General features: G+C 49.9%; 46 protein-coding genes, 1 tRNA gene and 6 pseudogenes (2 of these 53 only partly in view). 27 read left to right on the top strand and 26 right to left on the bottom strand.

Features of this window, described 5'->3' with window-relative positions; all coding sequences use genetic code 11:
• The 3 genes in view from pgaB to CGZ65_RS02605 are tightly spaced (at most 56 nt apart) and all read left to right on the top strand, a layout consistent with a single transcriptional unit that may run on beyond the window.
• Positions 1 to 1,356: the 3' portion of a poly-beta-1,6-N-acetyl-D-glucosamine N-deacetylase PgaB gene (pgaB, locus tag CGZ65_RS02615; protein WP_096294711.1), read on the top strand. The gene continues 525 nt to the left of window position 1, outside the view; 1,356 of the gene's 1,881 nt are visible here — the last part of the coding sequence; its start codon lies beyond the left edge, outside the window; it ends in the stop codon at positions 1,354 to 1,356.
• Positions 1,357 to 1,412: 56 nt separating this feature from the next.
• Positions 1,413 to 2,630, top strand: a complete 1,218-nt coding sequence (gene pgaC / locus CGZ65_RS02610; protein ID WP_096296073.1) for a poly-beta-1,6-N-acetyl-D-glucosamine synthase — start codon at positions 1,413 to 1,415, stop codon at positions 2,628 to 2,630.
• Positions 2,631 to 2,646: 16 nt separating this feature from the next.
• Positions 2,647 to 2,985, top strand: coding sequence for a hypothetical protein (locus tag CGZ65_RS02605; protein WP_096294710.1), 339 nt, complete (start codon positions 2,647 to 2,649; stop codon positions 2,983 to 2,985).
• Positions 2,986 to 3,148: 163 nt separating this feature from the next.
• Here the strand turns inward: CGZ65_RS02605 and CGZ65_RS02600 are convergent, their stop codons facing one another.
• The 12 genes from CGZ65_RS02600 to CGZ65_RS02545 form a co-directional block, all read right to left on the bottom strand.
• Positions 3,149 to 4,156, bottom strand: a complete 1,008-nt coding sequence (locus CGZ65_RS02600; RefSeq protein WP_096294709.1) for an FAD:protein FMN transferase — start codon at positions 4,154 to 4,156, stop codon at positions 3,149 to 3,151.
• A 213-nt stretch (positions 4,157 to 4,369) separates the two neighbouring features.
• Positions 4,370 to 4,867 (bottom strand): nitrous oxide reductase accessory protein NosL, encoded by a 498-nt coding sequence (locus tag CGZ65_RS02595; protein WP_096294708.1) that lies wholly within the window; start codon positions 4,865 to 4,867, stop codon positions 4,370 to 4,372.
• Positions 4,864 to 5,694, bottom strand: coding sequence for an ABC transporter permease (locus CGZ65_RS02590; RefSeq protein ID WP_096294707.1), 831 nt, complete (start codon positions 5,692 to 5,694; stop codon positions 4,864 to 4,866). Before CGZ65_RS02590 ends, CGZ65_RS02595 begins: the two co-directional genes overlap by 4 nt.
• On the bottom strand, positions 5,691 to 6,581 hold the full coding sequence (locus tag CGZ65_RS02585) for an ABC transporter ATP-binding protein (protein ID WP_096294706.1): 891 nt from the start codon (positions 6,579 to 6,581) through the stop codon (positions 5,691 to 5,693). The genes CGZ65_RS02590 and CGZ65_RS02585 overlap by 4 nt, the downstream gene beginning before the upstream one ends.
• Positions 6,582 to 6,641: 60 nt before the next feature.
• Positions 6,642 to 7,991 carry a nitrous oxide reductase family maturation protein NosD gene (locus tag CGZ65_RS02580; protein ID WP_096294705.1) on the bottom strand — a complete coding sequence of 450 codons (1,350 nt, stop codon included), beginning with the start codon at positions 7,989 to 7,991 and terminating at the stop codon, positions 6,642 to 6,644.
• A 150-nt stretch (positions 7,992 to 8,141) separates the two neighbouring features.
• Positions 8,142 to 10,121, bottom strand: coding sequence for a TAT-dependent nitrous-oxide reductase (gene nosZ / locus CGZ65_RS02575; protein WP_096294704.1), 1,980 nt, complete (start codon positions 10,119 to 10,121; stop codon positions 8,142 to 8,144).
• Positions 10,122 to 10,195: 74 nt separating this feature from the next.
• Entirely contained in the window at positions 10,196 to 12,490 is a 2,295-nt protein-coding gene (locus tag CGZ65_RS02570) for a NosR/NirI family protein (protein ID WP_198345368.1), read from the bottom strand.
• A gap of 425 nt (positions 12,491 to 12,915) precedes the next feature.
• Positions 12,916 to 13,929: a ketol-acid reductoisomerase gene (gene ilvC, locus CGZ65_RS02565; RefSeq protein ID WP_096294703.1), complete on the bottom strand. Its 1,014-nt coding sequence runs from the start codon at positions 13,927 to 13,929 to the stop codon at positions 12,916 to 12,918.
• Positions 13,930 to 13,976: 47 nt separating this feature from the next.
• Complete coding sequence (locus tag CGZ65_RS02560) at positions 13,977 to 14,270, bottom strand: putative quinol monooxygenase (protein ID WP_096294702.1); 294 nt, start codon at positions 14,268 to 14,270, stop codon at positions 13,977 to 13,979.
• A gap of 69 nt (positions 14,271 to 14,339) precedes the next feature.
• The gene (gene ilvN / locus CGZ65_RS02555; RefSeq protein ID WP_096294701.1) at positions 14,340 to 14,831 is read right to left on the bottom strand and encodes an acetolactate synthase small subunit; all 492 of its coding nucleotides are present in this window, start codon (positions 14,829 to 14,831) and stop codon (positions 14,340 to 14,342) included.
• The gene (gene ilvB, locus CGZ65_RS02550; protein ID WP_096294700.1) at positions 14,828 to 16,612 is read right to left on the bottom strand and encodes a biosynthetic-type acetolactate synthase large subunit; all 1,785 of its coding nucleotides are present in this window, start codon (positions 16,610 to 16,612) and stop codon (positions 14,828 to 14,830) included. Before ilvB ends, ilvN begins: the two co-directional genes overlap by 4 nt.
• Positions 16,613 to 17,004: 392 nt before the next feature.
• The gene (locus tag CGZ65_RS02545; RefSeq protein ID WP_096294699.1) at positions 17,005 to 18,183 is read right to left on the bottom strand and encodes a family 20 glycosylhydrolase; all 1,179 of its coding nucleotides are present in this window, start codon (positions 18,181 to 18,183) and stop codon (positions 17,005 to 17,007) included.
• A 136-nt stretch (positions 18,184 to 18,319) separates the two neighbouring features.
• Here CGZ65_RS02545 and CGZ65_RS02540 point away from each other — a divergent pair, with 136 nt between their 5' ends.
• Positions 18,320 to 19,021, top strand: coding sequence for an IS1595 family transposase (locus CGZ65_RS02540; RefSeq protein WP_096294698.1), 702 nt, complete (start codon positions 18,320 to 18,322; stop codon positions 19,019 to 19,021).
• A 20-nt stretch (positions 19,022 to 19,041) separates the two neighbouring features.
• Here the strand turns inward: CGZ65_RS02540 and CGZ65_RS02535 are convergent.
• A tRNA-Leu gene (locus CGZ65_RS02535) sits at positions 19,042 to 19,125 on the bottom strand.
• Positions 19,126 to 19,423: 298 nt separating this feature from the next.
• On the opposite strand from CGZ65_RS02535, the gene CGZ65_RS02530 reads away from it, so the two are divergent.
• The 5 genes and pseudogenes from CGZ65_RS02530 (at position 19,424) to hisD (ending at position 22,698) form a co-directional block, all read left to right on the top strand.
• Positions 19,424 to 20,098, top strand: coding sequence for an SCO family protein (locus CGZ65_RS02530; RefSeq protein WP_096294697.1), 675 nt, complete (start codon positions 19,424 to 19,426; stop codon positions 20,096 to 20,098).
• A 73-nt stretch (positions 20,099 to 20,171) separates the two neighbouring features.
• Complete coding sequence (gene hisG / locus CGZ65_RS02525; protein ID WP_096294696.1) at positions 20,172 to 20,828, top strand: ATP phosphoribosyltransferase; 657 nt, start codon at positions 20,172 to 20,174, stop codon at positions 20,826 to 20,828.
• 62 nt (positions 20,829 to 20,890) lie between these two features.
• Positions 20,891 to 20,998 (top strand): annotated as a pseudogene (locus tag CGZ65_RS15055) (NYN domain-containing protein); the annotation flags it as partial.
• The gene (locus CGZ65_RS02520; protein ID WP_378595572.1) at positions 20,979 to 21,170 is read left to right on the top strand and encodes an OST-HTH/LOTUS domain-containing protein; all 192 of its coding nucleotides are present in this window, start codon (positions 20,979 to 20,981) and stop codon (positions 21,168 to 21,170) included. The pseudogene CGZ65_RS15055 and the gene CGZ65_RS02520, both read left to right, overlap by 20 nt.
• Before the next feature lie 236 nt (positions 21,171 to 21,406).
• Positions 21,407 to 22,698, top strand: a pseudogene (gene hisD, locus CGZ65_RS02515) (histidinol dehydrogenase).
• Between the two features lie 67 nt (positions 22,699 to 22,765).
• On the opposite strand, the gene CGZ65_RS02510 reads toward hisD, so the two are convergent.
• Complete coding sequence (locus CGZ65_RS02510) at positions 22,766 to 23,605, bottom strand: aldo/keto reductase (RefSeq protein ID WP_096294694.1); 840 nt, start codon at positions 23,603 to 23,605, stop codon at positions 22,766 to 22,768.
• Between the two features lie 484 nt (positions 23,606 to 24,089).
• Between CGZ65_RS02510 and CGZ65_RS02505 the strand changes: the two genes are divergently transcribed.
• From CGZ65_RS02505 to nqrF, 6 genes are read left to right on the top strand one after another with little or no spacing between them, the layout of a single operon-like run.
• Positions 24,090 to 25,433, top strand: a complete 1,344-nt coding sequence (locus CGZ65_RS02505; protein ID WP_096294693.1) for a Na(+)-translocating NADH-quinone reductase subunit A — start codon at positions 24,090 to 24,092, stop codon at positions 25,431 to 25,433.
• 2 nt (positions 25,434 to 25,435) lie between these two features.
• Positions 25,436 to 26,668, top strand: coding sequence for an NADH:ubiquinone reductase (Na(+)-transporting) subunit B (locus tag CGZ65_RS02500; RefSeq protein WP_096294692.1), 1,233 nt, complete (start codon positions 25,436 to 25,438; stop codon positions 26,666 to 26,668).
• Positions 26,661 to 27,431, top strand: a complete 771-nt coding sequence (locus CGZ65_RS02495) for a Na(+)-translocating NADH-quinone reductase subunit C (protein WP_096294691.1) — start codon at positions 26,661 to 26,663, stop codon at positions 27,429 to 27,431. Before CGZ65_RS02500 ends, CGZ65_RS02495 begins: the two co-directional genes overlap by 8 nt.
• Positions 27,431 to 28,057, top strand: a complete 627-nt coding sequence (locus CGZ65_RS02490; protein WP_096294690.1) for an NADH:ubiquinone reductase (Na(+)-transporting) subunit D — start codon at positions 27,431 to 27,433, stop codon at positions 28,055 to 28,057. The genes CGZ65_RS02495 and CGZ65_RS02490 overlap by 1 nt, the downstream gene beginning before the upstream one ends.
• A 3-nt stretch (positions 28,058 to 28,060) precedes the next feature.
• The gene (gene nqrE, locus CGZ65_RS02485) at positions 28,061 to 28,654 is read left to right on the top strand and encodes an NADH:ubiquinone reductase (Na(+)-transporting) subunit E (RefSeq protein ID WP_096294689.1); all 594 of its coding nucleotides are present in this window, start codon (positions 28,061 to 28,063) and stop codon (positions 28,652 to 28,654) included.
• A 12-nt stretch (positions 28,655 to 28,666) separates the two neighbouring features.
• Positions 28,667 to 29,884, top strand: a complete 1,218-nt coding sequence (nqrF, locus tag CGZ65_RS02480) for an NADH:ubiquinone reductase (Na(+)-transporting) subunit F (protein WP_096294688.1) — start codon at positions 28,667 to 28,669, stop codon at positions 29,882 to 29,884.
• Between the two features lie 92 nt (positions 29,885 to 29,976).
• Here nqrF and CGZ65_RS02475 read toward each other — a convergent pair whose 3' ends face one another.
• Positions 29,977 to 30,435, bottom strand: a complete 459-nt coding sequence (locus CGZ65_RS02475) for a DMT family transporter (RefSeq protein ID WP_096294687.1) — start codon at positions 30,433 to 30,435, stop codon at positions 29,977 to 29,979.
• Positions 30,436 to 30,564: 129 nt separating this feature from the next.
• On the opposite strand from CGZ65_RS02475, the pseudogene CGZ65_RS02470 reads away from it, so the two are divergent.
• Both CGZ65_RS02470 and nqrM read left to right on the top strand, forming a co-directional pair.
• A pseudogene (locus tag CGZ65_RS02470) lies at positions 30,565 to 31,604 on the top strand (FAD:protein FMN transferase).
• Positions 31,605 to 31,625: 21 nt separating this feature from the next.
• Entirely contained in the window at positions 31,626 to 31,850 is a 225-nt protein-coding gene (gene nqrM / locus CGZ65_RS02465; protein WP_096294686.1) for a (Na+)-NQR maturation NqrM, read from the top strand.
• Between the two features lie 74 nt (positions 31,851 to 31,924).
• On the opposite strand, the gene CGZ65_RS02460 is transcribed toward nqrM, so the two are convergent.
• The 9 genes and pseudogenes from CGZ65_RS02460 to ybeY form a co-directional block, all read right to left on the bottom strand.
• Positions 31,925 to 32,245, bottom strand: a complete 321-nt coding sequence (locus CGZ65_RS02460; RefSeq protein WP_096294685.1) for a hypothetical protein — start codon at positions 32,243 to 32,245, stop codon at positions 31,925 to 31,927.
• Between the two features lie 220 nt (positions 32,246 to 32,465).
• The gene (rnhB, locus tag CGZ65_RS02455) at positions 32,466 to 33,047 is read right to left on the bottom strand and encodes a ribonuclease HII (RefSeq protein ID WP_096296071.1); all 582 of its coding nucleotides are present in this window, start codon (positions 33,045 to 33,047) and stop codon (positions 32,466 to 32,468) included.
• Between the two features lie 214 nt (positions 33,048 to 33,261).
• Positions 33,262 to 34,266 carry an IS5 family transposase gene (locus CGZ65_RS02450; protein WP_096294684.1) on the bottom strand — a complete coding sequence of 335 codons (1,005 nt, stop codon included), beginning with the start codon at positions 34,264 to 34,266 and terminating at the stop codon, positions 33,262 to 33,264.
• Between the two features lie 131 nt (positions 34,267 to 34,397).
• Positions 34,398 to 40,238, bottom strand: a complete 5,841-nt coding sequence (locus CGZ65_RS02445; protein WP_157742685.1) for a YadA-like family protein — start codon at positions 40,236 to 40,238, stop codon at positions 34,398 to 34,400.
• A gap of 72 nt (positions 40,239 to 40,310) precedes the next feature.
• Positions 40,311 to 40,400: pseudogene (locus CGZ65_RS15050) on the bottom strand (hypothetical protein); the annotation flags it as partial.
• Complete coding sequence (locus CGZ65_RS02440) at positions 40,388 to 41,803, bottom strand: ESPR domain-containing protein (RefSeq protein ID WP_096294682.1); 1,416 nt, start codon at positions 41,801 to 41,803, stop codon at positions 40,388 to 40,390. The gene CGZ65_RS02440 and the pseudogene CGZ65_RS15050, both read right to left, overlap by 13 nt.
• Before the next feature lie 705 nt (positions 41,804 to 42,508).
• Entirely contained in the window at positions 42,509 to 42,637 is a 129-nt protein-coding gene (locus CGZ65_RS14550) for a hypothetical protein (protein ID WP_269768621.1), read from the bottom strand.
• A 147-nt stretch (positions 42,638 to 42,784) separates the two neighbouring features.
• The gene (locus CGZ65_RS02435) at positions 42,785 to 43,615 is read right to left on the bottom strand and encodes an HlyC/CorC family transporter (protein ID WP_096294681.1); all 831 of its coding nucleotides are present in this window, start codon (positions 43,613 to 43,615) and stop codon (positions 42,785 to 42,787) included.
• Between the two features lie 13 nt (positions 43,616 to 43,628).
• The gene (gene ybeY, locus CGZ65_RS02430; protein ID WP_096294680.1) at positions 43,629 to 44,132 is read right to left on the bottom strand and encodes an rRNA maturation RNase YbeY; all 504 of its coding nucleotides are present in this window, start codon (positions 44,130 to 44,132) and stop codon (positions 43,629 to 43,631) included.
• Positions 44,133 to 44,315: 183 nt separating this feature from the next.
• Between ybeY and CGZ65_RS12655 the strand changes: the two genes are divergently transcribed.
• The 7 genes and pseudogenes from CGZ65_RS12655 to nagZ all read left to right on the top strand — a co-directional run bounded on the left by CGZ65_RS12655 (position 44,316) and on the right by nagZ (position 51,759).
• Positions 44,316 to 44,486 carry a hypothetical protein gene (locus CGZ65_RS12655; protein ID WP_157742684.1) on the top strand — a complete coding sequence of 57 codons (171 nt, stop codon included), beginning with the start codon at positions 44,316 to 44,318 and terminating at the stop codon, positions 44,484 to 44,486.
• A gap of 385 nt (positions 44,487 to 44,871) precedes the next feature.
• Positions 44,872 to 45,267: a hypothetical protein gene (locus CGZ65_RS02425; protein ID WP_096294679.1), complete on the top strand. Its 396-nt coding sequence runs from the start codon at positions 44,872 to 44,874 to the stop codon at positions 45,265 to 45,267.
• A 39-nt stretch (positions 45,268 to 45,306) separates the two neighbouring features.
• Entirely contained in the window at positions 45,307 to 46,242 is a 936-nt protein-coding gene (hemC, locus tag CGZ65_RS02420; protein ID WP_096294678.1) for a hydroxymethylbilane synthase, read from the top strand.
• A 107-nt stretch (positions 46,243 to 46,349) separates the two neighbouring features.
• Positions 46,350 to 46,988: an endonuclease III gene (gene nth, locus CGZ65_RS02415; RefSeq protein ID WP_096294677.1), complete on the top strand. Its 639-nt coding sequence runs from the start codon at positions 46,350 to 46,352 to the stop codon at positions 46,986 to 46,988.
• 254 nt (positions 46,989 to 47,242) lie between these two features.
• On the top strand, positions 47,243 to 48,727 hold the full coding sequence (locus CGZ65_RS02410; protein WP_378595612.1) for a DegQ family serine endoprotease: 1,485 nt from the start codon (positions 47,243 to 47,245) through the stop codon (positions 48,725 to 48,727).
• A gap of 160 nt (positions 48,728 to 48,887) precedes the next feature.
• Positions 48,888 to 50,410 (top strand): annotated as a pseudogene (locus CGZ65_RS02405) (Na+/H+ antiporter NhaC family protein).
• Between the two features lie 263 nt (positions 50,411 to 50,673).
• The gene (nagZ, locus tag CGZ65_RS02400) at positions 50,674 to 51,759 is read left to right on the top strand and encodes a beta-N-acetylhexosaminidase (protein ID WP_096294675.1); all 1,086 of its coding nucleotides are present in this window, start codon (positions 50,674 to 50,676) and stop codon (positions 51,757 to 51,759) included.
• A gap of 168 nt (positions 51,760 to 51,927) precedes the next feature.
• On the opposite strand, the pseudogene CGZ65_RS02395 reads toward nagZ, so the two are convergent.
• A pseudogene (locus tag CGZ65_RS02395) lies at positions 51,928 to 53,657 on the bottom strand (potassium/proton antiporter).
• Between the two features lie 290 nt (positions 53,658 to 53,947).
• Here CGZ65_RS02395 and CGZ65_RS02390 point away from each other — a divergent pair.
• Both CGZ65_RS02390 and lnt read left to right on the top strand, forming a co-directional pair.
• Positions 53,948 to 54,820, top strand: a complete 873-nt coding sequence (locus CGZ65_RS02390) for a DUF808 domain-containing protein (RefSeq protein WP_096294674.1) — start codon at positions 53,948 to 53,950, stop codon at positions 54,818 to 54,820.
• Between the two features lie 68 nt (positions 54,821 to 54,888).
• Positions 54,889 to 56,433, top strand: coding sequence for an apolipoprotein N-acyltransferase (lnt, locus tag CGZ65_RS02385; RefSeq protein ID WP_096294673.1), 1,545 nt, complete (start codon positions 54,889 to 54,891; stop codon positions 56,431 to 56,433).
• A gap of 97 nt (positions 56,434 to 56,530) precedes the next feature.
• Here lnt and CGZ65_RS15045 read toward each other — a convergent pair whose 3' ends face one another.
• The gene (locus CGZ65_RS15045; protein ID WP_415906974.1) at positions 56,531 to 57,259 is read right to left on the bottom strand and encodes a transposase; all 729 of its coding nucleotides are present in this window, start codon (positions 57,257 to 57,259) and stop codon (positions 56,531 to 56,533) included.
• A gap of 350 nt (positions 57,260 to 57,609) precedes the next feature.
• On the opposite strand from CGZ65_RS15045, the gene rpoH reads away from it, so the two are divergent.
• A protein-coding gene (gene rpoH / locus CGZ65_RS02370) for an RNA polymerase sigma factor RpoH (protein ID WP_096296070.1) crosses the window boundary here: on the top strand, positions 57,610 to 57,671 show its beginning. Its footprint extends 802 nt past the window's final position; the window shows 62 of its 864 coding nt (coding positions 1-62); it begins with the start codon at positions 57,610 to 57,612; its stop codon lies off the right edge, out of view.

Raw genomic sequence — 57,671 nt, 5'->3', positions numbered from 1 at the left:
CACGACATGCACCGCGGCCAAACCGGCAACCCGGGAGGATCGAAATTTGCCGCCGTCTTCCCAGGCAATTACCGCAACAAAAGCTATGAAACGCCGTCTGAATACCGCACCCGCATCCGCAGCGATTTGAAAAAATCACGCGACATCATCAGACAGCGCACCGGCGTAACGCCTGATATATTGGTGTGGCCATACGGCCAATTCACCCAAACCGCCGTGGAAACTGCCCGCGAATTGGGTTTCCACAACGACATGACTTTGAAAGATGAAAAACTCAGCACCATCGGCGAACAAAGCATCGGCCGCTCATTGGTGGATCAAGAATTTTCTTTAGGCCATCTGAAATCGTATTTGGAAGACAAATATTTTACATTGCCCTACGAGCGCGCGGTGTATGTGAAACTAGACGATTTATACAATGCCGACCCGATTAGGCAAAACCAAAATTACGACAAATTAATCGAACGCATGCGTGCTTTAGGCACCCAAACCGTGTATCTGCAGGCCGTTACCGATGAAAACGGCGACGGCGCGGCCGACAGTGCGTATTTCCCCAACCGTCATTTGAAGATGAAGGCCGATTTGTTCAGCCAAGTCTCTTGGCAGCTCAATGCTCGTTCGAACGTAGAAGTGAGGGCATGGATGCCGATGCTGGCGTTTGACTTGGGCGACGGCTACGAATACCTGACCGATTCGCGTACAGGCCGTCTGAATGCCCGTGCGGTGAAGCGTTTGTCACCTTACAACGCGAAAAACCGTCAAGCAGTAAAAGAGATTTACGAAGATTTGGCATTCAACAGCCGCTTTAAAGGCCTGGCCTTCGGCAGCGACGGTTTCATTACCGAATTCGAAGCTGCAGACAAAGGTAGCGATGCAGCCAAAACCGATGCATTGATTGCCTATTCCGACATGCTGAAACAAGCCGCCCTGCAATACAGCTTCAACGGCGTCAACGAAATGAAAACAGCCCGCAGCATTTGGGCCGAAGCAGCCATGCCGTCTGAAAAACCGGTATGGCTCGGTCAGAATCTGGCGAAATTTTCCCGGCATTACAATCACACCGTAGTACACGCAGCGCCGTATTCATTGACTACAGAATGGCGCGGCGGCGTTTCGGAAGCATGGCTGGGCAATTTATTGGCCGGATTGCGCGCTACCGATTTGCCGCACGACAAAATCGTGTTCAACATCCCCAACCGTGCTTACGACGGCCAGCAGTTGATTTTATCGCAAGACTTGGCGGCACGCATCATGCAGGTGCGTAAAGCACACTTCAAAGGCGCAGCCTTCAGCGATGATTTCGTGCAAAACCAGCCTGATTTGAAAACAGTAAAACCGGTATTCGGTATCAAATAATCCTTCAGACGGCCCCTATGCCGCCTGAAGCTTTTACGCTCACAAAAGAAATTATCATGAATTGGTACGAATATCTCGCCATTTTTGTCATACTCTATCCGGGCATCATGGCCGTTTACTGGACCATCTCCGGTATGCTGTATTTCCTAGTGTGGGAACGCAGCGGCGACAAACCCGTTTTTGATGAAGATGCGCCGATGGTCAGCGTATTGATTCCCTGCTACAACGAAGCCGGTAATCTGGACGAATCGATTCCCCACCTGCTGAGACTCACCTATCCCAATTATGAATTGGTGTTCATCAACGACGGCAGCAAAGACGACACACTGAAAATCCTGCAACGCTGGGGCAATGTTTCCGAGCGCATCAAAGTGGTTGATCAGAAAAACGGCGGCAAAGCATCAGCGATGAACAACGGTGCAAAACATGCTCTCGGCAAATACATTGTCGGGATCGACGGCGATGCGGTTTTGGATTACAACGCGCTGGAATACATTGTCGATACGCTGGAAAACAATCCCGATGTCGGCGCCATGACCGGTAATCCGCGCGTGCGCAACCGCAGTACCGTATTGGGCAAGCTGCAAGTAGCAGAATTCAGCTCGATTATCGGCTTAATCAAACGCTCGCAAAGCATGGCCGGCACACTGTTTACCGTATCCGGCGTAATTATGTGCATTCGCAAAGACACTTGGCGGCAAATCGGTGGCTGGAGCGAAAACATGATTACCGACGACATCGACATCAGCTGGAAAACGCAGACTTCAGGCTATGAAATTATTTATGAACCTCGCGCCTTATGTTGGGTCTTAATGCCAGAAACCCTACGCGGCCTCTACAAACAGCGCTTGCGCTGGGCTCAAGGTGGCGCGGAAGTGATTTTGAAATACAGCAGCGAAATCTGGAAAGCAAAAAACATCCGCCTGTGGCCGCTTTATTTTGAATATTTCGTGACCTTGATTTGGGCCTATTCGCTGCTGGCCTTTTCTATTTTCAGCATTGCCGAAATGGTGATGGGCACAGCGGATTTAACCTTCTTCAAAGTTGGCAGTTTAGCCACTTTTATGGCCTTTTTACTGCAATTTTCGATCAGCCTCTATATCGACAGCCGCTACGAAGGCAATTTGTTCCGCTACTTTATCAGCTGTATCTGGTATCCCTACGCTTTTTGGTTGCTCAACAGTATTACCTTGATTCACGGTTTCCCGAAAGCCGTGTTCCGTGACAAAACCCGCCAAGCGACTTGGGTCAGCCCTGACCGCGGCATTCAATAACTTAAAGGAGAAGCAAATGTATAACGCAAACTTACGCGAACAAATGATTATCCGCAAAGCCAAGCGCCGCTCGCTGAGCATCACTACCAAAAGCATATTGGCTTTTATGGTGATTTGGAGCTTATGGGCATTGGCTGCTTATTTGATAATCGACGATCATCACACGCTGTTTATGCAGCCACTGGTCGCCGGCTGGACCTTGTGGGACATCTTCCGTGCCGCTTTAGTGATTGTGTTATCGCAACTGGTGATTTTGCAGGCATGGAGCATTTTGGTAAAATACCGCATGGATCACAAGCGCCGCGAAGACAATCTGGAAGATGTATTCGCGGCGTCTGAAAATCACCGGGCTTGATATCAGACAAAAGGGCCGAGACCTTTGCAGAACCCTAGATTTAAGTGCAGTTCAAAATTGTAGCAGCACAGAAAGCAAAAACATATTGAAGATAGGCAAGCTTTCCAGCAGCGCGCAACGAAGAAATGTGCCCCAAATAGGGATTTGCAAAGGTCTCTGCTTTTTACTCAATGATTTCGATTTCATTATCCGGCATTACCAGCCACACTTTCGCTCGCTTGGCCTGCGCTGCTTGCCGGATTTCGTCCTGCGGCATCACCGAAAACGCCGTGGCAAACGCATCAGCCAGTGCGGCCGTTGGTGCCATCACGCTCACACTGCGGTAACGCGGTGTGCTTATGCCCGAACGCGGGTCGAACAAATGAGTAAACTTACCTGCTTCGTCCATCACCGTACCGTAGCCGCCGGAAGTAGCAAAACCTTCATTTTGCAGCGGTACATTCAGCAACACGCTTTTTTCATCTTGCGGATTGCGGATACCGGCCTGCCATGTGCGTTTGCCGTCCATATCCAAGCCGCGGATTTCTCCCATATCGGCTAAAGCTTGTTCTACGCCGTTTTTCTGAAATAACTCCACCACTTTATCGGTAATATAGCCTTGGGCAATACCGTTGAACGACAAGCCCATGCCCTGGCCGTGAAATCGGACAAACGTATCGTCAAATTCCACTTTATCAAACCCGACACGCTGCAATACTCGATTCATATCCGCCTGCGACGGCGGCGCATCGGCATGGGGATACCGTCTGAAATAATCGGCATAAAAATTCCACAACGGCTGGATACTCGGGTCAAACGCGCCTTGAGTGAGCCGGTAAACTTCTTGGCTGATGCTCAATAAAGCCAGTAAATCTTGCGGCGGATTGTCCAGACGGCCTTCACGGTTAAGCTGCACAATCAGGCTGTCGTCACGGTATAAGCTGAAAATTTTTTCCAAACGCGCCACTTCCGCCAATGCCTTATTCACTAAATCATCGGCTTGTCGGCGGTCGACATGATACAGACGCAACTGCGCACCTGAACCCAAGGCAATGCCTTGCCAAACAAACGGCCCGGCTTCCTCGGTTTTAAGGTTATCAGTTTGGCGGTTTAGCGCCAACGGTAAAACCGCACCGCCCGCAACAACGGCACTGATGGCCAAAAAACGCCGGCGGCTTAAGGGGATATTCATGGTTTCTCTGAAATAAAAATCAGGCCGAGATCTTTGCAAAACCCCAGATTTGAGTACGGTTCGAAGTAAGAACGGCACAGAAAGCGCAGACCTATCATTTAGATAGACAAACTTTCGAGCAGCGCATAACGAAGAAATGTGCCAAAGATAGGGAGCTTGCAATGATCTCAGGCCGTCTGAAAACCCGAGGGCTTTTCAGACGGCCTATTCATGTTACTTAAAAATATACGCTTCGGGCATCTCATCAAAACTTACCACTTTGCCGCCCTTCTCTTGCGCAAATTGCTCGGCCTTGGCTTTGTCCGCAAACGGCAGCGCGTCTTCCGAACCCATGCCGCCGATAAAGCCGCTATTGATGACATACCATGCTTTTTTGGCATCAATCCACGCTTCATTGGCGTTCGGTTTCGTCCAATCGGTCACTTTACCCATATCGGTGACATACATCACATGAATGCCTTTCGGCTCTTCCGGCAGCTTGGTGTAACCGAACATTTGGCGGATGGTTGAGAACCACACCGGCTTGTCGGGTTTGTCGTTGAGATAAAGCTGCGCTTTAGGGCCGTCGTGTTCCGTCAGGCTCATACCGCAGTAATAGCCGATCGACTGTTCGGTAATCGTCAAGGGAGCAGGTGGCGGTTCGATGTTTTCTTTGGCACCGCAAGCAGCAAGGAGCAAAACGGCGCACACAGTCAGGGCAAATGTTTTCATATTTGTCGCTTTCCAAAAATCCAAGCCGCAAACAGCAGCGGAATGACTACCCACAACACCTGCGCGGTAAGCAATACCGGCAGCGTCAGGCTGATTTGCTCGGTCAGCCCGGCCATACCCGAATACATGGCAGTGTTTTCATAGCCGGTCAGGTTGAGCAGGCGGTAAATGTCGGTCGGGTTGAACAATAAAATGCTTTCCACCATCGGCGCGGTCAGCGTTTGCTGCGTATCAGCCACCAATATGCCGAGCAAAACCATGTCGAAAATCACCACAAAAAACAGCCACACGCCGATGGCAATGCCCGCCGCGGTGCCGCGCTCTTTCACCTTCGCACTGATTAAATAGCCCAAAGCCAAAAACGCCGCGCCCAAAATCACACTGGCACCAATCAGGCCGGCAAACGGTTTCCATGCGGCGATGTTGATGCCGCCGTTGGCCAATTGCAATGCGATACCGGCCAAGCCGTAACCGGCAGTCGTCGCCAGGGTCAGAATAATCAAGTGACCCAAAAATTTACCCGCCAAAATCTGGTTGCGTGAAACGGGGTAGCTCAATAATAAACCCATTGTGCCGCGCTCGATTTCGCCAATCAAAGCATCGTAGGCCAGCAACATGGCAATCAGCGGGATGAGGAAAATCGACAAGCTCGACAGACTCACCACCGTGACGGTGAGCGGATCGACCTTCACCGAACCGGTCGGTGCGCTGCCCAAAAAGCCCAGCGACAAAGCCAGTGCCGCCAGCAGCAGCGCCGCCGCCAGCACCCAGCGGTTGCGCAGGCTGTCGCGTACTTCTTTGCCGGTGATAATCAAAATCGGGTTCATACGTCTTCCCTTTTCAAGAATTGTGCATACATTTCATCGAGCGTCGGCGTATGGATGTCGAGATAGGCCAAATCGTTTAAATCACCCAATTCAGCCAACAAAGCCATGCGTTCGTCGGCTTCGCATTGCGCATGGAAATTGAGGCCGTCTGAAGACTGCCAGCGTGCCGATAACGGTTTGGTGTGTTTCAGGCGCATATTCACCGTGAGCGGCAAACCGCTTTGCACATGCAACTCGTCCATGCTGCCGTCGGCGACTTTGGTACCGTTTTTCATCACCACCACGCGGTCGGCATGGCCGTCTAATTCGGTCAAGGCATGCGTGCTGAGCAACACCGTCGCTCCTTTGCCGTTTAATTCGCGCACCACTTCGTAAAACATTTGTCGGGAAGCCGGATCGAGCCCCGTGGTCGGTTCGTCAAAGAGCAATACTTTGGGCTCGCCCAACAAAGCCTGCGCCAAAGCCAGACGCTGGCGCATGCCCTTTGAATAGGTACCGACACGGCGCTTGGCCGCTTGGGAAATGCCCACACGCTCAAGCAACTCTCGGTTTTTATTGAGCGGCTGCTTTTTCAGTTTGGCGTAAAAAGCCAGGGTTTCCAAACCGGTCATGGATGGATGCAGCGCCACCGTTTCCGGCAAATAACCGATTTGACTGCGCACCGCCGCACCGGCTTTACTGCCTGTTTTCTCGCCCAACAACATCACTTCGCCCTGTGTCGGGGTAATTAAGCCGAGAATCAGCTTCATCAACGTCGATTTGCCCGCGCCGTTGTGTCCGGCCAAGCCCACGCTTTCGCCTGCTTTCAGCAACAAATCAATATTATCGACCGCGCGCTGTTCGCCGAATTGCTTGGTCACGTTTCTCAATTCAACATGATTGCTCATGGTGTTTCCTTGTGTGTTTGTTCAGACGGCCTTTTTCCACTCAGGCCGTCTGAAAGCCTTTTATTCATTTGCCTGTGCTGCCCATGCCGATTTGGTTTGCTTGGCAGCTTGCAACATTTGCGCTTTGTGTTGCAGGTAATACGGCATGGTCGGATTTTGATGGGGCTGCATCAGTGGTTTGCTGTCGACCACGCCGCCGGGCATAATCGCGGGGAACTGGCTTTGCGCCCACTTCACAATGCTCACTGCCGGACTGTTCATCAAGAGACTGGCTACCGGTGCGCGCCAGATGATTTGGTCGGTGATGCCGTTGGGGCGGTAGGCGCTGTCGCCGATGCCGTCGCCGTCAAGGTCGAATGCGCTGTTGTCGCTCCAATAATTACCGCGCCCGTCCTCCGACCAATCCAAGAAACGCGTACTGACGTATTTGACTTGACTTTCATTGTTGATAAACGAATTGTCGGTCAATTCCGTGCCTTCGATGGCGGCCGTGAAGTGAATGCCGATTTTGCATTGCTCGAAATGGTTGCCGAAGATTTTATTGTTGTTGGCATTGTAGGCAAACAGGCATTTTTCTGCCTGATAAATCACGTTATCCTGCACTTCCGATTGGTTGACGTAATTGAGCATAATGCCTTGATCACGGCTCATTACGGCAATATTGCCGCGTACTTTGATTCGGTCGGAAAACATCATGGCATAGGCGATGTTGTTGCCGATGGAAATATTATCGATAACTTCGCTGTCGTTGGTGTACATATAATGCACGGCGAAGCGTACATCATGGAAACGGTTGCCTTTATAGATGTTGAAGGTGCTGGCGTTGGAAAAAATGCCGTCACGGCCTTTGGAAATGTCGTTGCCGACCACTTGCGAACCGGGCGCGTTCCATACGGTCACGCCGTTGCCGCGCTCATTCACGCGCAGCTCGGCATTGCCGACAATTTTGTTGTCTCGCACCATGGCATCTTTGGAACCGTGTAAATAGACGCCCACAGAATTATCCAGAATATCGTTTTTTTCCACTAAAGCGTTGGTAGCGGTTTCTTCCAGATAAATGCCTGCGTCCATATCCGGCAGGCTCATGCCCGATCCGCTGACGGTAAGGTGGCGAATCACCACATCAGGCGCATGCACGCTGACCGTGCGCCCTTTTTTATCGCCTTTGATAGTGGCGGAACGGTCGGCCGGACCTTCCAAGATTAAAGGTTTATCGATGATGATTTTGGCTTGGTACACACCCGAAGCGAGCTTGAGCGTATCTCCGGCTTGGGCTTGGGCGATGATTTGATTGAGATTATCTGCGGGCGAAACGGCAATCACCGCAGCAAAGGCCGTCTGAAACCCTGCTGCGGAGAGCAGCGCACAAACAGCGTATTGCAGCGTTTTGACATTAAATAGAGTGTGCATGTGGTTTCTCTTGTTTTCAGACGGCCTGTGTCGGGGCGACAAGTTTGACATTATAACAAAACCATCTGTCTGATTTTCAAATGGCTTTGTTATAAAGGCCGTCTGAAAAGGAATTACCGTTTCAGACGGCCTGCTTTTACTCAGGTTTGATTATTTTGGTTTCACAATCATTTGGCCTGACATTTCCATGTGCAAAGCGTGGCAGAACCATTGGCAGTAGTACCAATGTACGCCCGGACGGTGGGCGGTAAAGGTAATCGAGCTGGTTTGCTGCGGGCCGACTTCCATGGCAATACCATAGCCTTCCAAAGTAAAGCCGTGGGTCAAGTCTTCGATGGTTTCGACGTTAGTCACGACCACAGTTACTTCATCACCTTGATTCACTTCAAATTGCGGTACGCTGAATGCAGGCGCAACGGCAGTCATATACACGCGTACTTTATTGCCTTCGCGCACCACTTTGGCGGCTTTTTCCAACTCAACGCCGTCTTTGGCAGCCATGTCGGCGGCATCTTTCCACCACCAGGCGTGTTTGGTGCGATCCCAAGTTTTGCCCGGGTTTACTTTAGACGCGGCCACCAAACAGAAGTCGTGCGGTTCGGCAAAAGTCGGATTATCGTGCACCAATTTCATCTCGTCGCCTGAAATGTCGATCAATTGGTCACACTCAGGCTTCAGCGGACCGGCATTCAAGAAACGGTCTTTCGAGAATTTATTCAAAGATACCAACCATTTACCGTCAGCCTCTTTGGTTTCGCCCATGGTAGTGTGGTTGTGACCCGGTTGGTAGTGAACATCGATTTTCTGCTTAATCGGATCGATTTTCTCTCCGGCATAAGCTTTAATCGCATCTTCGATGTTCCATTTCGCCATTTGGCTGTCGATAAACAAAGTGGTGTAGGCGTTGCCACGGCCGTCAAATGCGGTATGCAACGGGCCTAAACCCAATTGCGGTTCGGCCACGACAACATCGCGCGGCTGGATTTTACCGGCAAATAAATCATCGAGTTTGCTTACGTCCAAAACGGTCACTGTCGGAGACAATTTGCCGTTGAGCATGATGTATTTGCCGTCAGGCGAAGCATTACAGCCGTGCGGTGAGTTTGGCACCGGAATGTAGCGGGTATATTTAGAATTGGCTTCGGCGCGGCCGTCGAGCATTTTCACACCGTTGACCTCTTTAAAGTCACCGTTTTTAATGCCCGCTTCAATCGCCGCCAAGTCAAACACGACTACCCAGTCCTGTTCGTTGGCGGAAGCAGCCTGCACGGTCAAACCGCGCTCGGAGTTGTAGCAGGTTGAGAACGAATATTTGCCTTGGTAGTCGGCATCGCCATTGTCCAAATTGCCGTCTACCAATACCTGCCATGCAATGTCCATGGTTTCGCCGTCGATGGCGGTATAGACCGAATACCAGGTTTTCGGATCGTCCACCTTGCCGCCGAAGCCGTCGACAGGTACGATATGTTCGCCGTTGGCAAATACATAACCGGTTTTCGGATAACGTTGCGGACGCAAACCATGGATACCGGAAGCATTCGGAATCTCAACGATTTTGTCGGTTTTCATAATTCCCAAATCCACGCGGCACACACGATTGTTGGCTTTATCATTAGCGTAAGCATAGCGGCCATCGTACGTTTGGTCGGTAAACGACAAGTGAGGGTGGTGCAAATCGCCATTTGGGAGGCAGCGCAAACCGCTGGCTTTCAAAAATGCATTGGTTTCAGGCGTATTTTTTTCGTTCAAAATACGCAGGCTCTCGTTGGTACGGCCCCAACCGGTGGCGCTGTCCATATTGAATACCGGTATGCGCATCAGCTCGCGCATAGACGGCAGACCGATTAAACGCATTTCACCGGATTGTCCGCCTGACAAGAAGCCGTAGTATTGATCCAGTTCGCCCGGACCTACGTGGATAGACTGGCCGCCTTCGCTGCTGTGTGCATCCGCTTTGGCCGCCGGTGCAGCACTGCCGGCACCGGAAGCCGTGCCTTTATCGCTCTCAGCATTGGAACAACCGGCCAAACCCAACAAGCCCGCACCGGCAATACCGGCACCGGAAGCTGCGGCAGTACCTAAGAATGAACGTCGGCTTAAGCCGTTTTGTTCTAATTTTTCGTCTGACATAAAACTCTCCTTGGAATGAAATTCGGTATTTGTCTTTTCAGACGGCCTACCGTGGGATAAGGGAAACTGACTCGTCATTTTCCAACAGTGATTTTTGCACCGGGTTTCACAAAGTGCACCACATGCTCATTGGCCTTGGCGGTTTGCTCGGCTTCATGTTCCGATTTGGCCGCAGCTTGGCGTTGTTTTTTCTTGTTGGTCGCGACTACTTGCGGACAACGTGTTTCATGGTGATACATCACTTGGCAGTGAAGGCATTGAATACACTCGTTCGGATGAATATCACCTTCGGGCGCAATCGCTTGAACCGGGCATTCGTGCGTACAAATCTGACACGGGTTACCACACATTTTGTAGCGGCGCAGCCAGTCAAAAATACGGAAGCGTGCGGGAATCGCAATCGCTGCACCCAAAGGGCATAAGTAACGGCAAAAGAAGCGTTCGATAAACAAACCGGCTGCCAACAATGCCACAGCGAACAATACAAACCACCATTCGCGCATGAATTTCAAAATAATCGCGGTTTTAAACGGCTCGATTTCGGCAAAATGCTCGGCCAAGCCCAAGTCGTAGAGCGAAATCGCCAGCAAACCGAAGAAAATCACGTATTTAATCGCGCTCAAGCGTGTGTGCAGCAGATGCGGCACGGTAATTTGCTTCACACCCAATTTTTTCGCCAAGCGGTTGGTCAATTCCTGCAAAGAGCCAAACGGACACAACCAGCCGCAGAAAGTGCCACGGTTCCACAGCAACATGGCCGCTGCCGTAAACAACCACAAAATGAACACCAGCGGATCCATTAGGAAGAATTCCCAGTGGAAATCAGTCAAAATGGCGGAAAACAGCGTCAAGGTATTCACCACCGACAATTGAGCCTGTGCATACCAGCCGATATAAACCAAAGTAAAGGTTAGGAAGGCAATACGAAAACGGTCATACCATTTTTCATAGCGGACAATCCAGTCTTGGAACAAGAACACCAGCAGCAAAATGGTTAATGCAATGCCGACCACGATAATCTGCGCTTTTTTCACCCGCCAAATCTGTTTCCACAATTGGCTGGATACACCGTTATCGGTTGCGGCTTCCAAAATGCCAGCGGTTTGGTTGGCCAATTTTCGGCCTTCGGCGGCAGGTGCTTCAATCGGCGCGGTGATGGTGACCGGTTCGGCATCAGGATCGTCAACGTAATAACCTTGCGGCAATTCGTAGGCCAAATCGGCAGTGACAAACGCTTTGTCGTTCACGCTCAATACGCGCTGAATCATCAATTGCAAACGCCACGGTTCGGCAGCATCAAATGTCACATCTTCCGGAATGGTGAACCAAGATACTTCTTTAAATGCCGGCGCACCTTCTGCCGCCAAAGCCACTACGCGCTCGTGTTGCGCATCGGTAAAGCGGAAGCTGTTGTCACCTTGAATCATCTCGATGCGATCAAAAATACCTCCGCGCACATAGCCCGAGCCTTTCCAAGAATAACGCCCTTCACCGGCCACCATAATCGCTTGCTGTCCCGGTTTCAGACGGCGTTGTAAATTGTTCCAACCTGATTCACCCAATAAACTTTTACCGATGGAAGGCTGGCTCACCACCGCCACATACATATCGACAAAAGTATCATCGCCCGGCCCTTCTTCAGTGTGTTCAGCAACGCCTTCTTTGCCGCTTTGTTCAAATAATTTATTGGCTTCGTCCACCGTCATGTGCAGCTTGGTAACGGCTTTTTGTTCCAGCAAGGCATTCCATGATTGGATGTCTTGTTTGTCCATACCTACAGCACGGCGCGGACGGGTTTGCACCGCAGCCGTTTGGGCAGCAGAAGCACCTACAGCAGCCACAGCCGCTGTAGGTGCTTCTGTACTAAGTCGGTATTGTTGGGCAATGGCTTTAATCGAGCGCTGCATGCTGTCGTTAATCACCATCAGCGTCACGGTAGCACCGCTAATAATATCGGAAGGCGCCACGCCCGGTTTCGGTGGTGTGGTAATGAAATTCAGGCCGATATAGTCATCAATAAATTTATCGACACGTGATTGCGGGATGCCGATAAGCATAATCGGCTCATTGTGCGCCGCCAATTTGGCGCCGGCAATCGTACCGTCATTGGCTAAGGCTACCATGGTATCGATGGGTTTGCTCGAATAACCGCGTGTATTCACGACATCGGTGGTGATGAACACCAAACCCAGTTGCTCATCACCTTTGTACACACGCGCCACCATCGGCTTGCCTTCAGGTTCACCGTAGCGGTCGGCCGTCGGAAAAATTTCAGATGGCTGTACTTTGCTCAAAAATTCCGGCAGACGTTCCGCATGAGCCGGCAGACTGATCATCATCAAAACCAAAGCCAGCGCTACTGTAACCATCCGCTTGAGCAGGCTGCTATCCTCTGCTCTATCCCTGTCAAACCCGGACATAACCTATCCCTGATGACTCGATTACTCAAAACAATAATATTATATGAATCATTCAGTATCCATAATTTGATATATGTCAAGCTTACAAAGCTTAAAGTGTATTTATATTGGTTCAATAATTCTTTATAGCTAAAGCAGATACAAATAACGCTATGAATCAGGAATAATTGATTAACTTCCCATATCGGCCTATAAAGTTCATTTTATTTCAATCAAATTTCATTTAATATGATCGAATAATCAATAGGCCGTCTAAAAATACTACCAATGGTTTTTTCAGACGGCCTTGATATAAGTTAAATGTATTTAAATGATTGACCAGGAAAAATGCCGTCTGAAATGTTCAGACGGCATTTTTTGCTCGCGGGTAAAAATTAGTTTTTGTCCAAATCTACCAATTTGTTTTTCGCAATCCAAGGCATCATCGAACGCAATTGCGCGCCGACTTTCTCGATTTGGTGATCAGCATTCAAGCGGCGACGGGCAGTCATCGAAGCGTAATTGGCCGCTCCTTCTTGGATAAACATTTTCGCGTATTCACCGGATTGAATGCGGTACAAGGCTTTCTTCATGGCTTCTTTGGTAGCCGGAGTCACCACTTCAGGGCCGGTCACGTATTCACCGTACTCGGCATTATTCGAAATTGAGTAGTTCATGTTGGCAATACCGCCCTCATACATCAAATCTACAATCAGTTTCAATTCGTGCAAGCACTCGAAGTAAGCCATTTCCGGAGCGTAACCGGCTTCAACCAAAGTTTCAAAACCACATTTCACCAATTCAACCGCACCGCCACACAATACGGCTTGCTCACCGAACAAGTCGGTTTCGGTTTCTTCGCGGAAATTGGTTTCAATCACGCCGCCTTTGGTGCCGCCATTGGCCGCTGCATAAGACAAGGCGATGTCGCGCGCTTTACCGGAATTGTCTTGATAAACAGCGATCAATGAAGGTACGCCACCGCCTTTCAAGAACTCGCTGCGTACCGTGTGGCCAGGGCCTTTAGGCGCAACCATGATTACGTCTACGTTTGATGGCGGCACGATTTGGTTGTAGTGCACGTTGAATCCGTGAGCAAACGCCAAAGCCGCACCGTCTTTCAGGTTAGGCGCAATTTCGTTTTTGTACACAACCGGCTGGTTTTCATCCGGCAACAAAATCATCACAACATCGGCATCTTTAGTGGCTTCGGCAACGGTTTTCACGTTATGGCCGGCTTTAACGGCTTTGTCCCAAGAAGTACCTTGACGCAAACCGATTACCACGTTTACGCCTGAATCTTTCAGGTTGGCAGCGTGGGCATGACCTTGCGAGCCATAACCGATGATGGCAACGGTTTTGCCTTTGATTAATGACAGGTCGGCGTCTTTATCGTAATAAACTTGCATTTCAATTCCTTTTATTTGAATAGGTTTGTTGAGTTAACTTTAAAAAATCAGATGGAGAGTTCTTCGAGCATCACGATTTCAAGATTATCGGTTTTACCGTCGATGGCTTGGACAAATGCCTGAAAATGCTCGCTGGCATTGTGCTCATCCACCGCTGCTTGCGATTGCCAACTTTCAACAAAAACAAAGCGGTTGGGATTTTGGATGTCCTGATGCAAATCATAGCTGTTGTTCCCCGTTTCGGCACGGCTGGCTTGAACCAACTGCATGAATTGGGCAGACAATGTTTCTCGGTATTCAGGTTTTACAGTAATCAACGCAACAATCTTAATAATCGACATCTCAAATTCTCGTGTATTGGCTTTCAGATGGCCTCGAATCTTTTAACAGGCCGTCTGAAAAGCATGGTATCAAATTTTCAAAATACGTTCGCCGCGGCCAATACCGGCTGCGCCCGTGCGTACAGTTTCCAAAATTTGTGCGCGCCCTACGGTTTCTAAGAAAGAATCCAATTTGTCGCTGGAGCCGGTGATTTCTATGGTGTAGCTGCGATCAGTCACGTCAACCACATGACCACGGTAAATCTCAGTCAGGCGAACAAATTCATCGCGGTCTTTGCCGGCAGCACGCACTTTCACCAACATCAATTCGCGTTCGACAAAACGGCTTTCGTTCAAATCGACCACTTTAATCACTTCGACCAGCTTGTTCAACTGCTTGGTAATCTGCTCTAGCACGCTGTCGTCACCGTGGGTGACGATGGTCATGCGCGACAAGGTTTTGTCTTCCGTTGCAGCCACCGACAATGAATCGATGTTGTAGTCGCGCGCTGAAAACAGGCCGACCACACGGCTCATCGCACCGGATTCGTTTTCCATCAGAATGGACAAAATGTGTCTCATGGCACGCTCCTTGTATCGTAATCACGATCGTTAACATCGTTTACGTCGCTGTCGGCTTTGGTTTCGCGCATATGCACCGGCAACACCATCTCATCAAGACCTTTGCCGTTGCCCACCATCGGGAACACGTTTTGTTTTTTATCGGTGATGAAATCCATAAACACCAAGCGACCTTCGCGGTTGTGCTGCAGGGCTTGGCGAATCGCGTCTTCCACTTCAGACGGCTTGGTCACACGGATACCCACGTGGCCGTAAGCCTCAGCCAGCTTCACAAAATCCGGCAATGAATCAAAATAAGTTTCCGATTCGCGGTTGCTGTAGTAAAGCTCCTGCCATTGGCGCACCATACCGAGATAACCGTTATTCAGGGTCACAACGGTAAGCGGTATTTTATATTGGAAGCAGGTCGATAATTCTTGGATATTCATCTGAATCGACCCTTCGCCGGTGATACAGAATACATCCTGCTCCGGTGCCGCCAGTTTCGCACCCATTGCATAAGGCAAACCGACACCCATCGTGCCCAAACCGCCGGAATTCAACCATTGGCGCGGACGCTCAAACGGGTAATATTGGGCGGCAAACATTTGGTGCTGCCCCACGTCGGATGTAATAATGGCCGAATTATTGGTGATTTCCGCCAATTTTTTCACCACAAACTGCGGCTTGATGGTTTCTTCGTCTTGTTCAAACCACAAGCAGTCGCGACTGCGCCATGATTCGATGTTTTTCCACCATTTATCCAAATGCTCGCGACTCGGTACGGATTGCTGCTTGTTCACCAGGCACACCATTTCGGCCAATACATTTTTCACATCGCCCACAATCGGAATATCGGCTTTAACGCGCTTGGCAATACTGGACGGGTCAACATCGACATGAATGATTTTTTTCGGTTTTTCCAAGAATTTGGATGGCACAGACACCACGCGGTCATCAAAGCGCGCACCCACGGCCAACACCACATCGGCATCCTGCATGGCCAAGTTGGCTTCGTAGGTACCGTGCATGCCCAGCATGCCGAGATATTGACGGTCGCTGGAAGGTACTGCGCCCAAACCCATTAAGGTACCGACGCATGGCGCACCGGTAGCGTGTACCAATTCGACCAACTCTTGGCTGGCATTACCCAATACGATACCGCCGCCGAAATAGATAATCGGGCGTTTGGCAGAAGCAAACATCTGCACCGCTTTTTTAATCTGACCGGTGTGACCTTGCACCACCGGCTGATAAGAGCGGATGAAAATATCTTCTTGCGGATAGCTGAATTTTGCCATCGCCTGCGTCACGTCTTTCGGCACATCGATTACCACGGGGCCGGGACGGCCGCCGGCGGCGATTTGGAACGCTTTTTTGATGGTATTGGCCAAATCGTTGATGTCGGTCACCAAGAAATTGTGTTTCACACACGGACGGGTAATGCCGATGGTGTCAACTTCCTGAAAAGCATCGCTGCCGATGGCTGGCGTACCGACCTGACCGGTGATGATAACCATCGGAATCGAATCCGAATAGGCCGTAGCGATACCGGTCACCGCGTTGGTCGCACCAGGGCCGGATGTCACTAAAGCCACGCCAACCTTGCCGCTGGTACGCGCATACGCATCGGCTGCATGAACGGCTGCCTGTTCGTGTCTGGTCAGGATGTGCTGGAATTTATTGAGCTGGTAGATGGCATCGTAGATTTCGAGAACTGCGCCGCCCGGATAGCCGAAAACGTATTCAACGCCTTCTGCCTTGAGACTTTGCACAATGATTTGTGCGCCTGATAATTGCATAACAACCTCTTTTATAGGGCGTTAAACCAACAGCAACAGCAGCTTCGTCACAGCACCTGTAATGCAAGCCTATCAAGTAGCGGTTTAGGGTACGCACATTGCTAGGACACGACGACAGCCAATCCGTTCGGACAATTGGATTAAGGCTCAGAGTTTATGAAAATGAAGAAGCCCAACGATAACCTAATCTGCGTTTTCAGGCAAGACAAAATTTTCGTCTTTTAACATTATTTTTATTAAATTTAATTACTGTTTGATTTTTATAAAATAAATATCCACAAATCGGCTATACTTTTCTAATTGTCATACCGTAATTGTCTACAGTTTGAATAAACACTCAAAGGATAATAACAGGCCGTCTGAAATTTTTAAATTTTCAGACGGCCTGTTTATTAATCATGATTGCGACGATTCGCCTTAGCCAACACAGCTTTCAATAATTTTTCCGTACGGCTAAACACGTCTTGGCCGCTTAATGAATCGGAATGCTCGCCCCACACCGCCAAAGCCGCTCCGCCTATCGCTTGTTGTTGCGATTGAGATAAGGCGTTTTTACTGTTGGCATCATCCCACACACCTAAGTTCCAATGCTGCTCGACATCACGAATGGCGTAATCGGTATCGTGCGAAGAACCGACATCCGGGCCGGGGATAAAATAAAGATAATAGGAATTGTAGTTCCACACTTTAAAACCGGCTTCAATCAATTCCGGCATACTGGCACGCAGATTGCGGCGTTTACTACGTTCCGTTTTATCTTGCGCATTCCCGTCGTAGCTCCAATAGGTCACTTCAATTTGTCGGTTTAAATCGGTCAAACTTTGCTTAATCAAACCATCATTCCACATCTGGGTTTTCCAACCTCTGCGATTGAGAAAATCAGCCAGCCGGTTTACATAAGCAACAAACTCAGGATGACTTTCTACGCTGTAGCCGAACTCATCACCACCGATATGAAAACGTTTGCTGTACGGGAATTTAGCCATCACTTCCGCCATTAAGGATTCAACCAAAGCGATACTTTGCGGATTAGTAATGTCGATTTCATCATCCACCACCTTTGATTTGATCGACCGCACATAATCTGCGCCGCGATGATGCGTGAGTAGCGTAAAAATACCGTTCATATGGTTCGGACTACCCAACTCCGGTATCAATTCAATCTTCTTTTCATGCGCATAGGCCACAATTTCGCCCAACTGCGCATCGCTCAAAAAAAGTTTGCCGGTTTGCGGATTGCGGTAAAGGCCGTCTGAAACGTCTGCATCCACTGCTTTTTGATTCAACAACTCACTTTCCAATCCATAGTTCTCATGATCGGAAAAATGCAGATGTAGAAAACCGCCACCATTTTCAGCGAGCGTGTCGATATATTGCTTGATCACCGCCACCGAATAATAACGGCGCGCGTTATCCAGCATCAGGCCATTATGTTTGACTTGTACCGGCAAAGCAGCCACATGCAATGAAGAACTACCGCAGCCGGCATTGGCCAATAATAAACAAGCCATGATTAAATATAAAAAGAATCTTTGCAGCAATGACCACAAAGTAGAGAATTGTTTTTTCATGATGAAATCCGTGGAAATAAAATTTGACAGATTTCCCGCTGGCAAATGAATGCCACTCCCAAAAATAATGATGAAATAAAATATAGGGCTGTACTAGATAACTAGGGAAATCTAATTTCAAGTTAGAATAATCCCTATGAGAAGAAGCCGTTTAAGTCAGTACAAGCAAAACAAACTAATTGAACTGTTTATTGCGGGTGTTACTGCCCGTACTGCAGCTCAATTAGCCGGTGTTAATAAAAACACGGCAGCCTATTGCTTTCATCGTTTGCGCGTACTGATTTTCCATAACAGCCCGCATCCGGAAATGTCTGATGGCGGAGTAGAAGTTGATGAAAGCTGTTTTGGCGGACAGCGCAAAGACAAACGCGGTCGCGGTGCAGCCGGCAAAGTCGCTGTATTCGGGCTTCTGAAGCGCAACGGCAAGGTTTGCACCGTTGCCGTGCCCAATACTTTATTGCCGGTAATACGTGAGCAAGTAAAGCCTGACAGTATTGTTTACACTGATTGTTACAAAAGCTATGACGTACTTGATGTGAGTGAGTTTAGCCACTTTCGCATCAATCACAGCACTCACTTTGCTGATCGGCAAAATCACATCAACGGAATTGAGAACTTTTGGAATCAGGCAAAACGCCGCTTACGTAAGTTTAACGGCATTCCCAAAGAACATTTTGGGCTGTATTTGAAGGAATGTGAATGGCATTTTAACCACATTGAAATAAAAGTTCAAATTTCTATTTTAAAACAATTAGTAAAGCAGAATTTATTCTTGTTATCTAGTACAGCCCCTAAAATATTATGTTTTTATAACGCAAAAACAAGAACGGCCGCTTAAAAGCGACCGTTTCCAGAATTTGGTGCCCAGGGTCGGACTCGAACCGACACACCTTGCGGCGGGGGATTTTGAGTCCCTGCGTCTACCAATTTCGCCACCTGGGCGGTGAAGAAGTCGCTATTATAGCCGGCATAAAAAACTTGTAAAGTGCTTCGAATGATTTTTTTGACAATTAAATGACAATTTATTGATTAAAAATGAAATTATATTTATCAAATGAAAATTTTATTCGACGCTTATACGCAGCCCAAATGCGCATCTATCATTAAAATAGATCAAAATAGATCAATTTTTGATAAATTTTCTATAAAATTCTCTATAAACTGCTACATTTCAGCGGGCAAAAGCGTTAAGATACGGATATGTTGTTTCACCAATTACTAAACCAAATCGGAGAATACCATGCCCATCACAGCCAAAAAATTTGTATTCAGCGTTTTTACCTTAGCTGCTCTGGCTGCGTGCCAACCTAAAGAAGAAGCTGCACCCAAAGCACCTGAAGCGCCTGCTTCTACTGCACAAAGCGCCAAAGCCGCACCTGCCGGAAAAGCGGTTGTGCCGGGTCAAATCAACGGCACCGATATGCGCAAAGAAGACATCGGCGGCGATTTTGAAATGACCGATGGGGACGGCAAGCCATTTAAATTAAGCGATTTGAAAGGCAATGTGGTGGTGCTCTCATTTGGTTACACCCACTGCCCTGACGTTTGCCCGACTGAATTGCTGACCTACAGCGACACTTTAAAACAACTGGGGGACGATGCCAAAAACGTCAAAGTCGTATTCGCCAGTGTTGACCCTGAACGCGACACGCCGGAGCTGATCGGCAAATACGCCAAACAATTCCACCCTGATTTCATCGGCATTACCGCCACCGAAGGCCAAGCCCTGCCGTTGATTAAGCAGCAATACCGCGTGGTATCTGCCAAAGTCAACCAAAAAGAAGACAGCACCAACTATCTGGTCGACCACACCTCAGGCGCGTATCTAATTGATAAAGAAGGCGAAGTTGCCATCTTTTCCCCATACGGCACCGAGCCTGATGCCGTTGCCGCCGACATTCGCACTTTATTATAATCCATGCCGTCTGAAAACTTTTTTCAGACGGCCTTTCGCTATCCATACACCCCCAAACAGAACAGAACCCACAATGACTGACAACGCATTAACCATTGCCCTCTCCAAAGGCCGGATTTTTGAAGAAACCCTTCCCTTGCTGGCTGCTGCCGGTATCGTCCCAACCGAAAGCCCTGAAGAATCACGCAAACTCATCATCGGCACCAATCACGACAATATTCGTTTGGTGATTGTACGCGCAAGCGACGTGCCAACTTATGTACAATACGGCGCGGCCGATTTCGGCATTGGCGGCAAAGACGTCTTAATCGAACACGGCGGCGACGGTTTATATCAGCCGCTCGATTTACAGATTGCCAAATGCCGCATGATGGTTGCCGTGCGTAAAGGCTTTGATTACAAAAGCGTTTCCCATCCTGGCAGCCGTTTACGCATTGCTACCAAATACCCGAATATCGCGGCGGAACATTTCTCCGCCAAAGGTGTTCACGTCGACATCATCAAACTTTACGGCTCGATGGAACTTGCGCCGCTGGTTGGTTTGAGCGATGCGATTGTCGATTTGGTTTCCACCGGCGGCACGCTCAGAGCCAACAATCTTGAAGCCGTGGAACACATCGTCGATATTTCCAGCCGCTTGGTGGTCAACAAAGCTGCACTGAAAACCAAACACACCCTGCTTGAGCCGATTATCCAAGCCTTTTCCGGCGCGGTAAACGGCGGAAAATAATATTTTTCAGACGGCCTTAAAAGGACAGCAATCAAAATATATAACAAAAACCAGTTGTTTTAATTACTGCTGACAATGCCAATTCAAATATTATTGAGCCGCTACTTACAGAAATTGCCCAATACGGCATTGTCAGTGTTAAACGAATTTATGGGGACTGGAGCAGTGGCTGCCGTAGGTAATTATATTCGTAAAATCAGCCCAGACTTCGATCAACGTAGCGATGGTTTTCCAAAGCTGACCGATTTAATTCACAGCCTACCATTACTGGAATTAAAACAAAAAAACAATAGTCATAGTTTTTTGTCCGTCGTCAAAGTGACAGGCGCTTTATCCGTATAGTCCAAAGCATTATCAGCCAATATGCTGATTCTGAAAGAAAGCCGGAATTAGTCAAAGTATGTTCCCGTATTTAAGCAAGCTGACTCAGACTTTAATCCTGAAACATTTGGGCATACATCCGTATCAAGAGCGATTTGAAGTATACATACAGGTTGGATAGAGTTCTTCGGCTGCGAAGGAAAAACGTTTGCCCAAAATGTAAAAATTACGCAATAGATCAACAGAATAGGATAAACATGAAATACCTCAACACCCAATCCCCGATTTCCAAGCCGAACTCAAAGCGCTGCTGGCTTTTGAAACCGCGCAAGACCCGAAAATCGACCAAATCGTGGCCGACATCTGCGCCGACGTGCAAAAGCGCGGCGATGCGGCTGTAATCGAATACACCAATAAATTCGACGGCACGGCGGCACAAACCTTCGCCGATTTAACCTTAAGCCAAGAAGATTTGAAAAACGCCTTCGAACGCCTGCCCGAAAATGTTCAGACGGCCTTGAAAACCGCCGCCGCGCGCGTGGAAAGCTACCACCAACGCCAAAAACTGGAATCGTGGACATACACCGATGAAGACGGCACGCTGTTGGGCCAGCAAATCACCGCGCTCGACCGCGTCGGCATTTATGTGCCCGGCGGCAAAGCGGCCTATCCCAGCTCGGTGATTATGAACGCCATGCCCGCGCACGTGGCCGGCGTGCCAGAAATCATCATGGTGGTGCCGACCCCGAAAGGCGAACGCAACGACATTGTGCTGGCGGCGGCTTATGTGGCGGGCGTAACCAAAGTGTTTACTATTGGCGGCGCGCAAGCCGTGACCGCGCTGGCTTACGGCACCGAAACCGTGCCGCAGGTCGATAAAATCACCGGCCCCGGCAATGCTTTTGTGGCCGCCGCCAAACGCCGCGTGTTCGGCGTGGTGGGCATAGACATGGTGGCCGGGCCGTCTGAAATTCTGGTGATTGCCGACGGCAGCACGCCCGCCGATTGGGTGGCGATGGATTTGTTCAGCCAGGCCGAACACGACGAAATCGCCCAAGCCATTCTGATTGCCACTTCACAAACGTATTTGGACGAAGTGAAAACGGCGATGGACAAACTGATTGAAGAAATGCCGCGCCGCGACATTATCGAAGCCTCGCTGGGCAACCGCGGTGCGTTTGTGTTGACAAAAGATTTGGACGAAGCCTGCGAAATCGCCAACTATATTGCGCCCGAACACTTGGAATTATCGGTGGAAAACGCCGATCAATGGGCGAAGAAAATCCGCCATGCCGGCGCGATTTTTATGGGCAGATACACCAGCGAGAGCTTGGGCGACTATTGCGCCGGCCCCAACCACGTGCTGCCCACCAGCCGCACCGCCCGTTTCTCGTCGCCCTTGGGCACCTACGATTTCCAAAAACGCTCGAGCCTGATTCAGGTATCCGAAGCGGGCGCGCAAAAACTGGGCAAAACCGCCAGCATTTTGGCACACGGCGAAATGCTCACCGCCCATGCGCGCGCGGCCGAATTCCGTTTGAAAGATTGATGGTGTCAATAATAAAGGCCGTCTGAAAATGAATGTTTCAGACGGCCTTTATTATTAAATCTTTTGATTATTGAATATCCAACGGTACGCGCCATTGTGGTGCCGGATAGGCTTCGTCCAAAACCGCATATTGCTCGGGCGACAAACAAATATCCAAGCAATCGACCAATTCTTTCATATGCGCCGTTTTGCCGGTGCGCGGAATCGATACCATGTTTGACTGCGCCAAAGTAAAACACAGCAACACTTGATACACGCTGATATTGAGCTCAGCCGCCACCTGGCGAACAGCCGGGTGGCGCAGCAAATCGTCCTGCAAATCACCCGCCTGCGCCAGCGGACAGTAGGCAATAGTAGAAATCGCGTTAGCATCCTGCCATGGCTTCAGCGCAAACTCGATACCGCGTGAGCCCAAATGATACAACACTTCATTGGTTTCGCAATGGATGCCGCCGGCTTCGTGCAATTCCTGCATATCTTCCAAATCAAAGTTCGACACGCCCCACGCTTTGATTTTGCCTTTTTGCACCATGTTTTCCATTAATTCGACCGTTTCGGCCAACGGCGTGGCACCGCGCCAATGATAAAGATACATATCCAAATAATCGGTTTGAAGTTGGCGCAATGAGGCATCCAAGCTGCACTCCAAATTGTGGCGGTTGGCATTGCTCGGCAACACTTTGGAAATCAAATAAATGCTGTCGCGAGCAAAAGGCTGAATCGCCTCGCCAACTAGATTTTCCGAGCGTCCGTTGCCATACATTTCGGCAGTATCGATAATCGACACGCCGTGTTCCAAACCGTAGCGCAATGCGGCAATTTCTTCTTGGCGCGAGGCAGCGTAATCGCCGAGGTGCCATGTTCCCATGCCTAATTTACCGTGATTGAGCAGCGTATTGTTTACCATGATGATTCTCCGATTGGGATACTGGTTTAGTTTAGTCTTATTTTTCTTGGCCTGCTTTAATAATCTGACCACCTTTTCAGACGTGCCTCAAACGTTTTACGGCCGTATCGTTTCTTAAGATATGATTTTTATTATAATTTATTAGTTATTATGGCTTACTGAATTAGCCTTATAAGTGAAAAAATCTGGCGGAATGTGACAAAAAACCATCCATTCCTGTTAAAATCCGAAAGATTTTATTTGTTCATCCATTTGAATATTTTTAAATTGCTCTTTCTTTAAAACGCAGTTTCAGACGGCCCCAACCAGCAATAATCTATTATTTAACAATAAAAACAACGATTAATCATCAAGCTGATAATCGAATAAATTTATTTGATTTTAAAGGAAATGTGTCGTCATTCCAAATACCGACGTCGGTGGCCAGACTCAACGCCATCGGCTTGCCCGTTTTTTTTAACCTAGTAAGAAGTAACGCATCTCTATGATTAAGATAAAAAAAGGCTTAGACCTGCCTATTGCAGGCCGACCGGAGCAAACCATCTATGATGGTCCGGCCATTACCGAAGTCGCGTTGCTTGGCGAAGAGTATGTCGGCATGCGCCCCTCGATGAAAGTCAAGGAAGGCGATGTCGTCAAAAAAGGCCAAGTATTGTTTGAAGACAAGAAAAATCCGGGCGTGGTGTTTACCGCTCCGGCTTCAGGCACCATCACGGCGATTAACCGTGGTGAAAAACGCGTATTGCAATCTGTGGTCATTTCCGTTGCAGGCAGCGATGAAATCACCTTCAAGCAATATTCTGCCGAAGCTTTATCGGGTTTAAGCGGTGATGAAGTGCGCGCAAATCTGATTCAATCAGGCTTGTGGACTGCCTTGCGTACCCGCCCGTTCAGCAAAACGCCTGCGGTTGATGCCAACCCTGCGGCGATTTTTGTGAACGCCATGGACACCAACCCTTTGGCTGCCGACCCGACCGTAATCATCGCCGAGAAAGCGGCTGACTTTACCAACGGCTTGCGCGTATTGAGCCGATTGACTGAACGTACGGTTCATGTGTGCAAAGCAGCCGGTGCCAATGTGCCGTCTGAAAGCGCAGCCAATATTGCTGTGCACGAATTCGACGGCCCGCATCCGGCCGGTTTGAGCGGCACGCATATCCACTTTATCGAACCGGTCGGCGCGAACAAAACCGTGTGGACCATCAACTACCAAGATGTGATTGCCATCGGCCAACTGTTTACCACAGGCCGTCTGAATACCGAACGCGTCGTCGCTTTGGGCGGTTCGCAGGTCAACAAACCGCGTCTGTTGCGTACCGTGTTGGGTGCCAACCTTTCCCAACTTACCGCCGGCGAATTGGTCAATGCCGATAACCGCGTGATTTCCGGCTCCGTGTTAAACGGCGGCATCGCCACCGGACCGCACGACTATCTCGGCCGTTATCACAATCAAGTGTCGGTGTTGGAAGAAGGCCGCCACAAAGAATTTTTCGGCTGGATTGCACCGCAAGCTGAGAAATACACCATTACCCGCACCACACTCGGTCATTTTCTCAAAAGCAAACTCTTCAAGTTCAACACGGCCGTCAACGGTGGCGACCGCGCCATGGTACCAATCGGCACATATGAACGCATCATGCCGCTCGATATCCTGCCGACCTTACTTCTGCGTGATTTGATTGTCGGCGACACCGACGGCGCGCAAGCCTTGGGTTGTCTGGAATTGGACGAAGAAGATTTGGCCTTGTGCAGCTTCGTTTGCCCGGGCAAATACGAATACGGCCCGCTGTTGCGCAAAGTGCTGGATACTATTGAGAAGGAAGGCTGATTATGGGCTTGAAACATTTTTTGGAAAAAATCGAACCGCACTTCCTGCCGGGCGGCAAACACGAAAAGTGGTACGCGCTGTATGAAGCGGCGGCAACGATTTTCTATACGCAAGGTGCGGTAACGCGCAAAGCAGCACACGTCCGCGATGCGCTCGACTCCAAGCGTATGATGATTATGGTATGGCTGGCACTGTTCCCGGCCATGTTCTACGGTATGTACAACGTGGGTGCGCAAGCATTCGGCGTGTTGACACCTGAATTATTGCAACAAAGCATCGCCAATGATTGGCATTATGCCTTAGCCAATGCGCTGGGTATCAATATGGCTGCGGATGCGGGCTGGTTGAGCAAAATGCTCTTCGGTGCGATTTTCTTTGTGCCGATTTACGCCACCGTATTTATCGTGGGCGGCTTCTGGGAAGTATTGTTTGCCATGATCCGCAAACATGAAATCAACGAAGGCTTCTTCGTCACTTCGATTCTGTTTGCCTTAATTGTTCCCCCTACCCTGCCGTTGTGGCAGGCCGCCTTGGGTATTACCTTTGGTGTGGTGGTGGCGAAAGAAGTGTTCGGCGGCACCGGCAAAAACTTCATGAATCCGGCGCTGGCAGGCCGTGCATTCCTGTTCTTTGCTTACCCTGCCAACATCAGCGGCGATAAAGTATGGACTGCCGTTGACGGCTACTCAGGTGCAACCGCTTTGGCGCAATGGGCTTCAGACGGCATGGCCGGTTTGAAAAACGTTGCCACCGGCCAGCCGATTACTTGGATGGATGCTTTCATCGGTAATATGCCGGGCTCGGTTGGCGAAGTATCAACCATCGCCCTGATTATCGGCGGTTTGATGATTGTGTTCGCCCGCATCGCTTCTTGGCGCATTATTGTCGGCGTGATGATCGGTATGATTGCCACTTCCTTGCTGTTTAACGCCATCGGCTCCGACACCAATCCGATGTTTGCCATGCCTTGGTACTGGCATTTGGTATTGGGCGGTTTTGCCATCGGTATGCTGTTTATGGCAACCGATCCGGTTTCTGCTTCGTTTACCAACACCGGTAAATGGTGGTACGGCGCATTAATCGGTGTGATGGCCGTGTTAATCCGCGTGGTTAACCCGGCCTATCCGGAAGGCATGATGTTGGCCATCCTGTTTGCCAACCTGTTTGCCCCGATTTTCGACTACATCGTCGCACAAGCGAACATCAAACGCAGAAAGGCGCGCACCAATGGCTAAATTCAATAAAGACAGCTTCGGCGGCACGCTGGCCGTCGTGATTGTGGTAAGCTTGGTTTGTTCTGTGGTGGTGGCCGGTTCTGCTGTTGGCCTCAAACCAAAACAGCTTGAACAAAAAGCCAAAGACAAACAAAGCTACATCTTAAGCGTAGCCGGTTTGCTCGATGAGAAAACCGACATCGCCAAAACCTATTCCGAAAGAATCGAACCGCGTGTTGTCGATTTGGCAACCGGTGAGTACGTTGACAATCCACCGGAAGGCTTCGATGCCCGCAGCGCGGCCAAAGATCCGCAGCAAAACGTGCGCATTGCCCCTGAAGACGATTTGGCCGGTATCAAAACCCGCGCCAAACTCGCCGATGTTTATTTGGTGAAAGACGAAGGCGGCAAAGTAGAACAAATCGTTCTGCCCATGCACGGTAATGGTTTGTGGTCAGTGATGTATGGTTTTGTATCAGTGAAACCCGACGGCAACACGCTCAACGGCATCACCTACTACGAGCAGGGTGAAACCCCGGGCTTGGGTGGCGAAATCGCCAATCCTTTGTGGCAGCAAAAATTTGTCGGCAAAAAACTCTACAACGAGCAAGACAACGTTGCCATCCGTGTCGGTAAAGGCGCAGGCGCCGATCAAGAACACGGCGTAGACGGTTTGTCCGGCGCAACCCTGACCACCAAAGGCGTGCAAGGTACGTTCGATTACTGGTTTGGCGAAAACGGTTATAAACCTTATTTAGCCAAACTGAAAGCAGGAGCAGAATAATGGCTGATACCAAACGTTTGAAACATTTAATGTTTTCCCCATTTGTCGACAATAACCCGATTGCGCTGCAAGTATTGGGTATTTGTTCGGCACTGGCCGTGACCACCAAATTGGAAACCGCCATCGTCATGGGTATTTCCGTGGCTTTTGTAACCGGTTTCTCCAGCCTGTTTATCTCGCTGGTGCGCAATTACATCCCCAACAGCATCCGTATTATCGTGCAGATGGCGATTATTGCCTCATTGGTGACCTTGGTTGACCAGGTTTTGCAGGCATTTGCTTACGAATTGTCCAAGCAGTTATCGGTATTCGTGGGACTGATTATTACCAACTGTATCGTAATGGGCCGCGCGGAAGCATTTGCGATGAAAGAGCCGCCGCTGGAAAGCTTTGTCGACGGTTTCGGCAACGGCTTGGGCTATGGCTTGATTTTGATCATCGTGGCCAGCTTGCGTGAATTGATCGGTTCGGGCAAATTGTTCGGCATGACCGTATTCCAAACCATTCAAGACGGTGGTTGGTATCAGGCCAACGGCTTGTTCCTGCTAGCACCGAGCGCATTCTTTATTATCGGTTTCCTGGTCTGGGCCATCCGCACTTGGAAACCTGAACAGGTGGAGAAATAATCCATGGAACATTATCTGAGCTTATTGGTTAAGTCCGTATTCATTGAAAATATGGCCTTAGCCTTCTTCTTGGGCATGTGTACTTTTTTGGCCGTATCCAAAAAAGTATCCACCGCTTTCGGTTTGGGCATTGCCGTAACTGTGGTTTTGACCATCTCCGTACCTGCCAACCAATTGGTTTATACGCTTTTAAAAGAGGGAGCGATTATTGAAGGCGTGGATTTGACGTTCTTGAAATTCATCACCTTTATCGGTGTCATTGCCGCATTGGTGCAAATTTTGGAAATGATTCTGGACAAATTCTTCCCGGCCCTCTACAACGCGCTTGGTATTTTCCTACCGCTGATTACCGTAAACTGTGCCATTTTCGGTGGCGTGTCATTTATGGTTCAGCGCGAATATAACTTTGGCGAATCCATCGTTTACGGCTTTGGCGCAGGCTTAGGCTGGATGTTGGCCATTGTTGCCTTAGCCGGTATTACTGAAAAACTGAAATATGCCGACGTACCTAACGGTTTAAAGGGGCTGGGCATTACCTTTATTTCCGCCGGCTTAATGGCTTTAGCCTTTATGTCGTTCTCCGGCATTCAGTTATAAGGAAGACACACAATGGAAATTATTTTAGGTATTGTGATGTTTACCGTCATTGTTTTGGCTTTGGCATTGATGATTCTTTTTGCCAAATCAAAATTGGTGAACGAAGGCGACATCACTATTAAAGTCAACGGCGAAAAAGAGTTGACCATGCCTGCGGGCGGAAAACTCTTGGGCGCACTGGCCAACGAAGGCATCTTCATTCCTTCCGCCTGTGGCGGCGGCGGCTCTTGCGGCCAATGTCGAGTGATCGTGAAGAGTGGTGGCGGCGACATTCTGCCGACCGAGCTCTCTCACATCAACAAACGTGAAGCGCGCGAAGGCTGCCGTTTGTCTTGTCAGGTAAACGTCAAAGCCGATATGGACATCGAAGTGCCGGAAGAAGTGTTCGGCGTGAAGAAATGGGAATGCACCGTTATCTCCAACGACAACAAAGCCACTTTCATTAAAGAGCTGAAGTTGGCTATTCCCGAAGGCGAAGAAGTACCTTTCCGCGCCGGCGGCTACATCCAAATCGAAGCTCCGGCGCACACCGTGGCCTACAAAGACTTCAACATTCCGCAAGAATACCACGAAGATTGGGACAAATTCGACCTGTGGCGTTATGTTTCTAAAGTAGATGAGCCGATTCTGCGTGCCTACTCCATGGCTTCTTATCCGGAAGAAAAAGGCATCATCATGCTCAACGTGCGTATCGCTACCCCGCCGCCACGCGAACCTGATGCGCCTCCGGGTCAAATGTCTTCTTATATCTGGTCATTGAAACCGGGTGACAAAGTAACGATTTCCGGCCCGTTTGGCGAATTCTTTGCCAAAGATACTGATGCCGAAATGGTGTTCATCGGCGGCGGTGCCGGTATGGCACCCATGCGTTCTCATATTTTCGACCAATTACGCCGTCTGAAATCTAAACGCAAAATCTCATTCTGGTACGGCGCACGTTCGAAACGCGAAATGTTCTACGTGGAGGATTTCGACGAACTGGCTGCAGAAAACGACAACTTCGAATGGCACGTTGCCCTCTCCGACCCACTGCCGGAAGACAATTGGGATGGTTACACAGGCTTCATTCACAATGTCTTGTATGAGAACTACCTGAAAAACCACGAAGCCCCTGAAGATTGCGAATTCTACATGTGCGGCCCGCCGGTGATGAACCAGGCCGTGATTAAAATGCTCAAAGACTTGGGCGTAGAAGACGAAAACATCCTGCTGGACGATTTCGGCGGCTAACAAAAAAGGAAGAAACTTCGGTTTCTTCCTTTTTTATTTGCAGGCCGTCTGAAAGCCTTTCAGACGGCCTCACACTTTAAATCAAATATCAACTACTTCCAAACCTTATCGCCAAACGAAAACAACGCTAACCCCACCCCCATCACCACCAAACCGATTAATTTCGGCATCGTCATTTCCTGCACGGCCATACCGATCAGGCCGTAATGGTCAATCACCGCCGCGGCCAGCAACTGCCCGATGATGATGACAAACAGCATATTCGCAATGCCCAATTTAGGTGCCAGCAATACGCTGGTGAACACAAACATCACGCCGATCAAACCGCCGCTTAATTTCCACCAAGACTGCTGTCCGATGGCCAAATAACCGAACAAATCCGTTTTGTCCCATGTGATGAAAAACAAGGCCACCGTGCCCACGACAAACGAAATCAAGGTGGCAATTAAGGTTTCGCCACCCATTGACCGCGCCAGTTGCGTATTAATCGCCGCCTGCATGGCCGAAGCCACTCCTGCCGCGAAAGCCAAATCCAGACAAACTGCCCACATATTAGCGCCTCAAAGACTCAAACGGTCTTTTTAAACCGATTTTCCACCGCTCCCAGCGTCCTTAAGAGCAGCCCGTTGGTGTTCATTTTACGTTACAATAGGCCGTCTGAAAAATTTTGTCGCATACCCATGCCTATGTTGAAATCTCTCTATCTACTATTTTTTGGTACCATGTTGTTTTTGCTCGCTGCATGCGGCAAACAAGCGCAAACGGTCACGCTACAAGGCGAAACGATGGGCACGACTTACACCGTCAAATACCTTTCAGACAGCCTTGATTTGCCTAAACCGGAAATCATGCAGGCACAAATTGACAATGTGCTGCAAGAAGTCAACCGCCAAATGTCGACCTATCAAGCAGATTCGGAAATCAGCCAATTTAACCAACTGCGCGAAACCTACCGCCCGCTCAAGATTTCCCAAGATTTTGCTGATGTTATCGCTGAAGCCATACGTTTAAACCAAATGACCCAAGGCGCGTTAGACGTTACCGTTGGGCCTTTGGTGAATTTATGGGGGTTCGGGCCGGATAAAGAAATCACCTACTCGCCGGCAAAGCCGAAATCGACCAAGCCGCGCAAGCAGTCGGCATCGATAAAGTCGTATTGGCTAACGATGGTGAATCTGCCACGCTCGCCAAAACCCAGGCCGGTGTTTATTTGGATTTGTCCTCCATCGCCAAAGGTTTCGGCGTGGACAAAGTAGCCCAACACCTTGAAAAATCAGGTATTCGCAACTATTTGGTAGAAATAGGCGGCGAATTACACGGCAAAGGCCGCAATGCTTCCGGAGAAGCTTGGCGCGTGGGCATTGAACAGCCGAATATGATTCAAGGCAGTGGTACTCAGATTATTGTGCCGTTGGATAACCAATCTTTGGCTACTTCGGGCGATTACCGTAATTTCCACTTAGATGCGAACGGCAACCGCCTTTCCCACATCATCAATCCGCAAACGCGCGCACCGATTCGCCACAAGCTTGCGTCCATCAGCGTGATTGCCGATAACGCCACCACTGCCGACGGCCTGTCCACCGGTTTATTCGTCTTGGGCGAAGAAAAAGCTCTGGCACTTGCCGAGCAACACGGTTTGGCAGTATTCTTAATCATCTACGACGGTAACGGCTACAAAACCGAAATGTCAAGCGCATTCAAAAAATTACTTAATTAATTTAACCTTGGAACCCGCATCATGAAAACCCTCTTATTAACCTTCGGCATTTTCCTGCTGGTGATTTTAGGCATGGCAGTCGGCTACATTTTCTCCAAACGCTCGATTAAAGGCAGCTGCGGCGGCATTTCCGCCTTGGGCATGGAAAAAATGTGCGATTGCGACACGCCTTGCGACACGCTGCAAAAGAAATTGGATGCTGAAAAAGCAGCCGGTGAAAACAAAGGCATTGTGGTCGATCACTGATTGTTTGATAAATAAACATTGCAGCCACAATAATATCCACAAAACAAATGACGGGGAGAGAGCACCGTCATTTTTTAACACCATCCATTAGGTAGTGTAGCCACAATATTTTCAACCATATCGCAATAATCCGGATTTCTATTACCGCAGCAAATAAAGCCAACCTCTTCGAATAACGCGTGGCAATGCCCCGTCAGCGTTCTGAAATCCCCAAAGCAGTTCCCCACCAAATGGCGGTAACGGTACAGATAGCGGTCAAAAAACAGTCGCTCCTTGCGGTTGGCCTTGGTCGGAATAACGGCATCCATGCCCGCTGAAGCCGCCAAATTCCTGAGTGCATCGGTGCCATCAGCTTTATCGGCCACCAGATCGTCGGCTGCCGTACCGGCAATCAATACTTAGGCAAACAGACAATCTGTCGCACTGCCTTCTCTTAGCAAGAATTTCACCGGTATCCCGTGGGTATCCAACGCCAGATGCAGCTTGGTATTCAGCCCCTTTTTGTACGGCTCATGCCTTCATTGCTGCCTTTGACTCACAGCATGGTGGTGAATTGAGATCGGTGGTCTCCGTCATCAGCTACTCCATATCTTTTTCTCCCGCAAGGATAAACAGCTACCTTCCTTGCGCCAACAATGCCCTGACCGGCGCAAAGTCTTCGCGGTGTTCCGGCAACACCCCGAATTGCTGCAAGGCGGCCAAATGCTGCGCCGTGCCGTAGCCCTTGTGTTTATCGAACCCATATTGCGGATAGCGTTCGGCCAGCGCATACATTTCGGCATCGCGGGCGGTTTTCGCCAACACCGAAGCGGCGGAAACCACCATAATTTTGCTGTCGCCTTTTATCACCGCTTCCGCTTCAATGCCTAAATCTTTCGGCACACGGTTACCGTCTATCCACACTTTTCCGGGCTGCACCGCCAAGCCCTGCACCGCCCGCTTCATCGCCAACATGGCCGCGTGCAGAATATTGAATTGGTGAATCTCGCTCGGATCGGCACTCGCCACACACCACGCCACGGCCTGTGCTTTAATCATCGCCGCCAACTCATCACGCCGCTTTTCGCTGAGTTTTTTTGAGTCGGTCAATCTGGGCAAATCATAATGCTCCGGCAAAATCACCGCCGCCGCAAACACGCTGCCGACCAACGGGCCGCGCCCCGCTTCATCGACACCGGCTGATAATAATAAGGTCATGCCATACTTTCTTTTTCGGTTGTAATCGCCTAAATCTTGTGCAATCTTGAAATTGATATTATCACCAACGTAAAGGCCGAGACCTTTGCAAAATACCGGCCACCCCATCCAAACGGTTACCTGAACAATCAGGTAACCGTTTTTTCATTTTCAGACGTGTTTCCCGTCCGTATTTCCCCCAATCAGCCCCTTTATCGGGTGCACATTGCCCTTTTCAGGCAGCAGCAGGCACACGAAGCCTGCCGGCTGCCTTTGGCAGGTTCAGGCACACCGCTTTCAAATGGCTTTGCGCCGGTACTTTCCGTAAACCGAAATAACGCGCTCTTTTACAGCCGGATTTCCGGTGCGGCGTACCGAAGGTTTGCCCGGCCGCACAGCGCACTTCCGACAGCTGCGTATTGCGCTGTTTCTCCTGCTCCGTTAAAGGTTTGCCCCGCTGTGCCTTACGCATCATGCCGCCGGACAGCCGTTTGCTTTGCAGATGCTCCCGGTTGGCTTTACTGTCATACCCCTTATCGGCATAGACGGTTGTTCCGGGTGCGGTGCCGTCCGGCAGCGGTCCGAAATGGTTGCACTCACGGGCGTCGGCCGGGGTGGTGTGCAGTTTCCCGATACAGCCTTCCGAACCGGTGCGGGTGTGTTGTTTGCAGCCCAAGGTGAATCTGCCCTCTTTCTTCACCCGGCGCGCATCCTTGTCTTTGCCGGGCAGGGTTTCGGCAGTGATGCCGTTTTCATCGGTTTCGACAGCCTGACGCTGTTTGCCGCCGGCAGTTTGGATGATGGCGGCGTCAATCACTGCTGCCGGGGCTTTCTCTGTTTTTAAGCCTTTTTCGGTCAGCCGGCGGTTAACCGGTTCGGGAAGCCGGGCTAAGGCGTCATCCTGTGCCGGCCGGTTGCGGAAACGGCAGGGGGTGCTGCGGCCGGGTAAGGCGGCTTCATCAAAGCCGCAGAAGAAGCAGAAATCCGGACGGGCGGCTGAACAGCGTTCCGATTCCGGATCGGAAAGGCTGTGCCATTGGCCGGGCAATACGGCTTTGAGCACGGGCGGCAGCGGATAGGCGGGGCGGCCGCGGTGGCCGCGGATGTAACGGGTCTTTTGCCGGTTGGGCAGTTGTCCGGCGGGCTGCCAATCGGGCAGCCGGTTAATTTTGAGCAACGGGCAGCTGCCGGTATGTTTGCCCGTCATGATTTGGGCTTGTTGCTGGAAGAAGCTGCTCATAAAAAAACGCCTCTGAATCCTTTAGGGGGAATTTAGGGGAGTTTTGGGGTTTTTGCAAAGGTCTCAGGCCGTCTGAAATATTTTTCAGACGGCCTTTGCTTACCTCATGACGGTATTACATTATCACAGAATTACCACTGGTAACCGACCCCAGCAGTCGCACCGTAGTGCCCGCGCGAGTTGCCGGTGGCGGAGCCTTTAATTACCCAGTTACCGTTGTCGGAAATGCTGGAGTAACCTAAGGCATAACCACTTTCGCCACGGTAGGCACTGCCGGCTACGGCAACCATGCTCTTACCCGGTAGATAGGCTTGTGGCAGACCAGCTACCGCCATAGCAGCAGCAGCTCCCGCATTAGCACGTCTTTCGGCACTGTCGATGCGCTGGTTGAGCTGATTGCCCATATTGACGGTGTAATTGGCCACGCTGTTGATGGCTTCGTTGGTTTGATGCAACTGGCTGCCGTTAACGGCATCTTTGCTGGTGGCAGAAATTTCACCGTCGGCTACGTTGGTGATTTTCTTGTCGCCTGCATCCAAACCATCTGCGGTAATGCTCGGACCGTTGGCTATGCTCAGGCCGGTGCCACTCAACACGGTGTCGCCAGCTGTTACGCTGTCAACCACCAAATCTTTAGCGGTTGAAACAGTATAGTTGGCGCTGCCGTCGGTGTTGGTGCTTTGCGCCACCACAATGTTGTCACCCGCATTCACAGTGGTTTTGGCTTTAACTGCCGTTTGGTTCACTGCTTTGATAGCGTCATCTACATTGTTTGCGCCCGTACCGCCAATATTGCTCATGCTCACGCTGCCGCCGGGGTTAACCGTGGCGTTGCCGCCTAACACATTGGCTACAGAGACCGCAGTGTCGTATAGCTGGCCGCCGTTAACCGCATCGGTGCTGCCTGCGGCCACGTTGCCGGCAGCCACGTTGGTCACTTTCTGGTTATTGGCGTTGACGCCGTTGCCGCTGATGTAGGTATTACCGCCTACGCTCACACCTGCGTCATCCAATACCACGCGGTTAGCTCCCGTACCTGCGGTAACACTATTGAAGTTAACGTCTTTCTCAGTGGCTACGGTATAGTTGGTGCTGCCGTCGGCATTGGTGCTTTGCGCCACCACAATGTTGTCGCCTGTGCTCACGGTGGTTTTGGCTTCAACCGCCGCCCGGTTCACCGCTGCGATGGCATCGTTCACGTTGTTCGCACCCGTGCCGCCGATATTGCTCATGCTCACGCTGCCGTCGGGGTTAACCATGGCGTTACCGCCGAACACGTTGGCTACGGAAGCTGCGGTATTGTGCAGCTGGCCGCCGTTAACCGCATCGGTGCTGCCTGCGGCTACGCTGCCCGAAGCCACATTGGTTACTTTCTGGTTGTTGGCGTTGATGCCGTTGCCGCTGATGTAGGTGTTGCCGCCTACGCTCACGCCTGCGTCATCCAATACCACGCGGTTGGCGCCCGTGCCTGCGGTTACGCTGTCGAAGTTGACGTTTTTGGCGGTGGCCACGGTGTAGGTGGTACTGCCGTCGTCGTTCTGTTTTTCAGACACTTCGATGTTGTCGCCTGCTGCCACTTTGTTGGCCGACGCTGCTGCTGCGGCTTTCAGTTGGGCTACGTTGACGGCGTCGGTGTCTTGCTCACCGGCTTTCACTCCGCCGATTTGCTTGTTGCCGGCGTCGATGCCTGCCGATGTGATGTTCACATCGCCTGCTTTGAGGCCGTCTGAAGTCAGCGCTACGCTGTCGCCTACTTTAACGCCGTCGTTGTTCAACACGGTTTGGCCGGTGGTTACGCTGCCGTTGCTGCCTAGGTTGACGGTTTCGGCCAGCTTGATGCTCAAGGTGTCGGTGCTGTTGGCTACAACCGCGATATTGTTGTCGGTTAAGTTGCCGGTGGCGCCGCCTTTGAGGTTAACGGTGGTGCCGAGTTTGCGCTCGACATTGCTGCCGCTGTCGCCTGCAAAGGTTAACGGGCTGTTTACCGCGCCGTTCAGCTTGGTTAGGGCATCGCCTACGTTGTTGGCAACGCTGCTGTTGCCGGTGGCCGGGTCGATGATGGTGTAGGCCGGGGCGCTGACGGTGCCGTCGGCATTCACTGCCGAACCGCCGCCCAAGGCGTTGGCTACGCTGTCGGCCGTGCCGTACAGCTGGCTGCCGTTAACGGCTTCTTTGCTGCCGGCGGCAATGCTGCCGTCTTCCAAACCGCTGATCTTGCCGTTCGTGCCTACGGTTAAGCTGCCTGCTTTGAGGCCGTCTGAAGCCAGGGCTACATCGTTGCCGACTTTAACGCCGTCTTGGTTCAGCACGGCATCGCCTGCGGTTACGCTGTCGAAGCTGACGTTTTTGGCCGTTGCCACGGTGTAGGTGGTGCTGCCGTCGTCGTTCTGTTTTTCAGACACTTCGATGTTGTCGCCTGCTACCACTTTGTTGGCCGACGCTGCTGCTGCGGCGTTCAGTTGCGCCATGTTCACCGCATCATCGTCGGCCACACCGTTGGCGACGCCGGAAATCACGTTGCCGCCGTTGTTCAGACCGCTTTCAGACAGGCTGACCGGATTGCCGCCGGCTGGAGTGATGGTGAGGCCGTCTGAAGACAGCACGGTGCCATCTGCGGTGATGCTCTCAACAGTTAAACTATCTGCCGTTTTTACGGTGTAGATGGTTTGACCGTCGTTGCCGGTTTCGCTATCCACTTCGATGTTGCTGCCTGCAACCACTTCGGTTTTTGCAGCTTTCGAGGCTTTGTTGATTGCATCGGCCACATTGGCTGCTGTGGCAAAGTTATCGCCCGGCTCATCTGCGGTTACAGTGCCGTCGGCTGCACTGGTCAGGCCTGATTTGTTCACGTCGAAAGTGATGTCGCCGCTGCTGTTGCGCGCAGTGGTACCGGTGCCGTTGACAAAATTAACCTGTTTGTTGGTTTGGTCAATTGTTTCGGCGGTTGTGCCGTTCACGCTGGTGGTAAAGCTTTGCAACGCGCTATCAGCTTTGGCCAGGGAGGTTTTGGAGGCTTCCGACAAATCGACGGCGTAGTCGGTGACGTTGTTGCTGTCTTTCGCACCGGCGGTAACGGTTACGGCATTCGAACCTGCTGAGGCTTTCGCGCCGTCGGCATTGACGGTGTAAACGGTTTGACCGTTAGCACCTGTTGTGCTGGTTACGCTGCTGACGTTGGTGCCTTTTTCCACTTCTGTCATTGCGGCTTTCACTTGAGCTACGGTAGCCGCATCGTTATCGGCAACGCCGTTGGCGACGCCGGAAACCACGTTACCGCCGTTGTTCAGGCCATCTGAAGTCAGACTAACCGGATTGCCGCTGGCTGGAGTGATGGTGAGGCTGTTGCCTTTGATGTCGGTAATGTTGCCCGCTGCATCTTTTACCGTAACAGTAGTGAACTCAACATCTTCTTTGGTGGCCACCGAAATCTTATTGGCGCTTTGGGTGATTTTGATGTTTTTGCCCGCATCAACGGTAACGGTTTCGCCATTTGGAACCTTTGTATCTTCGGTGGCGGCAGTATTGTCAACCTGTTCACCGTCTGAAGCAGAAGTGGCCAAATTAAAGCCTGCTGCTTTCAATTGGGCAACGTTAACGGCATCGGTGTCAGCCGTGCCTGCGGCCAAATTGGTAATTTGGCGGGTAATGCCATGCACGCTGCTACCTACGGAAACCGCACCATATAATGCGCTGGATGTCCAAGTGCTGTTGTTTTTATCACTTGCTGCGAGCAAAGGATCAGCACCAACCATTCCGCCTGCTACATCAGCCAAACTGTTTGCACCCAATGCGACTCCGCTGTTCACAGATGCTATTGCAGAATGGCCGAGTGCCAAAGAACCAGTGTTTTGAGCTTGAGCGCTCGGACCGAAAGCAGCCGAGTTATCAGCTATTGCTTTTGCGCTATTACCCACTGCCACACCATACCGGCCACCTCTCAGAGCCGCACCGGATGCATCGGTTGAGCCTGCTGTCGCTCCGTTACCGATGGCCACGCTATAAATAGCATTTTGGGTAGTGGAAGCATTGCTGCCCAACGCTAGAGATCCTATACCGCTGCCGGCTGCTTTATAACCGATGGCGGTAATCATACCGGCGTCAGGCACATTCACCCCTGTTGCCGTGGTGAATGCAGTTGCTTTTGCTTCTTCACCCAAGGCAATACTGCCGTTAGCAGTAACTACAGCGTCTTTACCGATAGCAACAGAGTTATTACCGCCACCATTGTTTGCTGCTGCATTCTTACCGATAACAATAGCATTTTCAGCACTAACCGTTGCTTGGGTATTGGTGCCGATTACCACGGAATCATTGGATTCGGTTTGAGCCGCATTACCGATAGCAATATTGCCTGTTTTGGTGGTTCCGATGGTTCCTCCCAACGCTTTGGCATCTACACCGATTGCAATACCGTTTAAGCTAGTAACTTGGCTTTTTGTGCCCAACGCCAAGCTTTTCTCCGATTCGGCTTTAGCCAAACGGCCAAGTGCCGTTGCGCCGTCTTGCAGAGCTTGTGCATCATTGCCGATAGCTACTGTATAGGTATTGTCTGCCACCGCACCCGAACCCATGGCCACCGCACCATTGTTGGTTGCTTTAGAGTCCAAACCGATGGATACGGCAAAATTACCCGTGCTTTGGGCACTTTTACCCACGGCAACCGCACTGTCGGCAGTTGCATCGGCACTTTGACCGACGGCTACGGTATCTTTAGCCGTGGCCGTGGCCTCATTACCCAAGACGGTTGCATTGTCTGCCGAGGCGTTAGCCAAATGACCGACTGCCGTAGCATTAACCGCAGTTGCTTGAGCCGCCACACCGGCAGCCATAGCATTCAACCCGGTTGCGCCTGTGTTATCGTAGTTGGCGCTTTCTGTTCCACCGTCATTAACACTGTAATAATGTGTTTGGGCATCTTGAAGCCCTTTGGTAACGATATACAGCTGGCTGCCGTTAATGGCGTCGGTTGAGGTTGCTGAAATTTCGCCTGCGGCCACATTTTGGAGGCGGCGCTCGGAATCTGCGGCACCTACCGTTACCGCGCCAACAGCTCTTTGGCCGGCAAAACCTGTGTATGTTATCCCATTGATAACGGCTGAATTCACCGTACCCGTGGCACCGGCACTGGTTGTGCTGCCGGTTACATTCAGAATATCGGTGTTAAATAATGTGCCCGCTGCATTTGCCGCGCCGTCGGCAACTTGGCTGTCATTACCCAAATATACCGAATTGGCTGCAGTAGTGCCTAATGTATTCCCAGCGGGATCGGAGTTGATACCGCTGCCCAATACATAAGTACTGTCGGTGGTGATGTGGTTGTAGCTACCGATTGCACGGCTGTTGTCGGCATCAGCCGTCATCAGGTTTAAATTACCGAACACACCGGCATTATCGGCGGCAATAGGATTGTCTACTGTTCCGTTGTCGTTACCGATGGCATAGGTTCCGGTACCTGTGATATGGGAAGGATCACCCAGTGCACCAGAGTTGGTGCCGGAAACAATGTTGCCCACACCGATGGAAATAGATTGCAAGCCTGTGGCTTGAGCACCTTTACCGATAGCAATGGCATTATTAGCAGTTGCTTTGGTTTCCGTACCGATAGCTACTGTATCACTTGCACTCACGCGTGGCACACCCGTACCTTGCCCAGCTTGTTTGCCAATAGCAACATTGTTTGAACCATTGATAAACTGACCCGCCTGATAGCCAGATGCCACGTTAAAGGTTCCAACAGAACCTTGTCCAGCCTGCCAACCAACCGCTACTTGTCCTTGGTTACCGGTTGCATTACGACCTGCATCCACACCTACAAATACAGTATTATTGCCTACAATACCACTATATGTTTGGATATCCACGTTACCTGAGTTAGTGCCGATAGCGACATTGCCCGTACCTTGCGCCGTCGCTTTATTGCCGATAGCCACACTATTTTCTTGATTGGCCAAGCTGGTATTGCCGATAGCCACAACGCTGGCCGTCTCACCTTTGCTGTCAACCCCCAAGACTACGTTACCAGTCCCTGTAGCCCTGGTTCCTTTACCGATAGCTAGAGCACCTGTTGCTGAAGATTGGGCATCATTACCAATAGCCGTACTATTTTGATGCGTAGATCGGGCTACATAACCAATGGCAATAGTGCTGTCATTTTCCGAACGTGCGCCATCCCCAAGGCTAATGAAGACTTTCCAATTGCATGAACATCATTACCTCCCGCAAAAGAATTCTGCCCTATTGCTTCAGAAGCTTGACCGATAGCCGCCGCATTGGTGCCTCGTACCACACTATATGCGCCGATAGCAATTGAGTTTTCAGCTTTTAAAAGACTTCCTGCAACGGAGGCATTATATTCAGTACCAGCTTTGTCATAAATTTTACCTCCGGTAACAGTGGCCTTTTCCGCAAGCGCATCTGTACCGATAGCAATCGAACGCATAGCCGAGCTGTTTGACCTGACACCAACGGCAATCGAATTGGCTCCGGTGGGTCGATAACTTGATGTTGACTGCTGATAATTAGCATGCTGGCCTATAGCGATTGCACCGGCTGCTCCCGCATTGGCGGTATTACCCACAGCAACAGCATTATTGCCCAAGCTGCGGCTGCTATTGCCCACAGCCACCGTTGTCGCACCCAGCCCTTTAGCCGTTTGACCAACCGCCACCGATCCGGCACTGGTTGCTAATGCACGGTTGCCAATCACTACCGAATTACTGGCAGTAACAGATTTCACACTATTTATGTTGGTTGAGCCAGACGCGGTAACCGTTATCGATTTCACCTCGATTTGATTTTCTGGAGTACCTGCTCTTACAGCAGCATCAACCGCCTGTGTAGCATTGGCATAAGTACCCAAAATCACGTTACCGGCACCATTCAATCCGGCACCTGCATCGGTGCCCAAACCGATATTGTTGTTTGCACCGGTTCCGTATCTTAATGCCCCGTCGCCAATGGCAACATTGCGTGCTTCAGAAGAGATTTGCACGGGGTTACTGCCCGCATTACGGCCGATAGAGATATCCCATCCACTTGAAGCCTCCGCAAGCTGGCCGATGGCAATACCTTGAACGTTAACTGCCTTTGCACGGTCACCAATTGCCAAAGAAGCTGCGCCGGAAGCCACTGACGAAAAACCGGCAGCAAAAGCTACATCGGTAGTAGCGCTTACCGATTGGCCAATTGCAACTGCGTTGTTACCGGATGCATTTGCCCCAGAACCACAGGCAAATGAGTTCGTATTAGAAGTAGCCGGAAGAGTCGCATCATTCTGTGTACAAGTTGCGGCCACGGCCTCGCTTGCGGGTAGCAACGCAAACCCTGTAATCAATGCAAAATTCAACGCCAATGCGCTCCATCCACAACCGGCTAGACTGTAAAGCTTGTTAACTCGGTTATTTGACAAACAGTGTGCGCCTTCTTGTGTTCGAGACATTTGGCTGCCTGCAGGCTTACCTTTAGCGTTTTCAATCTCAGACACGGCAACCCATGCGCCTAAAGATTCATTCCAAATACTGCGATAACTTTTATTCATGATATTTCCTTATTACTTATTTTTTAAGTTAACACTCCGTGAGTCAGACACTTGGGCTATCCCAGCTTCCCCATCCGAACCATGACTTGAATGACCATTAAATGTCACTTACATCATTTAACTGATATTTTTTGTCACTTTGTGACAAATTACTCACTCGCATTACATTACAACATCGATTATTGCATGATGAAATTAATATACCGATTATTTGATTTTTAAACCTCTAATCATAAGGTTAATGCACCATGCTGATTGACTGCTTGGCCATAATGCCGCTTGCTGTTTTTTTAGTTTTGCAATTTCCATGCCAATATTTTTGTTAGACGGTATTTTTTTTGATTAAGTGGTGAGATGATATAAAAGCAAGCACCAGCCATGCTTGCGATGGTGAGATTGAGGCTCTGTATAATTACTGCGGGTGCATACCCATACGGGGAATATGTTATGCAAACAAGCCGAGAATCTTTACCTCTCAGATTTGAGTGCAGTTCAAAGTCAGGGAAGCAAAAAGTATATATGCCATTAAAGATAGTAAAGATAGATGGGATTTTGAGCAGTGCATAACTCAAGAGATATACCAAAGATGGGGTTTTGTAAAAGTTTCAACCAATTCAAACAAACCAAGTATGGTATGACGCGCTTGACCAACGGTGCTACCACCAAAATGCCGTCTGAAATTTTTTTCAGACGGCATTTCTGTATTCATCTGTATTTCTGAGACTCCACGATTTCTCGGCAGCCCCAATGCCCCACATTCTCCAGCGCATGGTTCATCACCACGTCGATACACGCAGGCGGCGGTTTGATCACGAATGCTTCGCACAGAATCACATACCGACACCTTTGCCAAACTCCGCATCAAACTAACAGCAGAAACTGCAAAGTACAGTTTCTGCTGTTTTCATTGGTTTTAATCCCGACAATTTCCTACATCGTCTTAAACCATAATCGTTTCAGACGGCCTTGGTTGCATGCCGCTTATTCTTCTTTGGCTTTCACGACCATCAAGGTATGCAAACGACGGTTATCGGCGCGCGCGACGGTAAATTGCAGCGGCCCGATGACTACTTTTTCACCGCGAACCGGCAGATAGCCGAATTCCTGAATCACCAAACCGCCGATGGTATCGACTTCTTCATTGCTGTAATCGGTGCCGAAAAAATCGTTGATGTCTTCGATTTCAGTTACTGCATAAATACGCCAACGCTCGGCCGATACAGCGAAAATATTGTCGGCGCTTTCGTCTTCGTCAAACTCATCTTCAATATCGCCGACGATTTGCTCAATGATGTCTTCAAAGGTGACCAACCCCGATGTGCCGCCGTATTCATCAATCACAATCGCCATGTGGTTGCGTTGCTCGCGAAACTCTTTCAATAAGGCATTCAGCGACTTACCTTCCGGCACGAACACGGCCGGCCGCAAAATGGATTGCAAGTTGAATTGTTCAGCGCTGAACACGTATTTCAACAAATCTTTGGCATGCAAAATGCCCAACACCTCGTCCTTGTCTTCACCAATCACCGGAAAACGTGAATGCGCGGTTTCGATGATATAGGCGACAATGCGCTCAAGGCTGTCGTTTTCCTTAATCACATTCATTTGGCTGCGCGAAATCATCGCATCACGCACTTCCAACTCGGTAAAATCCAATACTTTTTCCAAGCGGGCAAAGGTATCGGCATCGAATACTTCCTGCGCATGCGCCTGCCGCAACAGGCTGATGACGTCTTCGGCGGAATCGGGTTCACCGGTCAAACGGGAAACCAAACGTTCGAAAAAATTGGGTTTCGACTGAGTGTCTTCCATATTAATGTTCGTCCTATTGATAAGGGTTGGGATAACCTGCGGCCTCCATCAGGCGGATTTCGGCGGCTTCCATGACTTCGGCTTCATCGTCTTCGATATGATCATAACCCATTAAATGCAAGGTACCGTGCATGGTGAGGTGGGCAAAGTGTTGCTCGGGCGTTTTGCCCTGCTCTTTTGCTTCTTTCAGTACCACTTGCGGGCAGATAATCAAATCACCGTAAAGGCCGTCTGAAATTTGGCCGGGTATGACGTCGCCTTCGTTCAAGGCAAAACTCAATACATTGGTGGCGTAATCTTTGCCGCGGTAATCGCGGTTGTAAGCTCGGGCTTCTTCTTCATCGAGCAAAATCAGGCTGATTTCGGCGCGGCGGTATTCGTCTTTCAAGGCGGCAAAAGCCCAACGGTAGAAATCTTTTTCAGACGGCACATCGGCTGCGGAAGAGACGTTGTCAAAGTTTAAATGAAAACGTTGGCGTTGTAAGGATTGGAAAGGAAATTTTTTGGCGCGTTTCATAGATATCTACTATTTTAATGATAATATCAATAATAATTATCATTGAACCATAATTTTTTTTTACTCTAATCTCTGTAATTTGCGTTTACTACACAGCATCCTGAGTTTCAAATTTATATTTGGATTATAGGATATCCTTTACTTGATTTGTAATTTTTTAAACCCTAAGGTAAGGAGTTCAAAATGCAAGAATTGACTATATATGAGTTGGAAGCAGTTAGTGGCGGACTGAATACTACTTTTCGACCAGTAAGCCAAAATGTTGAAGACCGGCGTATTGGTTGGCGCGATAATTCTTTTTGGTGGCATTTTGAAGGAGTTTTGCCAAGATTCGGCAGTAATTGGTTATATTGATAATCTGTAAAATAGGCTTCCTGCGAGACCATGCGATATCCTGATTTTTCATTTATGTAGGGAATACACGATACTTCCTAGGGAATACCGGATTCAGGCGCAACCTGTGTGACATGCTGTGTATTCATTCTAAATAAATGTCAAAATGCAACATTAATTTTGTGGGAAGTCTTAAATACGAACTGAAGAAACCGGCTGAAGTAAATTTGTCTGATCTCCTATCCCAAATAGATTATTATTTTTCAGCGAGACATAATTAGCTACTACAAAGCAATATGATAATGTTGCCATCAAACTGCCTGAGTATCCATTCTGAAACTCAAAAAAACATCAAATCTGAATACTTTAAGAAAAAGTCTCAAAATTTAATTGAAACGGAAACCGGATGAAAAAACTGTTTTATTTTTTATTGCCTGCTTTGGCAGCATGTTTACAGCAGACCCAAGCAGATAGCAAGGCTGATATTTCCTTCCCTGAACCTGGCCAAACCATCGCTTCAGAAAATGTAACGGATTCTGATAATGTCAGAATGACAGGGAGTGTCCATTTTTCTTTTGAACAGTCGGAGTTTATTTCCCAAGGTAAAACTTATTTTATTGAAAAAAGTTACGCAGTAATCGGTGAAATCAAAGCAAAACGGAAATATTCCGGTGCATATAATATAACGCTGCACAATATATGTATTCAGGGAAAAATTTTGAATAAAGAACAAAATAAAGGAAATAATTTCGGCCCTTTGGGGCGTTATGAGCAAGCTGTCATCATAGAGGGTTTGTGTTAGACTAACAGCCTTTCCCGCCTTTACATCCGGAAAACGTAAATGAACCCGACAAAACTCGTCATCGCCAGCCGCGAAAGCCGCTTGGCCCTGTGGCAGGCCGAACACATTCAAGGCCGTCTGAAAACCCTTTATCCCGACTGCGACGTGCAAATCTTAGGCATGACCACACGCGGCGACCAGATTTTAGACAAAACCCTTTCCAAAATCGGCGGGAAGGGATTGTTTATCAAAGAATTGGAACAAGCCCTGCAAGACGGTCGCGCCGATTTGGCGGTGCATTCAATTAAAGACGTGCCGATGGATTTGCCGGAAGGTTTTGCGCTGGCTGCGATTGGCGAACGCGCCAATCCGTTTGATGCGTTTGTGTCCAACCGATACGAACGCTTGGAAGATTTACCCAAAGGCGCAGTAGTCGGCACCGCCAGCCTGCGCCGCGAAGCACAATTGCGTGCGCGCTATTCTCATTTGGTAATCAAACCTTTGCGTGGCAATCTGCAAACGCGTTTGGGCAAACTTGACAACGGAGAATACGATGCGATTATTCTCGCCGCTGCAGGTTTACAGCGTTTGGGCTTGGACGACCGCATCCGCTTGATTATTTCCGATACCGTCAGCCTGCCCGCCGCCGGACAAGGTGCTTTGGGCATTGAAATCGCTGCAAACCGCAAAGATTTGCTGGAAGTATTAAAGCCGCTCAACCACGGCATCACCCACGCCTGCGTCACCGCCGAACGCGCTTTAGCACGCGCTTTGGGCGGCAGCTGCCAAGTGCCGCTGGCAGCTTACTGCACCGAAGAAAACGGTTTACTGACCCTGCGTGGCTTGGTCGGCCATCCCGATGGCTCAACCATTATCGAAGCCTATGCCCAAGCACCGGCCGGCTACGCCGATTCATTGGGTCGCGCCGTGGCCAAACGCTTGGCCGATGATGGGGCGATGGAATTGATTGAGACCGTTTTGAAAGAATCCGCATAAACTGTTTATCAGTTTGATGGCCAGATAGGCCGTCTGAAAAGCGTATGCTCTTTTCAGACGGCCTTTTTGCTATAATAACGCGCGAGCATTTCAAATAAAAACACATCATGAACAAACACATCCGCCAAGAAATTTTCGAGCGCTTCCGCGCCGCCAATCCGCATCCGACCACCGAGCTGAATTTCAGTTCGCCGTTCGAATTACTGATTGCCGTGTTACTGTCGGCGCAAGCCACCGATGTCGGCGTAAACAAAGCCACAGCCAAACTGTTCCCTGTGGCCAATACCCCGCAAGCCATGTTGGACTTAGGCTTAGACGGCATAATGGAATACACTCAAACCATTGGTCTTTACAAAACCAAATCCAAACACATCATGCAAACCTGCCGCATTTTGTTGGAACAACACGGCGGAGAAGTACCCGAAGACCGCGCCGCTTTGGAAGCACTGCCTGGTGTCGGCCGAAAAACCGCCAATGTGGTACTGAATACCGCTTTCGGCTGGTCGGTCATGGCAGTGGATACCCACATTTTCCGTGTATCCAACCGCACCAAAATCGCACCGGGCAAAGACGTGCGCGAAGTGGAAGACAAGCTCATGCGTTTTATCCCGAAAGAATTTCTAATGAACGCGCATCATTGGCTGATACTACACGGTCGCTACACCTGCAAAGCACTCAAGCCGCAATGCGGGCAATGCATCATTAACGATTTATGCGAATGGAAGGCGAAAAATATTGTTAATTAAGTTATCCCGCCCGATGATTCAGAATTAAGAGGCAGACAGGCTTTTAGGCCGTCTGAAACATTTCAGACGGCTTTTTCCATTGAAAATGAAACGCTTGAAAAAATGTTCATAATCGGTAAAATTGCCCCTATCCACTCAAATTAAGGGTATGGCGGGTAAACTTGCCCTTCCGTCCGATTGACAAACCGCAACCCGGTAAAACAGATAGACACGCATAACAAGGAATGACTGTGACAAAAAATACCAAAAAATATATGGCTTTAACCATTGCGGCCACACTGGCATTGAGCGCATGTGACAAAGTCGGCAGTTTTTTCAGCAATGACAATACCCAAGACGAAGAGAAAGAACTGGTTCAACGCATTGAACCGCCAAAAGACGATGGCAGCGTTGGCATGTTGCTGCCCGATTTTGCCCAATTGGTGCAAAACGAAGGCCAAACCGTGGTCAATATTCAAGCTACGGCAACCAACCGCAGCCAGCAGCGTGCTGAAGAAAACGGCATGGATTTAAGCCAATTTCCGGATAACGATCCATTCTACGAGTTTTTCAAACGCTTGGTACCCAACCTGCCTGATATGCCGCAGGAAGAAGCCGACAGCAGCGAGCTGAATTTCGGTTCCGGCTTTATCATCAGCTCCGACGGCTACATTCTTACCAACACCCACGTCGTTGCCGGTATGGGCAATATCAAAGTGTTGCTCAACGACAAACGCGAATACACCGCTAAGCTGATTGGTTCCGACCAGCAATCTGATGTGGCTTTATTGAAAATCGATGCCAAAGATTTGCCGGTTGTAAAAATCGGCGACCCGAAAACGCTCAAGCCGGGCGAATGGGTGGCCGCCATCGGCGCACCGTTCGGCTTTGACAACAGCGTAACATCAGGCATCGTCTCGGCAAAAGGCCGCAGCCTGCCGAATGAAAACTACACTCCGTTTATCCAAACCGACGTCGCCATCAATCCGGGTAACTCGGGTGGCCCGCTGTTTAACCTTAAAGGCCAAGTAGTCGGCATCAATTCACAAATCTACAGCCGCAGCGGCGGATTTATGGGCATTTCGTTCGCCATTCCGATTGATGTGGCGATGAACGTAGCCGACCAACTGAAAACCAGCGGCAAAGTGCAACGCGGGCAATTAGGTGTGATTATTCAAGAAGTCTCTTACGACTTGGCGAAATCGTTCAACTTAGACCGTGCCAGCGGCGCTCTGATTGCCAAAGTGATGCCAAACAGCCCGGCGCAGCAAGCCGGTTTGCAGGTGGGTGACATTGTACGCAGCGTCAACGGCGAGGAAGTGCGCTCTTCCAGCGATTTGCCGGTGATGGTCGGCGCTATGCCGCCAGGCAAAGAAGTAAAATTGGAAGTGTGGCGTAAAGGCAAGAAAATTTCTGTCAACGTCACTTTGGGCAGCACCGGTGCACCGACCCCGAGTGGCGAAAGTGAAATGGGAAGCCTCACATCGCCAAACGATGTGCAAAGTTTCTTGGTGGAAGAAGCCGGTTTGACGCTGCAAACGCAAACCACCGACGGCAAACAACGCTTGATTGTCACCCATGTCAGCGGCGCCGCCGAACGTGCCGGTTTGAAGCGCGGCGATGAAATCATGGCCGTGAGTCAAATCACGGTTAATGACGAATCAAGCTTCCGCAGTGCTTTGAGCAGTACCGGTAAAAACGTGCCGCTGTTGGTGCAGCGTGGTAGTGACACACTCTTCTTGGCCTTAAATCTGCAATAAAACGGCATAAAATTGTATAGTAATGATAAAATACCCGTTATTTTTGAAATGACGGGTATTTTACCGTTTTAGCTTTCACACTTTTTCAGACGGCCTTTTTAATACACACTATGCCGTCTGAAAACATTCAGATTTTATTTACACTTCATCATTTTACTTTATGCAACTAATCGATTATTCAAGCTCTTTTATGTCGGTAATTCCGCCATTTCTGGCGCTGACGTTGGCTGTGATTACCCGCCGCGTTTTATTCTCTCTGGCCATCGGCATCATCATCGGGGTGTTAATGCTCACCGGCGGCAATCCGCTCAATACCTTAACTCACTTTAAAGACATCACCGTATCACTGGTTTGGGCAGATGGCGATTGGTCTCTGGCCAAACTCAAAATCCTGATTTTCCTGTTATTATTGGGTATTTTCACTTCCTTGCTGACTTATTCGGGCAGTAATCAAGCTTTTGCAGATTGGGCTAAAAAACACATTCAAAGCCGTCGCGGTGCCAAAATGTTGACCGCCTGTTTGGTGTTCGTGACCTTTATCGACGACTATTTCCACAGTTTGGCGGTGGGCGCGATTGCCCGTCCGGTAACCGACCGCTTCAAAGTATCACGCGCCAAACTGGCTTATATCTTGGATTCTACCGCTGCGCCGATGTGCGTGTTGATGCCGGTTTCAAGCTGGGGCGCCTCGATTATTGCCACCCTGGCAGGTTTGCTGGTGACTTACAACATCACCGAATATACCCGATGGGCACATTTGTCGCCATGAGTGCGATGAATTATTACGCCTTGTTTGCGCTGTTAATGGTGTTTTTTGTGGCGTATTTTTCTTTCGACATCGGTTCGATGGGCCGCTTCGAGCAGCAAGCTTTGAGCGAAACACATGAAGAACAAGCCGTTTCAAACGATTCCAAAGGCCGCGTATATGCACTGATTATTCCGGTTTTGGTGCTGATTTTCGCTACCATTTCCGCCATGCTCTACACCGGCGCACAAGCTTTGGATACCTTCAGCATTTTGGGCGCATTTGAAAACACCGATGTGAATACTTCATTGGTATTCGGTGGTGTGTTAGGCGTGTTGGCGGTATTGTTCTGCACGGTCGGCACCATCGAAGCCCATGTTTACCCGAAAGCCACTTGGGAAGGCATGAAGTCGATGTTCGGCGCCATCAGCATTCTGATTTTGGCGTGGCTGATCAGCACTGTGGTCAGCGAAATGCGTACCGGCGAATTTTTATCTACCTTGGTCGCAGGCAATATCCACCCGGGCTTTTTGCCGGTGATTCTATTTACCTTGGGCAGTGTGATGGCGTTTGCCACCGGCACCAGCTGGGGCACCTTCGGCATTATGTTGCCGATTGCCGCCGCCATGGCGGTGAAAATCGACCCGAGCCTGATTATCCCTTGCTTCTCGGCGGTGATGGCCGGCGCGGTGTGTGGCGACCATTGTTCACCGATTTCCGACACCACCATTTTGTCCTCCACCGGTGCACAATGTAACCACATTGACCACGTTACTTCGCAGCTACCTTACGCGCTGACCGTGGCCGCCGCAGCGGCCAGTGGCTATTTGGTACTGGGTTTCACACATTCTGCCCTGCTCGGCTTCGGTGTGACTGCCGTAGTTTTGGCCGTATTGATTTTGATGTTGCGCAGCAAAAAAACCGCGCTTGCCGCTTAATTGTTCAGACGGCCTCTAGGTGTAGGAAATTGTCGGGTTGTTTACACTTTTTATGCAAAACAGCTTTTATTTTTTGCCTAAATGATTGTTTTAGGATTGTTGAGCATTATCAAGAACTATGCGGCGTTGCCGTGCCTTTCGGCATTCTTGACAACACTCGAAAATCCCAAAATGGGTCTTCAAGCAAAAAAGCAAAAGTGTAAACAACGCTAGGATTTTCTACACTCTAGGCCGTCTGAAACGTTTTGGATAAAGGAAACAAAATGACCCAAGCCGTTATAGAACGCGGCCCTGTGATGGCCGATGTAAATACGTTTACATTGACCGACGAAGAAAAACAACGCCTGCTCGACCCGGCTATCGGCGGTGTGATTCTGTTTCGCCGCAATTTTGACAACGTACCGCAACTCAAAGCTTTAATCCGCGACATCAAAGCTTTGCGCACGCCGGAACTGATTGTTGCTGTCGACCACGAAGGCGGCCGCGTGCAGCGTTTTATCGACGGGTTTACCCGTCTGCCGGCCATGCGCGTGTTGGGTGAAATTTGGGACAACGAAGGCGAAGCCGCTGCCAAAGCCAAAGCCGAACAAGTGGGCTGGGTATTGGCAACCGAATTGAGCGCCTGCGGCGTGGATTTGTCGTTCACACCGGTGTTGGATTTGGACTGGGGGCAATGCACCGTTATCGGCAACCGCAGTTTCCACCGAGATGCCGACATCGTCACCGAATTGGCTTTGGCCTTACAAAAAGGTTTAAACAAAGGCGGCATGAAATCCTGCGGCAAACACTTCCCCGGCCACGGCTTTGTCGAAGGCGACAGCCACCTGACCCAGCCGCAAGACGACCGCTGCCTGGCCGATTTGCAGGCTGCCGATATGGTTCCTTTCGGCAAATTAAGCGAGGCGGGGATGGCGGCAGTGATGCCCGCACATGTGGTTTATCCGCAAATCGACCCGAATCCGGCCGGTTTTTCAGAAAAATGGCTCAAACAAATCTTGCGCCAAGACATCGGCTTTGACGGCGTGATTTTTTCAGATGACCTCACCATGGAAGGCGCAGGCAGCGCGGGCGGCATCAAAGCGCGCGTTCAAAGTGCTTTTGCCGCCGGTTGTGATATTGCATTGGTATGCAACCGCCCTGACTTGGTCGATGAATTGCGCGCCAGTTTCCACATGCCCGATAATCCGAACTTGTCTGCACGTTGGGCTTATATGGCCAACACACTGAACATGGACGCAGCCGAAGCGATGATGCAAAGTGATGAATTTAAAGCCGCTCAAGCCTTAACCGCCCAACTGGCTACACCGAAAGACATTGCCAACGGCGTGAAAGTAGGCGAAGCTTTTTAACTCTTCAAATATCAATCGAGGCCGTCTGAAATGTTTCAGACGGCCTCGATTGATATACACCCGAGAACTTTGCAAAACGCTAGATTTGAGTATACTTCGAAGCCAAAGCAGCGTATAACGAAGAAATAGGCCAAAAACAGTGATTTTGCAAAGGTTTGGGTTTATTTTTTAATCAGGAAACTTCATGCCCATCAACTTAATACTGCCGTCTTTATTCAATTCCTTAATCGTCAATTCAAATTCACCGATACTCACGCGGTCACCCTCCACCCATTTAGTGCTTTCCGAACGCAGCTCAAACAATTCGCCCAAGCTCAAGCTCTCTTCGTTTGGCTGTAATTTCAAACCGTAAGCCTTGGCCAAATCCCGGCACGACTGGCCGGATCGAATGAAAATTCTCCAAAATAATCGAAATTAAGCAGCACGCTTTTTTCGGTCTCGGTGAAATAATAGGCCATATTTTCGACCTGATCGTCAGGTAGGACATACCACGCGATGTCACCCTTTTTAAGCTTGGTATCACTTTGCAACTCGATTCGGTATCCTTCGCGAATCAGTGCAAAACAGCGTCGGTCAAAGCTGGCGGAAATCGGAGCCACATCATCGGGATGTACGCCTTCTGCTTCGGATTGCGCTACCACTTTAAATGATATCATGCGTACCGCTTCTTTTTCTGCCAACCAAATATCGCGGCTGTCGTTCGGTTCGGGCTTCGGCGGCATGGCTACTTTCAGCAGGCGCGCCATGACCGGAATGGTTGTGCCTTGAATCAGCAGCGACAACACCACCACCGCAAATGCCACATCAAACAAGGCCCGTGAATTCGGTACACCCATTACCAACGGCATCATCGCCAGCGTAATCGGCACCGCACCGCGCAAACCCAGCCAACTGATGTACGTCTTTTCGCGCACGCTGTAATTAAACAGCCACAAGCCGGTAAACACCGCAATGGGGCGCGCCACCAACATCAAAAATACCGCCAATACCATCGCATCTGAACCGCGCTCCAACACACTCGACGGTGTCACCAGCAAACCCAACACCACAAACATAGTCGCCTGCGCCAGCCATGCCAAACCGTCCATCACGCGCAAAACATGTTCCGTCGCGTGATTATGCTGATTGCCCACCAATATACCGGCCAAATATACCGCCAAAAAGCCGCTGCCGCCAATCAAGTTGGTAAACGAAAACACCAGCAAACCACCTGACACAATCATCAACGCATACAAACCTTCAGGCAGATTCAGGCGGCGTACCAGCTTGGCCAGCAATTTGCCGCCGATAAAGCCCATCAGCAAACCAAAGCCGATTTGCAGCAGCAACATCCACATGAACGACATCACGCCGCCTTCGTCGGGCTTGACCATCATTGCGATTAAAGCAGTTACCAAGAAAATCGCCATCGGATCGTTGGCACCGGATTCAATTTCCAGCGTGGCCTGCACACGTTCATTCAAGCGCACGCCGCTGTTGCGCAACAGGCTGAATACGGCACCGGCATCGGTTGAACCGACAATTGCCGCCATCAGCAGACCAAAACGCCAATCGACATCCAAATAAAGTGTGGTGAAAATACCCAGCAAAGCCACGGTGGCAAACACGCCCCATGTTGCCAACACCGCCGCCGGTTTCAAACCGATGCGGAAACTCTGAAACCGCGTACGCAAACCACCGTCAAGCAGAATCACCGCCAAGGCAAGTTGGCAGATGAAGTTGGCCGAAACAAAATTGTCAAACTCAATACCGCCTATTCCTTCTTCACCGGCCAAAATGCCGACTCCCAGAAACACCAACAGCAAAGGCATACCCAAACGCGCCGAAAGTGTGGTGGAAACCACACTCAAAAACAGCAACGCACCGCCGAGTAGGAATAAGATATTCATCCAATCCACGTTTTTATTTCTCCTGATCTGCTGAAGTTAAGGGGGGAAACCGGCGGTTTCTTGCGTTTACGGCCGGCAGGGACGAATTTTAACACATGTCACGCCATGCAATTGGCAACCATTCAAGAATCTTTTCTTTCCTTTAATTTGATTAAAGGGCGTCTAAATGATAAAAACCGTATAATTTTCAGTTATAATATTCGGTTTCGCTAAAGGCAAGTTTGTGCGCCAAACCATCGCCGAACAGCCGGACTTAGCAGAAAATCATGACCTTTTCTTTAATCTAGGAACCATTCAAGATGGCTTTTGCCTCCCTTTTTACCCTGCTTGACGACATTACCGCCGTATTGGACGACGTGGCCTTAATGACCAAAATGGCTGCCAAGAAAACCGCCGGCGTGGTCGGCGACGATTTGGCCTTGAATGCCAACCAAGTGACCGGCGCTTCTGCCGAACGCGAATTGCCGATTGTATGGGCAGTAGCCAAAGGCTCTTTGATTAATAAAGTCATTTTGGTACCGGCCGCTTTATTGTTGTCTGTTTTCCTGCCGGCTGCGATTACGCCTTTATTGATGATCGGTGGTGCATATTTGTGTTTTGAAGGCGTGGAAAAACTGTTGCATAAATTGTTGCACAAAAACGACGGCAATGAAGCCGCTTCGCATGCCAGCGACGAAATTTTTGATGAAAAAGCCAAAATCACCGGCGCCATTCGCACCGATTTTATTCTGTCAGCCGAAATCATCATCATCGCCTTGGGTGTGGTGAGCGCCTACGGCGTGCTGACCAAATCTTTGGTGATGTCAGCCATCGGTATCAGCATGACTGTGATTGTTTATGGTTTGGTTGCCATCATTGTCAAGCTCGATGATTTAGGCTTGCGCTTAATCGAAAAAGGCAGCAGCCTAGGCAAAGCCTTTGGCCGCTGCATCATCGCGTTCATGCCTTGGTTTATGCGCACGTTAAGCGTGATTGGCACCTTGGCCATGTTCTTGGTCGGCGGGGGCCTCATCACCCACAATTTCGACCCGGTACACGACTTCCTACATGCCCATCATTGGGACACAGGCCTGATGGCACAAGTGGCAAACCTAGTGGTCGGCGTGCTGACCGGTACGGTGGTGTGCGCCGTAGTATTGCCTTTGATGAAAGTATTCTCTAAAAAACATTGATTTGTGTACCATAAGGCCGTCTGAAACCTAAAGCCTTCAGACCCCCCCTTTTCTTGTTCACTTAACATATGAATATTCTCCGCAAACTCGAAACATATTGGCGAAAGCCGCTGTTCTATTGGCCGCTGGTCATCATTATCGGCGGCGCTACGCCGCTCACCTTTGCCCCTTATTATCATTTCTGGCTGATGCCACTGCTGTTCGGCGCTCTGATCCGCCTGATTGAGCTGCGCCCGCGCATGGCTGCTTCAACAGCTTATGTATTCGGCTTTTTTGCTTATGTGTCACAGTTTTACTGGATTCATACGGCCCTGCACGGAGTTTCCGGCCTGCCGAACCTTTATGCCATTCCAATGACGGTTTTATTGCCGGCATTTTTGGCACTCTACCCTGCCCTGTGTTTCTGGTTGTGGAAAAAATTCCACTTTCCGCGCTGGATTAAAATCGGCATCGTACTACCGATTCTTTGGACACTGACCGAATTTGCCCGCGAACGCCTCCTGACCGGCTTCGGCTGGGGCGCATTGGGTTATTCCCAAATCACCAAAGCCAGCCCGCTGGCCGGCTTCGCACCCATCGGAGGTATTCATTTAGTAACCTTTGCCACCGCCTGTATCGGCGCATGGTTGGTATTGCTCGTGGATAATGCAGGCCGTCTGAAAAGCCGTCTCATGCCCTTGTGCTGCGGCGTAGCTTTGTGCACTGTCGGCTACATTGCCCAAGAAGCCGAATTTACCCAACCGGACGGCAGCACCAATACTGTCGCCCTATTGCAAGGCAATATCGAACAACACTTGAAATGGCGAGAAGACCAAATCGTTCCGACCATTCAAAAATATTACGAGCAGCTGAACAAAACCCGCGCCGACATTGTGATTTTGCCGGAAACCGCTATCCCCGAAATGCGCCAAACCCTGCCCGAAGAAGTCTTAAATACCTTTGCCGCCCAAGCGCAAAGTAACGGCAGCGCGCTGGCTTTAGGCATCAGCCAATACACGCGCGATGGCAACGGCTATGAAAATGCCGTGATTAATTTAAGCAACTACAACAACACTACCGCCGAAGAAATCCCGTATTACGCCAAAAACCATTTGGTGCCGTTTGGCGAATACAAACCCTTACCGGCCATCACCAACGTGCTTTACCGCATGATGAACATGCCGCTGGCCGATTTCCGCAAAGGCGGCGAAGGCCAAGCGCCTTTGGTGATGAAAGACCAGCGCGTCGCCTTCAACATCTGCTATGAAGACGGTTTCGGCGACGAATTAATCGCCACCGCCCGCCAATCCACGCTGCTGGCCAACGTCAGCAACATGGCATGGTATGGCGACTCTAACGCCATGTATCAGCAATTGCAGCAGTCACAAGCACGCGCAATGGAATTAGGCCGCTATATGGTGCGTGCCACCAACACCGGCGCCACCGCCATTATTTCACCCAAAGGCAACATCATCAGCGAAGCCGAAGCCAACACCGAAACCGTGTTGGAAGGTCATGTTAAAGGTTACATTGGCGAGACGCCTTACATGAAAATGGGTGGCTCATGGTGGCTCATCGGCCTACTCAGCGCCGCAGCCTTAATGCTTTTCGCCCTGCGTAACAAGCAAGAATAAGCGCGTCATCCACCTTGTTCAGACGGCCTGATAGACTGATTGTTTATCAGGCCGTCTGAATTTACATCACCAATAAATTGTTCTATATCAAATAAACTTATTTATCGATACACGCCTGAAATAGCCAATCCACATCCGCCATTCTCAGCCGATTCCCAACACCTTTAATCCAAGCCCGCTTTTTCTCTATCTGATTCAGATCGGGACTATAGGGCGGAAGCCATAACACGGTATGCCCCTTTTCCTTCAGCAAGGCTTCTGCCTTACCCTTATGAAACGCCGCATTACCCATCACCGCCACACTGTTTTGCGGCAGCTCCGGAATCAAAACCCGCTCCACCCAAGCATCAAATATCCGGCGGTCAATACTGCAATCAAACAGCCCGACGGCAAACAGTTTGCCGTGAAATAACGCTCCAACGGCATTGGTCTGATGATGCCCCTGCCAATCATGAAGCGCATAACAACGCCGGCTTTTTGGCGCATAAGCGTAAGGCCGGTAACAGGATTTTCCGAATTTGCTCCCGTCTGAACAAACAACCGGACGGTTACGGAGGATGTAGCGGTGCAGTAACTTCAGGAAGTTTTTTCTGAGCCTTCTGCCGGCTTTCGGGTGGCGGCCGGTCTTTTTTTTGCAGCTGATGCCGTATCGCTTTAATGCTTTGTGTATGGCGGTATGGGAACAGCCAAAGCGTTGCGCTCTTTCACAGCAATAGGCATCAGGATAACGCCCGACATCTTCGAGCAGTGCCTGGGCGCTGATTTTGCGGGTTTTGCGTTGCCTTGGAGGGACTTGGGGAGCCGGAGGGCGTCTCCAAAGCGTGATGGTGGAGAATGGCGGTGCCGGATTCTTTTGCGGTTCTGCGAATCGTCCATCCTTGACGGAGTTTTTTGAGTACGGGTTGTTTGAAGTCTTCTGAATAGGCCATGGGGGAATTGTATCGGAGAATATGTTTATTTGCTTATAATAAATTTATTCCCGAGTAAAATACTCAAATATTAAAAATTAATCATGTTTTTTAAAATACAAAATTTAACCTATCACACATACAACATTAACACAAAAAGCGGTCTAATAGCCATATCAAAACAGTAGTGTTATACTACTTCGCCACACATTCTTAAGCGCTTGCCGATTACCGGCCGGCGCACATAACAAGGAAAGCCACTCTAATGATGAATAACGCTTTTGCATTACCAGTAATCCACAGCGGTAACGGTAGCTTGGAGCAATACAT

The sequence above is a fragment of the Neisseria weixii genome (assembly GCF_002327085.1).
GTDB lineage: Bacteria > Pseudomonadota > Gammaproteobacteria > Burkholderiales > Neisseriaceae > Neisseria > Neisseria weixii.
Note: the sequence above shows the minus strand (reverse complement) of the source record. Positions and strands in the feature narration are given on the sequence as shown.

Excerpts from the sequence above, each read along its gene's own strand:
- pgaC (WP_096296073.1), top strand. The coding sequence starts at position 1,413 with ATGAATTGGTACGAATATCTCGCCATTTTTGTCATACTCTATCCGGGC.
- CGZ65_RS02605 (WP_096294710.1), top strand. The coding sequence starts at position 2,647 with ATGTATAACGCAAACTTACGCGAACAAATGATTATCCGCAAAGCCAAG.
- CGZ65_RS02600 (WP_096294709.1), bottom strand. The coding sequence starts at position 4,156 with ATGAATATCCCCTTAAGCCGCCGGCGTTTTTTGGCCATCAGTGCCGTT.
- CGZ65_RS02595 (WP_096294708.1), bottom strand. The coding sequence starts at position 4,867 with ATGAAAACATTTGCCCTGACTGTGTGCGCCGTTTTGCTCCTTGCTGCT.
- CGZ65_RS02590 (WP_096294707.1), bottom strand. The coding sequence starts at position 5,694 with ATGAACCCGATTTTGATTATCACCGGCAAAGAAGTACGCGACAGCCTG.
- CGZ65_RS02585 (WP_096294706.1), bottom strand. The coding sequence starts at position 6,581 with ATGAGCAATCATGTTGAATTGAGAAACGTGACCAAGCAATTCGGCGAA.
- CGZ65_RS02580 (WP_096294705.1), bottom strand. The coding sequence starts at position 7,991 with ATGCACACTCTATTTAATGTCAAAACGCTGCAATACGCTGTTTGTGCG.
- nosZ (WP_096294704.1), bottom strand. The coding sequence starts at position 10,121 with ATGTCAGACGAAAAATTAGAACAAAACGGCTTAAGCCGACGTTCATTC.
- CGZ65_RS02570 (WP_198345368.1), bottom strand. The coding sequence starts at position 12,490 with ATGGTTACAGTAGCGCTGGCTTTGGTTTTGATGATGATCAGTCTGCCG.
- ilvC (WP_096294703.1), bottom strand. The coding sequence starts at position 13,929 with ATGCAAGTTTATTACGATAAAGACGCCGACCTGTCATTAATCAAAGGC.
- CGZ65_RS02560 (WP_096294702.1), bottom strand. The coding sequence starts at position 14,270 with ATGTCGATTATTAAGATTGTTGCGTTGATTACTGTAAAACCTGAATAC.
- ilvN (WP_096294701.1), bottom strand. The coding sequence starts at position 14,831 with ATGAGACACATTTTGTCCATTCTGATGGAAAACGAATCCGGTGCGATG.
- ilvB (WP_096294700.1), bottom strand. The coding sequence starts at position 16,612 with ATGCAATTATCAGGCGCACAAATCATTGTGCAAAGTCTCAAGGCAGAA.
- CGZ65_RS02545 (WP_096294699.1), bottom strand. The coding sequence starts at position 18,183 with ATGAAAAAACAATTCTCTACTTTGTGGTCATTGCTGCAAAGATTCTTT.
- CGZ65_RS02540 (WP_096294698.1), top strand. The coding sequence starts at position 18,320 with ATGAGAAGAAGCCGTTTAAGTCAGTACAAGCAAAACAAACTAATTGAA.
- CGZ65_RS02530 (WP_096294697.1), top strand. The coding sequence starts at position 19,424 with ATGCCCATCACAGCCAAAAAATTTGTATTCAGCGTTTTTACCTTAGCT.
- hisG (WP_096294696.1), top strand. The coding sequence starts at position 20,172 with ATGACTGACAACGCATTAACCATTGCCCTCTCCAAAGGCCGGATTTTT.
- CGZ65_RS02520 (WP_378595572.1), top strand. The coding sequence starts at position 20,979 with ATGGGGACTGGAGCAGTGGCTGCCGTAGGTAATTATATTCGTAAAATC.
- CGZ65_RS02510 (WP_096294694.1), bottom strand. The coding sequence starts at position 23,605 with ATGGTAAACAATACGCTGCTCAATCACGGTAAATTAGGCATGGGAACA.
- CGZ65_RS02505 (WP_096294693.1), top strand. The coding sequence starts at position 24,090 with ATGATTAAGATAAAAAAAGGCTTAGACCTGCCTATTGCAGGCCGACCG.
- CGZ65_RS02500 (WP_096294692.1), top strand. The coding sequence starts at position 25,436 with ATGGGCTTGAAACATTTTTTGGAAAAAATCGAACCGCACTTCCTGCCG.
- CGZ65_RS02495 (WP_096294691.1), top strand. The coding sequence starts at position 26,661 with ATGGCTAAATTCAATAAAGACAGCTTCGGCGGCACGCTGGCCGTCGTG.
- CGZ65_RS02490 (WP_096294690.1), top strand. The coding sequence starts at position 27,431 with ATGGCTGATACCAAACGTTTGAAACATTTAATGTTTTCCCCATTTGTC.
- nqrE (WP_096294689.1), top strand. The coding sequence starts at position 28,061 with ATGGAACATTATCTGAGCTTATTGGTTAAGTCCGTATTCATTGAAAAT.
- nqrF (WP_096294688.1), top strand. The coding sequence starts at position 28,667 with ATGGAAATTATTTTAGGTATTGTGATGTTTACCGTCATTGTTTTGGCT.
- CGZ65_RS02475 (WP_096294687.1), bottom strand. The coding sequence starts at position 30,435 with ATGTGGGCAGTTTGTCTGGATTTGGCTTTCGCGGCAGGAGTGGCTTCG.
- nqrM (WP_096294686.1), top strand. The coding sequence starts at position 31,626 with ATGAAAACCCTCTTATTAACCTTCGGCATTTTCCTGCTGGTGATTTTA.
- rnhB (WP_096296071.1), bottom strand. The coding sequence starts at position 33,047 with ATGACCTTATTATTATCAGCCGGTGTCGATGAAGCGGGGCGCGGCCCG.
- CGZ65_RS02450 (WP_096294684.1), bottom strand. The coding sequence starts at position 34,266 with ATGAGCAGCTTCTTCCAGCAACAAGCCCAAATCATGACGGGCAAACAT.
- CGZ65_RS02440 (WP_096294682.1), bottom strand. The coding sequence starts at position 41,803 with ATGAATAAAAGTTATCGCAGTATTTGGAATGAATCTTTAGGCGCATGG.
- CGZ65_RS02435 (WP_096294681.1), bottom strand. The coding sequence starts at position 43,615 with ATGGAAGACACTCAGTCGAAACCCAATTTTTTCGAACGTTTGGTTTCC.
- ybeY (WP_096294680.1), bottom strand. The coding sequence starts at position 44,132 with ATGAAACGCGCCAAAAAATTTCCTTTCCAATCCTTACAACGCCAACGT.
- CGZ65_RS12655 (WP_157742684.1), top strand. The coding sequence starts at position 44,316 with ATGCAAGAATTGACTATATATGAGTTGGAAGCAGTTAGTGGCGGACTG.
- CGZ65_RS02425 (WP_096294679.1), top strand. The coding sequence starts at position 44,872 with ATGAAAAAACTGTTTTATTTTTTATTGCCTGCTTTGGCAGCATGTTTA.
- hemC (WP_096294678.1), top strand. The coding sequence starts at position 45,307 with ATGAACCCGACAAAACTCGTCATCGCCAGCCGCGAAAGCCGCTTGGCC.
- nth (WP_096294677.1), top strand. The coding sequence starts at position 46,350 with ATGAACAAACACATCCGCCAAGAAATTTTCGAGCGCTTCCGCGCCGCC.
- CGZ65_RS02410 (WP_378595612.1), top strand. The coding sequence starts at position 47,243 with ATGGCTTTAACCATTGCGGCCACACTGGCATTGAGCGCATGTGACAAA.
- nagZ (WP_096294675.1), top strand. The coding sequence starts at position 50,674 with ATGACCCAAGCCGTTATAGAACGCGGCCCTGTGATGGCCGATGTAAAT.
- CGZ65_RS02390 (WP_096294674.1), top strand. The coding sequence starts at position 53,948 with ATGGCTTTTGCCTCCCTTTTTACCCTGCTTGACGACATTACCGCCGTA.
- lnt (WP_096294673.1), top strand. The coding sequence starts at position 54,889 with ATGAATATTCTCCGCAAACTCGAAACATATTGGCGAAAGCCGCTGTTC.